We start from the raw sequence: 54696 nt of genomic DNA, 5'->3' as shown, positions 1-54696 counted from the left end.
CAGGTTGGTCGGCAAGCCAATCACGGCGTCGAGCAGTCCTTCCTGAATGAGCTGGGCGCGGATTTTGCCTTCGGCGGCTCCACGAAAGAGAACCCCGTGCGGCACGACGACCACCATGCGGCTGCCCACTTCCGCGAGGCTGGCAAGCATGTGCGAGATGAAAGCGTAGTCCCCTTTGCCTTTGGGGGGAAGGCCGCGCTCGAAACGGCGGTGGCGGTCACTGCTCACATCGTCCGCGCCCCACTTGTCGAGGCTAAACGGCGGGTTGGCGACGACCACCTCGAACTTCATCAGCCTGTCGTCTTCCAGGTGCAACGGGTTGCGGATGGTGTCGCCCCATTCGATGCGGGCATCGTCCACGCCGTGCAGAAACATATTCATGCGGGCGAGGGCATAGGTAGAGCCGTTTTGCTCCTGGCCGTAAATGGCGAAATTGTTGCTGCCCTGCGCCTGCACGTTCTGGGCGCACTTGATGAGCAGCGAGCCGCTTCCGCAGGTGGGGTCGTAGATGCGCTCGCCCGGTTGCGGGGCGGCAAGGCGGGCCATCAGGTCGCTGACTTCGGCGGGGGTGTAGAACTCGCCCGCTTTCTTGCCTGCACCCGCCGCGAAACGGGAAATCAGGTACTCGTACGCATTCCCGATGATGTCGAGGTTCCCGATGCGGCTGGGGCGCAAATCCAGCTTGGGGTTGTTGAAGTCCTCCAGCAGATTCTTCAGGCGGACGTTGCGCTCTTTGGTCTGCCCCAGCGCCGCTTCACTGTTGAAGCTGATGTTGCGAAAGACGCCCGCGAGCTTGCCCTTGTTGGCGTCTTCGATGGCGAGCAGCGCCTGGTCGATGATTTCCCCCAAGTTGTCTGCGCCCCGCTGGGCGTAGAGGTCTTTGAAGAGGGTGCCCGGAGGCATCACGAAGCGGTCACGCTCCAGGCGGCGGCGAATGCGTTCCTCGTCGTCACCGTACTCCGCCTTGAGGGCATCGTAGTGATCCTGCCACACGTCGGAGATGTACTTCACGAACAGCATGGTCAGCAGGTAATTTTTGTACTCGCTGGGGTCTACCGTGCCGCGAAAGGTGTCGCAGGCCCGCCACAGGATGCCGTTGATTTCGGACTGGTCAATGAAAGGAGACATGAATGCTAACAATTATTCAGCAAACCGAGCGGGATTGCTTGGCCGGTGCTCGCTTCCGGTCAGGGGCACAGTAACCTGACGGTATGACAGCGTTTCCCCTGGACGAGAAATTCATTGAGGCTCTGCAACTGGCTCACGCTTGGCATCTGGGTCAGTACCGCAAAGTGGCTAAGAAGTGGAATCCCTGTCGAAGTCGTGTCGCGCAATTTGGGTCACGCCACGATCTCTATCACGCTGGACATCTACCGCCACGTCTTGGACAGTGAGCGCCGCTCACGGGTAGTGGACCTGTTTGCCTACGTTCCATCAATGCCGACAGGCACCGTTGCAGCGTTGAATTGAGCCCTACTACACTGCTACTACACTGGCAGAGTGCAAAAAGGACCATACCCAGCCGGGGTACAAGAAAAATCCCCGCACTAGGCGGGGAAATTTATGGCGGGCCCTGAAGGACTTGAACCCTCGACCTACGGTTTTGGAGACCGCCGCTCTACCAACTGAGCTAAGAACCCTGAGAAACCTCAGACCTGAAATCAGGCTCAAGTAGGGTAGCAGAGCGGCCCCCAGGGTGCAAGCCGGGGCAAAGGCAAGCAGGCAAAGCTGCTACCTTCCCCCCATGACTGCCGAGAACAGGCCGCCTGTCGGCGACAAACAGGACAAGGGCCGGGCCGTACAGGAGATGTTCGCTTCTATCGCGCCGCGCTACGACCTGCTCAACCGGGTGCTGAGCCTGGGTGTGGACCGGGGCTGGCGCCGGGTGGCGGCGGCCGAGGCGCTGGCCCACTCGCCCCGGCGCGTGCTGGACGTGGCGACGGGCACGGGCGACTTTGCCATCGAACTCAAGGAGCGCGGGCCACAGGCCGAAGTGGTCGGCTCCGACTTCGTGCCGCAGATGCTGGACATCGGGCGCGAAAAGGCGCGGGCGCGGCACCTGAACATCCGCTTCGAGGAAGGCGACGCGCTGCGGCTGCCCTACCCCGACGCCTCGTTCGACGCCGTGACCTGCGCCTTCGGGTTTCGCAACTTCGCCGACTACGCGCGCGGCCTGTCCGAGATGTGGCGGGTGCTGACCCCGGGCGGGCGGCTGGTGCTGCTGGAGTTTCCGCCACCCGCGCCGGGGCTGTTCGGCAGCGTGTTCCGGCTGTACTTCCAGTATGTCTTGCCGCGCATCGGGGCGCTGGTCAGCGGCAACGCGGGCGCCTACACCTACCTGCCCGAAAGCGTGCTGGCCTTTCCCGACCCCGAGCGGCTGGCGCAGATGATGCGGGCCACCGGCTTTCGCACCCGCTACCGCCCGCTGACCTTCGGCATTGCCGGAATGTGGGTGGGCGACAAACGGTAGGGGTCAGAGGGCAACCCCAAGGCAACTTTTTCTGCCCCCGGCGCGTAGGAGAGGCGAGGTATCCATGACCCCTTCCCCCGCTGCCCCCGCCAGAGTTCGGCCCCTTCCGGCCCTCGCCGCTTTCAGCCTGTTTGCCCTGCTCTCGCTGCTTTTCGGGCTGTCGCAAGTCGGCTGGCACCTGTCGAAGCTGCCGGGCTGGTTCTTTCTCGCGGCGCTGGTCGTGGGTGCGGTGGGCGTCCTCGGCGCCTGGCTGACCGGGCAGGACCACCCAGGCCGCCCCGTCTGGCAGCGGGCGGTGCTGCGCGGGCTGGGCTGGGCGATGCCGGTTGCTGGCCTCATCGCGGCGGGTGAGGTGCTGGACGGCAGCTGGAAACACCCGGTCTCCTTTGCTCTCGTCTGGAGCGTCATGGGCCTGGGCTACGGCTGGACCAGTCTCGCACTGGACAGGCCGGCGGCGGGCAGCGGGCGCCCGGAAACCAGGTGAACCGGGCGAAACGCCCTACGCCCCCATGCTAATCACGTTGCAGGTGCAGCGGCACAGCGAGGTGGTGCGGCCCCGTTCGTCCTTCAGTTCGATTTCCCAGACCATCAGCGAGCGGCCCCGGTAACTCAGGCGGGCCTCGGCGGTCACGAGGCCGTCGGTCAGGCCGCGCACGTGCGTGCCGCTGAGGTCCACACCCACCGCCACCTGCCGCTGCGGGTCGAGGTTGAGCCAGGAACCGACGCTGGCGAGTTCCTCGGCCAGGGCCAGGGCCGCGCCGCCGTGCAGCCGTCCGGCGGGCTGGCGGTTGCCCTCCACCGGCATGGTCGCCACCACCCGCTCACGCGCCACGCTGACGTAGCGGATCCCCAGGCGGGCGCCCAGCGTGCCCGGCAGGCCCTGACCCTGGGGACCGTTCATGCGGGCGGCGAGGGCCTCGGGGCTGAGCTGCTCGAAATCCTCGGGGGTCGGAAGCGCCAGATCGGGGTGCAGCGTCATGGGGCACATCCTACGAAATCGGGGCGCTCAGGGAAGGGCCGCATCCGTGTCCGGCACCGCGCAGGCCGCAAACGCCGCCTCGTATTCTTCGCGGTCCAGCCCGCGCCCGATCACGACGAGTTCGCTGTGGCCCAGTTCATCGTCCCAGGCGTCGGCGGTGAACAGGTCGCGCACCGCCTGAAACAGAAGCCGCTGCGGGTAGCCGTGCAGCGTCAGGAAGCCCTTGACCCGCAGCACCTCGGCGGGCCGGGCCAGCAGGTAAGAGGTCATGAAGCGCTGCCAGGCGTAGGGGTCCAGCGGACGGTCCATGCGCAGGGTAAAACTGCTCAGCCCCGGCGTGTGCTGCACGGCGCCCGCGTCCTCAAGCCTCCGGGGGTCGAAGTCGGCGCGGGCCAGCAACTTCTCGGCGTCCACCTGCCCCTGTTCCACGCGCACCACCTCGGCCAGCGGATTCAGCCCGCGCAGCACCCCTACGGCGTGGTCCAGCCGGGCTGGGTCGGCGGCGTCGGTCTTGTTGACGACCACCAGATTGGCGTAGGCGAGTTGCCGCGCCGCCTCGGGGTGGTCCTGCAAGGTCTGCATGACGTGCCGGGCGTCCACCACCGCCACGAGCGCGGTCAGGCGAAAGGCCGCCCGCACCGCCTGGTCCAGCAGCGTGGTCAGCACCGGGGTCGGGTCGGCCACCCCGCTGAGTTCCACGATCAGGGCGTCGGGTCGCTGCTCGCGCATGGAAATCTCGACCAGCGAGCGCAGCAGGTCGTCGCGTCCGGTGCAGCACAGGCAGCCGGCGGTCAGTTCGGTCACGTCGTCTTCCAGGCGCCCGGTCAGCGTGCCGTCCACCCCCGTTTGCCCGAATTCGTTGACGATGACGCCCAGGCGGTGGGGCAGCGAGCGAATCAGGTGGTTGACGAGGGTGGTCTTGCCCGCCCCCAGAAAGCCGCCCACGACGATGACAGGAATCTGCATGGCGTCAGGGTAGAGCGCGGCAGGAAAAAGCCACGTCCTAATACGGATTCCGCTTAATTCCTGCACAGTCGGGAAAGCGCCGCCTGTGCATCCATATCGCGGAATCCGTCTTTTTTCCTACTCGCATCCGCTCGGATTGAATCTGAAACTACCAGATTCAATCGGAATCCGTATAAGCCCTTCCGCCCAGCCTGGATAAGCGTTCTGGCGCAACAATCTCCTGACCCCGAGCACCTAAACTGAGGCATGAACACTGCCGCAGGCCGGAAGGAGGACTCCCGAATACCCCCGCGCGTCGCGCCGGACCTCAGCGCCCCGCGCGTGCTGGTGCTGAACGCGTCGTACGAGCCTTTGCAGGTGACCAGCATCAAGCGGGCCATCACCCTGTTGCAGTACGGCGTGGCCGAGGTGCTGGAGCAGAGCCGCGACGTGGTGCGCTCGCCCAGCACCGTGTTGCAGGTGCCCAGTGTCATCCGGCTGCGGCGGTACGTGCGCCGGCCCCGGATAGGCGCGGTGCCGTTCAACCGCCGCAACGTCCTGCGGCGCGACCACTTCACCTGCCAGTACTGCGGCAGCCACGACGACCTGACCCTCGACCACGTGCAGCCCCGGTCACGCGGCGGGCGCCACGGCTGGGACAACGTGGTCACCGCCTGCCGCCCCTGCAACCAGCGTAAGGGCAACCTGACCCCGGAAGAAGCCGGGATGCCGCTTCAGGTGCCCCCGCACGCGCCCACTTTCGGCGTCTACGCCCACGGCCAGTTCGCCCACTGGCAGCCGGAGTGGAGCGGGTACATCCGGGGCTGAGCAGCGGGGGGGGGGCCAGACGAGCCGTTTTGAACCCAAACTCCGCCCCCGCAAGGGAGACGGAGTTTTGCGCTCTGGCGATACGCTCACACCGTAATCTCTCCCAGGGCGTACACTGAGGCAGTGAACGGGACCGTGACGCATCAGCACCAGTTTCGGGCGTCCTCCCTGGGCCGGAGGCGCCCATGAGCGCCATCTATCAGCGGGCGCGGCCTATCCGCTGGGAAGATGTCGTGGGTCAGGAACACGTCAAGGACGTGCTGCGGACCGCGCTGGAGCAGGGGCGGGTGGGGCACGCCTACCTGTTTTCCGGGCCGCGCGGGGTGGGCAAGACGACCACCGCCCGCCTGATTGCCATGACCGCCAACTGCACCGGGCCTGCGCCGAAACCCTGCGGCGAGTGCGAAAGCTGCCTCGCGGTGCGGGCCGGGTCGCACCCCGACGTGCTGGAAATCGACGCGGCGAGCAACAACAGCGTGGACGACGTGCGCGACCTGCGCGAGAAAGTTTCCCTGGCGGCCATGCGCGGCGGCAAGAAGATCTACATCCTCGACGAAGCGCACATGATGAGCCGCGCCGCCTTCAACGCGCTGCTCAAGACGCTGGAGGAGCCGCCCGGCCACGTCATCTTCATCCTGGCGACCACCGAGCCGGAAAAAATCATCCCGACCATCCTCTCGCGCTGCCAGCACTACCGCTTTCGCCGCCTGACCCCGGAAGAAATCGCGGGCAAGCTGGCGGGCCTCGCCGCGCAGGAAGGCGCGAAGGCCGACCCCGACGCCCTGAGCCTGATCGGGCGGCTGGCCGACGGAGCCATGCGCGACGGCGAGAGCCTGCTCGAAAGGATGCTGGCGGCGGGCACGGCGGTCACCCGCCCGGCAGTGGAAGAGGCCCTGGGGCTGCCCCCCGGCGAGCGGGTGCGCGGCGTGGCCTCGGCGCTGCTCGTGGGAGACGCGGGCGCGGCCCTGAGCGGCGCGGCGCAGCTCTACCGGGACGGCTTCGCGGCCCGCACGGTGGTGGAGGGACTGGTGGCGGCGTTCGGCGCGGCCCTGCACGCCGAACTGGGCTTGGGCGAGGAAGGACGCCTGGAAGGGGCCGAGGTGCCCCGGCTGCTCAAGTTGCAAGCGGCGCTGGACGAGCAGGAAGCCCGCTTTGCCCGCAGCGCCGACCAGCAGAGTCTGGAACTGGCGCTGACCCACGCGCTGCTCGCGGCGGACGGGGGCAACGCGGCAGGCAGCCCGTCGGCTTCGGCCCCCGCCCAGGTGCCTGCCGACCTAATGCAGCGGCTAAACCGACTGGAAAAGGAACTGTCCACGCTGCGCAGTACCCCCCGGATGGCGGCGCCCGGCCCGGCAGCTCCCACCGAGGGGGGGCGCGGCCCGGCCCCGGTGCGGGAGGTCGTGCGGGAAGCGGCGGCCCCCATCGCTGCGGCGGCCCCCCTGCGCGGAAGTTGGGCCGATGTGCTGGCACAGACGAGCATGCAGATGCGGGCTTTCCTGAAACCGGCACGGATGCACGCGCAGGACGGGTATGTCAGCCTGACCTACGAGGACCGCAGCAGCTTCCATGCCAAGCAGGTCGCTGCCAAGTTCGACGAGCTGGCCGGGCAGGTGGAGCGCGTCTTCGGCGCTGTCACCTTCGAGCTGATTGCCCCCGACGGCCTGGGACGCCGACGCGAAGCGAAGCAGGGCGCAGCCGGGGCAGCCGACGCGCCTGCCCCGGCTGCCGTTGCGACCCCGGCCCACGCCGCGCCCGCCGCCCTTTCCAACGTAGACGACCTTCCCAATCCGGCTGGCTTACCCGACCCGGCTGGCCTTCCCGACTTCGACCCCACGCCGCGCCGCAGCCGCCGGGGACCGGACTTCGAGCCGGTGGAGGCGTCACGGGCCGAAGCGCCGCCTGTCGCCGCAGCCCCCGCGCAGACCTCCAGCACTCCGCCGCCCAGCTCGCCACCCCCGAATCTGCCGCCGCGCCCCCCGGCCCGGCCCACCGGAACGCGCCCGGCGCCTGCCGCCCCGCAACCCGAGATCCGCCTGCCCGACCCGCCCAGCCCCGATGACGTGGCCCCCGCACCGCTGCCCACCGCCGAGGCCGCGCCCTGGCAGGACGAGCACGCCGCCGAGCCGCCTCCCGCCCCCGCCGACGCGCAGGGGGGGGACCGGGTGACGCCGCCGGGCCAGAGCCGCGAACTGTACCTGGGGGAAATCATCACCGAGGAACCCGACTGGGACAGCTTCGGCGCCCCGGTGCTGGACGACGTGGCCGCCAGCGGGGGCCTGCTGGACGACGCCCCCTTTGCCGAGTACAGCGCCCCGCGTCCGGCCCCCAAACCCGCGCCGCGCGAAACGGCCCCGGCCCGACCTGCCGCGCCTGCCCGCCCGGGCGACATCCGCGCCCACCCGATGTTCGAGGACATCAAGGGCCGCTTCTCGGGCCGGGTGCGTGAAATCGGAAAAAACCGCCGCACTCAGGCCGCGAGCAGCGTGGGAGGCGCCGATGCCGACCCTGCCGACACGGACGCCGCCGAGGGCGAACCCGGCGCCGAAGCGTAGTACCGGCTGACCCCGTTCCTTCGGGCGGATTTCTTCTCCCCTGCCGGGGACCTTGACCGGAGTCGGTGTCAGCCGCCCCGTCTCCGGCCTTCCCATCTCTCCGTCAGCCGCCTGCGCTAGCCTGCCGCCTGAGCTATGCCTGTTCCCTGTCCACGCCGCCTGTGGTTGTCCCTGCTCCTCGCCCTGGCGCTGCCGGTGCAGGCCCAGGAGACGGCCCCCCCACCCACGTCTCCCCCACCCGCCAGCGAACCGGTGCCCCCGGTGGTCCCGCCTGCCGACGGTGTGCCTGCCGGACCGCCCCCCACCGAGCCGCTGCCTGCGGCCCCCCAGACTCCGGCTCAGGCTCCAGCCCCAGCCACGCCCGAGCTTCCCAGTCTCACGCCCGGGCCGCCTGCCGCCGACCGCCCGGTGCTGGTGGAGGTGCCCGCCGGACCGCCCGGCAGCAGCCTGCGCGGGCTGTGGGTGGACGCCTTCGGCCCCGGCCTCAAGACGCGGGCGCAGGTGCAGCAACTCGTGAACGATGCCGCCGCGCTGGGCGTCAACACCCTGTTCGTGCAGGCGATTCGGCGCGGCGACTGCCTGTGCATGAAAAGCGGGCTGCCGCTGATTACCGACAAGGCGCTGGAAAAGAACTTCGACCCCCTTGCCATCGTCACGCGGCTGGCGCACGAGCGCGGCCTCAAGGTCATCGCGTGGGCGAGCGTGACCGGCATCGCCAACGCCGCCGTCCCGAGCACCGCGCCGGGGCACGTGATGAAAACGCACGGCCCGAACAGCGGGGCGCAGTCCTGGCTGGCCCGCCGCCCCGACGGCACGTGGCTGGAAGGCAAGGACGGCTGGCTGGACGCCGGGATTCCCGACGCCGCCGAGTTCATGACCCAGAGCGTGGTCAATCTGGTGCGAAATTACCCGGTGGACGGCATTCAGCTCGACCGCATCCGCTACCCCGACGGCGGCGACTGGGGCTACGATCCCAAGACGCTCGCCCGTTACCGCGCCGAAACCGGAGCGAGCGGCACCCCGGCGGCGAGCGACCCGCGCTGGCAGGCCTGGAAACGGGAGCAGGTCACCGCGCTGGTGCGCCGCATCGCGCTGGAGGTCAAGGCGGTGCGCCCCGACGCCTGGCTGAGTGCCGCCACCATCACCTACGGAGCGCCGCCCGCGCCCGGCGACCTCGCCGCCTTCGGGCGCTCGCGCACCGTGACCGACGTGATGCAGAACTGGCCGCAGTGGGTGCAAGACGGCCTGATCGAACTCAACGTGCCCATGAACTACAAGCGCGACGGCGTGGCCGAGCAGGGTGCGTGGTTCAATGGCTGGAACGCCTTTGCCGACAGCGTGCGCGTGCGCGCCGACGGGCAGCCGAGCGCCCTGGCGGTGGGGACGGCGCTGTACCTCAACTCGCCGCAGGTCAGCGCGGCGCAGGCCGGGCGCAGCGTGGCGGGCGGCCTGGGGTGGGTGGGGTACTCCTACCGCACCCCCACCCTGAACGTTTATGAAGGCAAGGAAGGCATGGCGCAGGGCCTGAAAGCCGTGGGCAGCGCCCTGAGCACCCGCCCCGGGGTCTTGCCCCCCGCGCTGCGCTGGCAGGACGCCGCCCCGAGCAGCCGGGGGCTGATGGGCCGCGTCCGGGGCGCCGCCGTGCTGGGCAGTCGCCCGGTGGAAGCGTGGCAGGGCGGCGTGCGCGTCGCGCAGTCGTTGACCGACGGCAACGGCTACTACGGCTTTCTGACCCTTCCGGCAGGCAAAACCGAAATCCGGGTGGGCGGCCAGCGCTGGACCGACACCGTGCCCGAGCGCGGTGTGGTCCGCCTGCCTGACCTCGTGCTGCGCGACCTGAAACCGGCCACGGGCAAACCCGTCCCCGGCAAACCATCCACCCCCAAGCCGGAGCCAGGCAAGCCCACGAACGCGGGAAAACGCTGAACCTGAAAGAGGCTCACGCGGGCGCGGGGCACCTACCTGCCCAGCAAGGCTCCGCCCACCAGCGCCGCCCCCAGGACCACCGCCCAGGCCGGAACTTTGCCCGCCGTCAGCACGGCGTAGGCGAGCAGCGCCAGCGCCAGGTCACGCGGGCCATGCACCGCCGCCGTGAACACCGGGTCGTACAGCGCGGCGAGCAGCAGCCCGACCACCCCGGCGTTCAGCCCGCCCAGGGCGCGGCGGGTGCCCGGCCAGCGCGACAGTTCGGCCCACAGCGGCAGGGCGCCGAGCATCAGCAGCAAGCCCGGCACAAAAATGAACACCGTGCCCAGCACCGCTCCCAGCAGCGGCGAAAAAACGGTCTGCGCCGCCCCGAGGTAACTGGCGAAGGTAAAGAGCGGCCCCGGCACCGCGTTGGCAGCACCGTACCCCGCCAGGAACTGCCCGGCGCTCAGGAAGCCCGGCACCAGCCCCGCTTCCAGCAGCGGCAGCACCACATGGCCGCCCCCGAACACCAGCGCCCCGGCGCGGTACACATGGTCGGCGAACGCCCAGGCGGGCGAGAGCGGCGCCAGCAGCGGCAGCACGACCAGTCCGGCAAGCGCCAGCCCGACCAGTCCCAGCCCGGTTCGTCCCCCTCCACTTCGGCGCGGGGGGCGCAGCGCCCCGTCGCCCCCCGCGCCTGCCGCTGCCGGAAGCCAGCGCCAGCCGACCAGGGCGCACAGCAGCAGCGCGAGAAGCTGCGCCCACGCCCCCGGCCACAGCAGCAGCCCCGCCGCCGTGCCCAGCGCCAGCCCGGTCCGCAGTCGCCCGGCGGCGCCCTCGCCCGCCACCAGCGTCCCCCACATGCCCGCCACCGCCTGCGCGACCACCGCCACCGCCGCCAGCTTCAGGCCGGTGACCCAGCCCGCGCCGCTCAGGTCCCCGGCCCGGCCCGCCAGCAGCGCGAAAGCCGCCAGCAGCAGCGCACTCGGCAGGGTAAACGCCGCCCACGCCGCCAGCGCTCCCCGCGCCCCGGCCAGCAGGTAGCCCACCGCGAAGCCGACCTGACTGCTCGCCGGACCCGGCAAAAACTGCGCCAGCGCCACCACGTCGGCGTACTCGGCGTCACTCAGCCAGCGGCGGCGACGCACGAACTCCTCGCGGAAAAACCCCAGGTGCGCCACCGGCCCCCCGAACGAGGTCAGCCCCAGCCGCAAAAAGGCGGCAAAGACGGCGCGGGCCGAAACGGGCGGCGAAGAAGCACTCATACGGGTCTGGACTTTACTCCGCACATCCGGGAAAAGCACCCGAATGTGCTCTGCTTCGCAGCTTTGCAAGTCCGCGTCGCCCAGACCCGTATTTTCTCTTGCTCACTCCGTTCGGAAAAATAGTTTGCGCATGCTAAGTACCTCGAAGTTAATCTTTAGATTAACCGAGCGAAGCGAGTACCCGAAAAAAGTACGTCGAACCGGAAATGAAGCGTTTTCGGTTCTGTTCCGAAAATGCGAAATGTTAGGTTCGATGTACTTAATACGGATTCCGCTTAATTCCTGCACAGTCGGGAAAGCGCCGCCTGTGCATCCATATCGCAGAATCCGTATTTTTTCCTACTCGCATCCGCTCGGATTGAATCTGAAACTACCAGATTCAATCGGAATCCGTATAACTATTTTTCAGAGCGGTATCACGCCCCCAGGCTAGCGGGCCACAGTCAGCCGGGTGCTTTCGGTGCTGGCTCTCCCGCCGACCCCGAACATCAACTTTTGCTCAGCGGCGGGGAGGGCTGAGTCAAGGGGGCGTCAGCTTGGGCCGCTAAGCTGCCCGTGATGACCGTGCGTGGCCTCCGCGCCCGACGACGCCTGACCCTGTGGCCGCGCTTGCTTTCTCTTCCCTGCTGGAGGGACCCGGTTTCCTTCAGCGCCGACACGACTGGATACACTGACCATGATGAAACGCACCTCACTCGCTCTGCTTGCTCTCCTGGCCCTCGCCGCTCCGGCGCAGGCCCTGAAGCTGATCGTGTGGGACCCGGATTTCAAGAACAAGGTGGCCTACGGCGAGAGCATCGCCGGGCGATTTACCGTCAAGTACGACAAGGACTACACCGGCCCCGTGGTGGCGCTGTTTTCCCAGACCGACGACGAGAAGGCAAAAGGCACCTACGCGGGTCTGCGCGGCAGCTACGAGGGCGCCCTGCGCGGCGGGCAGCTCCTGCTCAACGTGGACGGCGCCGCCGTGGGTGCAGCGACCACGAACCGCAGCGCGCCGAGCAACACGGCCCGGCCTCTGCTCCCGCTGAACAAGGTGTTGCAGCCCTACAAGCTGAATGTCAACGTGCAGCCCACCAGCCTGATTGCCCCACCCGTAAGCAGCGTGCTGGCGCTGGGCCGCTGAGCGCCGCACCGGGGCGGGCTTGAGCTGGCCGAAAGGAAACGGGCGTCACATTGCCTGGCACGCTAGGCTGAGCCTCTCATTTCCGCCCCCTCCCCCTTCGCCCTTCAAGGAGACCTCATGCTCGCGCAAATCCTGATCGTGGAAGACGATCCCCACCTCGGGCCGCTGCTCCGGGACTACCTCGCCGCCGACTACCAGGTGCACCACGCCGCCACCCTCCGTGACGCTCAGGCGTGGCTGGGCACGCACTCGCCGCAACTGGTGCTGCTCGACCTGAACCTTCCCGACGGCGACGGCCTGGACCTCGTGCAGGCGCTGCGGCAGTATTCCAGCACGCCCGTGCTGGTGCTCTCCGCCCGCACCGGGGTGCAGGAACGGGTCGCGGGCCTGAACGCCGGGGCCGACGACTACCTCACCAAGCCGTTCGCCATGCCCGAACTCGACGCCCGCATCACCGCGCTGCTGCGCCGCACCGCCGCCGGAACGGGCGTGAACCTCGGCAACACGGCACTGTCCACTTCCAGCCTGCTGATGACGGTGGGCGACAGGAACGTCAACCTCACCGAGCACGAGGCCCGCATTCTGGAACTGATGATGCGCACGCCCGAGCGGGTGTTTTCGCGCGCCGACATCGAGTCGCACCTCTACGGCTGGGAAACGCCCAACTCCAACAGTGTGGAAGTCCGCATCTCGCAGCTTCGCAAAAAGCTCGAACAGGCCGGCAGCGACCTGCGGATTCGGACCATCCGCAACGTGGGCTACGTTCTGCAGCACTAACCCGCCGTGCCGCATTCGCCGTCCTCGCTCGCCTCGCGCCTGACCCCCGGCGCGGGGCTGCATTCGGCCCGGGTGGCATGGCGCCACAGCCTGCGCTTCCGGCTGGCGCTGATGTACACCCTCAGCGCCCTGGTCATGACCGCCGTCATCGGGCTGGGCATCACCAGTTACCTGCTGGGGCAGATGAACCGGCAGTTCGACGCCCGGCTGGGCGAGCGGGCCGACGCGGTGGCCGAGCGCTTCGTGAGCAAGACCAGCGACATCGGACAGGGTCTGCCGCCCATCAGCGGCTACACCGCCATCCTCGACGAAGACGGTCGGGTGCTGGGGGTCAGCAGTTCGCTCAAGACCGACACCCGCCAGCCGTTCAGGTTCGGCGACGCTTTTCCCTACCCGCGTCAGGGCCAGTTCGACGTGCTGGACGTGCCGATGCGGGCGACCACCCGCGCCGCGCCCGACTACGGCACCGTGTGGGTGGCGCTGCCCGAAACCGACCTCGTGGTGGCCCGCACCAGCGCGACGCGGGCGCTGCTGCTCTCGCTGCTGGTCGCGCCGCTGCTGCTGCTGCTGCTCGGCTGGCTGGTGGGTCAGCGGATGCTCGCCGGACTGGGCGAGGCCGCCGACCTCGCCGACCGCATCGACCCCAGCCGCAGCCTCGCCACCTTGCCCCTGCCCGCCCGCGAAGACGAGGTGCACCGCCTGCTCGCCGCCATCAACCGCCTGCTGGTCCGGATCGAGGCAGGGCAACTGCGCGAAAAGCAGCTGCTCGGGCAGATCGTCCACGAACTCGGGGCGCCGCTCACGGTGCTCAAGGCCACGCTGGGCCGCGCAGGGGAACGCACCGGCGACCCCGAGGTGCAACGGGCCGCGCTGGTGGCCGACGAACTGACCTTCACCACCCAGGACCTGATGCAGCTCGCGCGCGGGCAACTGGAAATGAAGCTGGTGTGGCATTACATCTCCGCCCGGACGCTTCAGGACCGGCTCGACCGCCTGGTGCCCGGCGTCGCTTTCGGCGGCGACTGGAGCGGCGGCATCCTCTGTGACCCCGACCGGCTGACACAGGCCCTGCGCAACCTGCTCGCCAACGCCCGCAGACACGCAGGACTGGACGGGCAGGTGAGCTGCACGCTGATCGAGACCCCCGAGTGGCTCACCTTCACCGTGCGCGATTCCGGCCCCGGCCTGCCGCCCGAACTCGGCGAGCGCATCTTCGACCCTTTCGTGAGCGGCGCGGGCAGCAGCGGCCTGGGCCTGAGCGTCTCGCGCCAGATTGCGGCGATGCACGGCGGCACCCTGACCGGCGGCAACCATCTGAACGCCGAGGGCCGCGTCGCTGGCGCCGAATTCGTCCTGACAGTGCCAGGGGCGGCGCTGGGCGAGGACGAAGAGGTGCTGGAGGAAGACACCGGGGCTTGAGGGATAAAGGAAGAAGGGAGCAGAGGCCGACGCTTCCGCTCCCCCTTCCGCGTGTCTGCGCTCAGTCCACGATCATCGGAATCAGGACCGGGTTGCGGCCCGTCGCCTTGCGGGTAAAGCGGCGAACGGCACCGTACATGTCGTCGCGCACGTCCTCCAGACGCTTTTTCTCGCGCATTCCCTGCTCGACGGCTTCGAGGGCCACCCGGCGGATTTGCAGTTCGAGGTCGCGGTTGGGGCGGGCAAAGCCGCGTGCCACGACTTCCACATGCGGGGTGGGGTGCAGCACGGCGGTCAGAATCAGCAGCCCTTCCTGGCTGAGGTTGACGCGGTCGAGCAGCACTTCGTCGTTCACGTCGCCCACACCCAGGCCGTCCACGTAGACCGCGCCCGCCGCCACCGTGCCCGACACCCGGAACTCGTCGGGGCCGAGGTTGACGATGTCGCCGTTCTTGGCGATCAGGGTCCGCTTGGGGGGGCGGGGGAGCGTCTGCGCGAGCTTGGCGTGGTTGATCTGGTGCCTCGGCTCGCCGTGCCAGGGCAGGAAAAACTTGGGCCGGGTCAGGTTGAGGATGGTCGCCAGCTCCTCCTGCGAGGCGTGGCCCGAAGCGTGCACGCGGTAGGTGGGCGGGTAAATCACGTCCACGCCGATTTCGTACAGGCGGTTGACGATCAGGTTCACCGCGTCCTCGTTGCCGGGAATCGGGTTGCTGGACAGAATCACCGTGTCGCCCCGGCGCAGCGCGATTTTGGCGTGGGTGCCGAACGCGAGGCGGCCCAGCACCGCCATCGGCTGACCCTGTGACCCCGTGCAGACGAAGAGAACTTGCTGGTCTTGCAGTTCGCCCACCTCGTCACTCGTCAGGAAGGGGTCGGGCGGGTTCATGTGCCCGGTGGCCTGCGCCGCCTGCGCGTACTTGACCATTGAGCGGCCTTCCATGACCACCCGGCGGCCCTGGCGGTGGGCGATGTCGAGGATGTTCTGGATGCGGTAGACCTGAGAGGCGAAGGTGGTCAGGAACACCCGGCCCCGGCAGCCCTTGATGATCTCTTCGAGGTTCTCGGCGATGACCGCTTCGCTGGGCGTGTGACCGGGGCGCTCGGCGTTGGTCGAGTCGGAAATGAGCAGCAGCACGCCTTCCTTACCGGCCCGTTCCACGCGCTCCAGGTCGCTGACGATGCCCGCGCCCGTGCCCACGTCGGGGTCGAGCTTGAAGTCGCCCGTGTGCAGCACGTCGCCCACCGGGGTTTTCAGGATGTACCCGGCGTTGTCGGGAATCGAGTGGGTCATGCAGAAGAACTCGGCCACGAAGCTCTGCCCGAAGCGCACCTCGTCGCCGTAGGTCACTTCGCGCAGGTCGATGTCGTTCAGGCCGAACTCGCTCATCTTTTCGCGCACCAGGGCGAGGGTCAGCGGCAGGCCGTAGACCGGCACGCGGGGCAGGCGGGCGAAGATATAAGGCAGGCCGCCGATGTGGTCCTCGTGGCCGTGGGTCAGAATCCAGCCCTTGATTTTGTCCTGGTGCTCCAGCAGGTAGTCGATGCGCGGCACGATCAGGTCGATGCCCATCTGGTGGGCCTTGGGGAAGGCGAGGCCGCCGTCCACCACCACGATTTCGTCGCCGTAGCGGAACACGGTGATGTTCTTGCCGATTTCGCCCATGCCGCCGAGCGGAATCACTTCGAGGGTGGGGGCGGGCACCGAATCGGCCACGTCGGGCCGGGGTTGATTTGGTCTGGTCATGGAAACTCCGGAAGGTAGAGAGGAAGGCACGGGGCAGGTCCGTCCGGCGGGGTCCGGCAAGAGGCGGCGGCAAAGGGGCCGCCCACCCACAGAAACGCACAGGCGGAAAACGGTTGTGTCGCCCGGCGAAGCCGGCAGATGACCGGACGCTTCCGAAAGCGGGTGCTTCCGAACAAAGGACACGGCACCGACCCGGCGGGCGGAAGTGTCCTCACGGTAGCACAGCCCCCCCGCCCCCTTCCGACGCTTTTCACATGAAGCGCGGCTAAACCCGGCCCTCAGCGCGGTATCATGCGGGGGTGAACGAACAACGGATTCTCGTCATCGAGGACGACCACGATATCGCCAACGTCTTGCGCATGGATCTGACCGATGCCGGATACGTCGTCGATCACGCCGATTCCGCGATGAACGGCCTGATCAAGGCGCGTGAAGACCATCCCGACCTGATTCTCCTTGACCTGGGTCTGCCCGACTTCGACGGCGGCGACGTGGTGCAGCGCCTGCGCAAGAACAGCGCCCTGCCCATCATCGTGCTGACCGCCCGCGACACCGTGGAAGAAAAGGTCCGGCTGCTGGGTCTGGGCGCCGACGACTACCTGATCAAGCCCTTCCACCCCGACGAACTGCTCGCCCGCGTCAAGGTGCAGCTGCGGCAGCGCACCTCTGAGAGCCTGAGCATGGGCGAGCTGACCCTCGACCCGCAAAAGCGGCTGGTGACGTACAAGGGCGAGGAACTGCGGCTCTCGCCCAAGGAGTTCGACATTCTCGCGCTGCTGATCCGGCAGCCGGGCCGGGTGTACTCGCGCCAGGAAATCGGCCAGGAAATCTGGCAGGGCCGCCTGCCCGAAGGCAGCAACGTGGTGGACGTGCACATGGCGAACCTGCGCGCCAAGCTGCGCGACCTCGACGGTTACGGCCTGCTGCGAACCGTGCGCGGCGTGGGCTACGCCCTGCGCGGCTGAGGCCCTGCCACTTCACCCTCTGGCACAGCACGTGAGTCAGTCTCTTTCCGACCCCCCCTCGCCTGTCGGTGGCGACCTCGCCGCCCTGCTGCGCGGCCTGCCGGACCCGGTGTTCTGGCTCGGCGGCCCGCCCGGACAGGAGCGGCTCAGCGGCAACCCCGCCGCCGCGCGGCACTTTCCCGGTCTGGACACCGCTGGTCCGCATCCGGCAGGCTGGTCCGCCCTTGCGCCTGAGCTGGCGCAGGCCCTCCAGCAAGCGGCGCGGCAGGCACGCGGCGGCGAGGAAGCCAGCGGCGCGGCGGCAGGTTGGCGGTATCAGGCGCTGCCCGCCCAGGAAGGCGCGTGGCTGCTGCTGCGCCCTGGCCCGGCCCCCGAAGGTCCCTCCCCCGACCTCGCTGCCGGGCAACTCGACCTGCTGTTCAACGTTTTCGAGCGCCTGAATATCGGGCTGGTGCTGCAAGACGAGCAGTTGAACGTGCGCCGGGCCAACGGCAGCGCGGCGCGGACGCTGGGCCTGAACCACGAGCAGATCGAGAAGTTACAGGGAGCAGGCGGGCAGCTCCCGGGCCACAACGTGGAAAAGTCCTGGCAACTGATGCTGCCGGGCGGACAGCCCATCCCCCCCGACGACACCCCGGCGCGGCGGGCGCTGAGCAGCGGTCAGGACCTGCCTGCCGAGCGCCTGGGCCTGCTGCGTCCCGGCGCGGCGCACTGGCGCTGGCTGTCGGTGGGAGCGCTGGCGCGGCGCCCGGCCGACCCCTGGCCTCCCGGCGTGCTCACCTCGCTGCGCGACGAGACCGCCGAGCAGCGGGTGCGCCAGCAACTGCGCCGCAGCGAGCAGCGTTACCGCTCGCTGGTGCAGGCGAGTGCCCAGATCGTGTGGAACGCGGACGCGGACGGTTCGTTCCGCGACGTGCAGCCGCAGTGGGAGACCTTTACCGGGCAGCCGCCACGCGAGTACCTCGGCGGCGGCTGGCTCGCGGCCATTCACCCGGAGGACCGCGAACACACGCTGGAAACGTGGACGCAGGCGGTCAGAAGCGCCCAGCCCTACGAGGTGCGCCACCGCTTGCGGCGTCACGACGGGGTCTACGTACCCATGCTGGCCCGCGCGGTGCAGGTCACGGAACAGCTGGACAGCGAGACGCACGAGTGGATCGGCACCCACACCGATGTCAGCCTGCAAGACGCCGCCGAGCGGGCGCTGCGAACGCTCAACAGCGACCTGCGTGAACGGGTGGCCGCCCAGACGCAGGAACTCGGCCACGTTTCGCGCTTCATGGCGCTGCTGCTGACCTCGGCGGGCGAGGGGATTTTCGGGCTGGACCGCCTGGGCAACAACACCTTCGTCAACCCGGCGGCCTCGGAACTCCTGGGCTACAGCGTGGGCGAACTGCTGGGGAGACCCTCCCACGACATGCTCCACCACCACCACGCCGACGGCACGCCGCACCTGCTCAGCGAGTGCCCGATTGCCCGGACCCTGCAAGACGGCCAGCAGCGCCGGGTGGGGGCCGACGTGTTCTGGCACAGGGACGGCCATGCGGTCCCGGTGTCGTATGTGGTCACACCTACCCTGGACGAGCACGGTCAGGTCGAAGGCGCGGTGGTGATGTTTCAGGACGTGACCGAGCAGGTGCAGGCCCGCGCCGAGCTGGAAGAGGCGCTCCATCACCTGCAACTGACCAACGCCGACCTGGAGCAGTTCGCCTACGTCGCCAGCCACGACCTGCAGGAGCCGCTGCGGACGCTGGGCAGCTATGCCGAGCTGATGGCGAGGCGGTATCAGGGGCGGCTCGACGACCGGGCCGACCAGTACATCACCTTCATGCTCGACGCTGTGACCCGCATGCGCAGCCTGATTCAGGATCTGCTCGCTTTTTCGCGGGTGGGGCGCAGCGAACTGGAAGTGACCGAGGTGCAGCTGAGCGAGGTGCTGGAACAGACCCAGCGCAACGTGCAGGCGGCCCTCGGGAGCAGCGGCGGCTCCCTGACCTGGGACACGCCCGGCACTGTCATGGGGCAGACGTCTCTGCTGGTGCAGCTGCTGACCAACCTGGTGAGCAACGGCCTGAAGTTCGCCCGGCCCGGGGTCCCGCCCGTGGTCGAGGTGGTGTCCCGCATGTCCGGCAGCGAGCAGCGCATCGAGGTGCGCGACAACGGCATCGGCATCGGGAACGAGTATCATGAACGGGTGTTTACGATTTTCCAGCGCCTCCATCTGCGCGAGGAGTACCCCGGCAACGGGATCGGCCTTGCCATTGCCCGCAAAATCGTGGCGGCGCACGGTGGCACCCTGACGCTGGAATCTCAAGTCGGCGCAGGCAGCACCTTCATCATCACCCTGCCTGCCGGACACACCGGGGGCCAGCCATGACCGCGCTGGGCACACAGACCGTCGAGATTCTGCTGGTCGAGGACAGCGAGCCGGACATTCTGCTGACCGAGGAAGCCTTTGCAGAGGCGCGGGTCGCCAACCGCCTGCATGTGGCCCGTGACGGCGAGGAAGCGCTGCAATTTCTGCGCCGTCAGGGAAAACACGCGCAGGCCCCCCGCCCCGACGTGATCCTGATGGACATCAACATGCCGCGCAAAAACGGCCTGGAAGTCCTGGAGGAAATCAAGGGCGACCCCGAACTGCGCCCGATTCCGGTGCTGATTCTGACCACCAGCCAGGCCGAGGACGACGTGCGCCGCTCCTACTCCGGCCACGCCAGCGGCTACGTGGTCAAGCCGGTGGGCTTCGAGAACTTCCTTCAGGCCATCCGCGCCTTCGAGGACTTCTGGCTGACCTTCGTGCGCTTTCCGCCCCGGACGTGACGGGAGAGAGAAAGGGCGCCGGGAGATGAAGCACCCGCGCCCTTCTCTTTTAGCCCGCCTGCATCGCCGTGAGCACGTTCTGGAAATGCTGGTCGAGGTCCACGCCCAGTTCTTCGGCCCCCTGACGCACCTCGTCGCGGTTGACGCCCGCCGCGAACGCCCGGTTCTTGAAGCGCTTTTTCAGACTGCTCATACGGATTCCGCTTAATTCCTGCACAGTCGGGAAAGCGCCGCCTGTGCATCCATATCGCAGAATCCGTATTTTTTCCTACTCGCATCCGCTCGGATTGAATCTGAAACTACCAGATTCAATCGGAATCCGTATCAGCTCCACCCCTTTCACGTCCCGGTCGGGGCGAATCAGGGCGGCGGCCTGAATCAGCCCGGTCAGTTCGTCCACCGCGAACAGCGTCTTGGCGAGCCGGGTGGTGCGCGGCGTGCCGGTGAAGGCGGCGTGGCCCAGAATCGCGTCGAGAATTTCGGGCGACGTGTCGGTGTGTTCGCGCAGGTAGGTCACGCCCCAGGTGGGGTGCTCGTCGGGGTGCCGTTCGTAGTCGAAGTCGTGGAGCAGCCCCGCCACCGCGTAAGTTTCCTCGTCTTCGCCCCAGTGCCGGGCATACCAGCGCATTGCCGTTTCCACGTTCAGCATGTGGCGCCGCAGCGACTCGGAAGGCGTGTGTTCGAGCATCAGCGCGTGGGCCTGATCGCGGTTCATGGCGGCCATTATCTGCGTGAAAACCGAGGCTGCCCCCCGGTTCAGTGTGACTTTTATAACATTATGTCTAGACAGATTTGACTGAACTTGGTTTACTCTTTCCTGTTTAGGGTGAGAAACTTCGGCCTATGATAAAGGGTTTCAGAGATTTTATCCTTCGTGGCAATGTGGTGGACCTCGCGGTCGGTGTGGTCATCGGCGCGGCGTTCAACAACGTGGTCACGGCGTTTACCAAGGCGTTCCTTGAGCCGATGATTCGTCTGGCGACCGGCGGCACAGGCGAGGTGGCGGGCAAGTTCCTCATCAACGGCATCGCCTTCGACTGGGGCATGTTCATCTCCACCCTCATCAACTTCCTGCTGACCGCCGCCGTGCTGTACTTCTTCGTGGTCGCCCCCATGAACAAGGCCGTCGAGCGCCTCAAGCGCAGCGAAAAGCCCGCCGTGGCCGAGCCGAGCAACGAGGAAAAGCTGCTGGCCGAAATCCGCGACGCGGTGCGCAACCGCCCTCTCTGATTTTCCTCGCAACACAGCGAAAAAGCCCCGGCGCGCAGGCCAGGGCTTTTTTCTTGTGGAACCGACTTTCCCAGGCTCAGAGGCCGTAGAGCTGGCTGTACTTCTCGCGCAGGTACTTCAGGTAAGGGGCGGCAGTCAGGGCCTGTCCAGTGGCCCGCTCCGTCAGTTCCGTGGGCGTGAAGCGGCGGCCATGCCGGTACACGTTCTCGCGCAGCCAGCCGTGCAGGCGCGAGAAGTCCTTGCGGGCGATGTCGGCTTCCAGACCGGGGTTGGCGGCCTCCGCCGCCGCGTAGAACTGGGCGCTGAGCACATTGCCCAGGGTGTAGCCCTGAAACGCCCCGCCGATAGAGCCGAAGTACCAGTGCACGTCCTGCAGGGCACCGTCCACGTCGCTCGGCGCCCGCAGGCCGAGGTTGCGCTCGTAGGCGGCGTGCCAGGCGTCGGCGAGGTCGCGCACGGCGAGTTTGCCCGAGAGCAGGTCGCGCTCCAACTCGAAACGGGTAATCACGTGCAGGTTGTAGGTCAGTTCGTCCGAATCGGTGCGAATCAGCGAGCGCGAGACGGTGTTGACCGCGCGGTGCATCTCCTCCTCGGTCACGTCCGCGAGCTGTTCGGGGAAGGTGTCGCGCCAGTCTCCGAAATACGCCGACCAGAACGCGCGGGAGCGGCCCACCAGGTTTTCCCACAGCCGCGACTGGCTTTCGTGGACCCCGGCGCTCACGCCTCCGCCGAGCGGCGTGCCCAGAAACGCCTCGTCCACGCCCTGCTCGTACAGCGCGTGCCCGGCCTCGTGCAGGGTGGAGTACAGCGCCTCTGTGGGGTCGTTTTCCTTGACGCGGGTGGTGATGCGCACGTCGTGCCCGCCCAGCCGGGTCATGAAGGGGTGGTGGGTGAGGTCCTGGCGGCCCCGGCGAAAGTCGTAGCCGTAGTCACGGATGACCCGTTCCCCGAAGGCGAGCTGCTTGCCCTGGTCGAAGCCCCGCGCCAGGAAATCGGTACGCGGCGCTCCGGCGGCAATCACCGCGTCGGCCAGCGGCACCAGGGCTTCACGCAGTTCGGAAAACACCTGCCCGACCTGCTCGGCGGTCATGCCCTCGTCGGACTCGTCGATGTAGTAGTCCATCGGGTCGGCGAACTCGGGAAAGTAGCTCGCGGCCTGCAAGCTCAGGTCGAGCGTCTTTTCGAGGTAAGGCACCATGCGCCCGAAGTCGTTCGCAGGCCGGGCCTCGGTCCAGGCGCTGTAGCTCTGGCCGACGTGCCCGCTGAACTCGCGCACGAACTCGGCGGGCAGGCGGGTGGCCTTTTCGAAGTCCTGGCGGGCGACCTGCACCATGCGGGTCTGCTCGGGCGAGAGGTCGCTGCGGCGGGCGGCGGCGTCGAGCAGCTTGCCGTACTCCGCGTCCGTGGCGCGGGCGTGGCGCAACCCGGCCAGGAGGCTCTGCTGGCGCGAGCGGTCCCCGGCGGCCCCGGCAGGCAAAAAGGTGCTCTGGTCCCACCCGAGCAGCGCCCCGATGCCGCTGAAGTCGGCCAGTTCCTGCCAGCGCTCGGTGAGGTGCTGCCACTGGGTGTCGGTCTCGGTCGTGGTCATGCTCAGAGCTTAGCGACTTGACAAGCGTAAGGTCAGGGTATGCGCCTCTTGCCTGGCTTCTCGGCGGCGCGGCCCGCTGACGCTTCTTGCCTGGCCCGCCCATGAACGACGAACAGCTGTCCAAACGCCTCGCCTACCTGCTGCGGCACGCGCCCGACCAAGCCGGAATTACCCTGGAACCGGGCGGATGGGCACCCCTGGCCCCGCTGCTCGCGCACCTGCGGGTCAGCCGGGCACGGGTGGAACAGGTGGTGGCCGCCGACCGCAAGGGCCGCTACGTCCTGCGTGGGGACCGCATCCGGGCGAACCAGGGGCACAGTGTGGCGGTGGACCTGCACCTGACGCTGACCCGCCCGCCGCAGACCCTCTACCACGGCACCCACACGGGCGCCCTGGACGCCATCCGGCGCGAGGGGCTAATACGGATTCCGCTTAATTCCTGCACAGTCGGGCCTATACAGTTGGGAAGGCGCCGCCTGTGCATCCATATCGCGGAATCCGTATTTTTTCCTACTCGCATCCGCTCTGCTGCGCAGCTTTGCAAGTCGGATTGAATCTGAAACTACCAGATTCAATCGGAATCCGTATAAAACCCGTAAGCCGCCATCACGTCCACCTCAGCGCGGATACGGCCACTGCCCGGCAGGTCGGGGCGCGGCGCGGGCAGGCGGTGGTCCTGGCGGTGTCGGCAGGCGCGATGCGGGAAGCGGGACACGACTTTTTCCGCTCCGACAACGGGGTGTGGCTGACGGACGGGGTGCCGCCGGAGTTCATCTCCTTTCCCTGAATCCGGCACAGATCCGGTCAGGCGGCGCCCGGCGCACACTGAACCCGATGGCAAATCTGAAGGAAGTCGGCAGTGGCCTGCGTGACGCGGGCACCCAGGCGGTGCAGGGGGTCGAAGCGGGCATCACGCAGGGCGTCGAGCACGCCGCGCCGGGGCTGGAGGCGCTGGCCCGGTTCGGGTACGCCAGCAAGGGCGCGGTGTACGGCACGACCGGCCTGCTGGCGCTGAATCTGGCGCTGGGGCGCGGCGGGCAGGCCACCGACACCCAGGGCGCCCTGACGCGGATTCAGGACCTGCCGCTGGGCGGCGTGCTCATCTGGCTGCTGGTGGTGGGGCTGGTCGGCTACGCGCTGTGGCAACTGCTGCGGGCGCTGCTGGACCCCGAGCGGCACGGCGCGGCACCGGGGGGTCTGGTCAAACGCGCCGGGTACGCCCTGAGCAGCGTGACCAACTTCGCGCTGGCCTATTTCGCCTATCGCCTCGCCGCCCAGGGGTCGGCCCCAGCCGGACAGGGGCAGGGGGACATCGTCCGGCAGGTGCTGGAGTGGCCCGGCGGTCAGGTGCTGCTGGGGCTGGCGGGCCTCGCGCTGCTGGGGTTCGGCGGCGTGCAGGTCGCCCACGCCCTGAGCGGCAAGTTCATGAGGCGCGTCGCCCTGCGCGACTTCGCCGCCCGGCACGCCAGCGCCGTCAAGCGCGTGGGGCAGGCGGGCGTCGCCGCGCGGGGGGTGGTGCTCGGCGCGGTGGGCGCGTCCCTGACGCTCGGCGCCTGGAAAGGCAGCGCCAGCGGCGTGCGCGACACGGCGGGCGTCCTGACCCGGCTGCGCGACCAGGGCGACGGGCTGCTGGGCATCGTCGCCCTGGGCACCCTGTGCTACGGGGTCTGGTGTGTGGTGCAGGCGCTCTACCGCCGAATCAAGATTGGTCCGTGACCCCGGAGAGAAAGCGCCCGATGATTTCGTGGTGGTCCTCGAACAACAGTTCGGGATGGGCCAGCACTTCGGACAGCGCCAGCCAGCGGGCCTCGCCCAGCTCTCCCTCGCCCAGCTCTCCCCCGCCCGACTCTCCCCTTCCCGGAGCCAGTTCGGGCGGCGTCTCCCGGTCGAGCACGAAATGAAAGGCGTGAGACACCACGCGCCCGCGCTGGCTGCGGTCGGGGTGGTCGAAGGTGGCCTCGGCCCTGAGCGCGGCACTCAGGTCTAAGGCCGTGCCCAGGCCGGTCAACTGACGAACGACGCGGGCCGCGCGGCCCAGCAGCGTTTCCTTCGGCCCGAGCAGGTCGCCCGGCAGCGCGAGCAGACCCCGGCCCGGACGATCGGCGCGGCGCACGAGCAGCACGTGGCCCGCGCAGCTCACCAGCGCGTCGGCGCTGAGGAAGGTGGGGGGCTGGGGCGCGGCCTCCCACGCGGCGCGGGCCTCGCTCAGCGCCTCGGAGTCGGCCCGCAGTTCGGCGTACTCGGGCGTCTGGCGAAAGCGTTCCAGAAAGATGTGGACGGCGGGCGGCACCATGCCGCGCACGTCGCCAAGGCGGCCCGCGAAGTAGGCCCGGCGCACGTCGGTGGCGCTCAGCGGGCTGACGACGTGGGTGGGCAGAAACTCCCAGTCGGGAAAGGAGCGCAGGTAGTAGCTGCTCTCGTCCTTGATGTGCCCGACCAGGGCCACGTCGCGGCTTCCGCCCACGTGCGCCTGCACGCCACCGCGCACCTCGGCCAGCCAGCGCGACTCGTCGTAGAGGTGGTCGCGCACCTGCACGAACCTCAGCCGCCCAGTTTCGGCACTCCCAGTGTCGGCACTCCCGATGTCGGCGCCCGCTTCTTCCAGCATCGCCCGAATCATGTCCTGCCGCTCCTGGGCCGTGAACGGATTTTTGGTGTTGCGGGCCGCCCGCGCCGAGCCGATGACCACGATGAGGGTCTGCACGCTGCGCAGCGCTTCGAGCATCACCAGCAGGTGCGCCTGATGCGGCGGCTCGAACCGCCCGATGTAGACCCCGAAGGCCCGCGTGGGCCGGGGCGCGTCGGCGAGGTCGGGGACCTGCGGAACCGGTGCATGAGGCACAGTCATGTGCTGCATGGTGAGGGCTGAGCGGCCCGCACGGGTGAGCACCGGACGCGGGAGGGGAAGCGAGGCCATCCGGGGCAGGTTTCCACGCAGCTCATCTGCCTCCCGGGTACAATCGCCGCCGTGCCGCCGTTTCTCCTGCCGCGCTCTGTCCTGCGAGAAGTCCTGAAGATGTACGGGGCGGGGCTGGCCCTGCTGCTGGCCCTGCAAGTGGCCGACACCCTGAGCAGCACGCTGGGCAAGGCGCTGGCCTACCGGGCGACGCCGACCGAGGGCGTGACCGCGTTCTTCGCCATCTTGCCCACCATCGTCAACCGCTCGCTGGTGCTGGCGGTGCCGTTCGCCATCCTGCTGGGCCTGTCGCGGCTGCAACGCGACTCGGAACTCAAGGCCGCCTTCGCCGCCGGGATTCGGCCCCTGTCGCTGGTGTGGCCGCTGCTGCTGCCCTTCGCCCTGGTGGGCGCCGTGGCCTTCTGGAACGCGGGCACGGTGGTTCCGGCGGGACTGGACCGCTGGGACAGGACGTGGTTCGGCATCTTCAACATGCCCGAGAAGATTCCCACCCGCGACAACTACACCTACGCGCCCCCCGGCGCCCTGTACTACGCGGGCCGGGTCACGCCGGGCACCCCGCCGACGCCCAGTTCGGTTGCAGACAGTTCGGCTCCAGACAGTCCGGTTCCAGACAGTGCGGGCACTTCCGCCAACCTCGCGCAGCTCGCCGGGGTGATGGTCCAGCGCGGCGGCGTGGTCTACACCGCCAACTCCGGGGTGTGGGACGCGGCGCAGCGCACCTGGACGCTCGATTCGCCCTGGGTCACGGCGCCGGGCCAGCGCCCCAGGCAGCAGGCCGGGCCGCTCACGCTGCCGCAGACCGACGCGCTGCGCCCCCCGCCCGCCGAGGCCAAAAAGGTCAGCAACGCGCAGTTGCGCTCGGCGCTGTCCGGCCCTGGCCTGTCCGCGCAGGAGCGGCGCGAGTACACCTACCAGCTCGCCTCGCGCTACGCCGACCCCTTTACCCCCATCGCCTTTGCGCTGGCCGCCGCCGCGCTGGGGCTGCTGATTCGCAACCAGGCCGCCGCGCTCGCCGCCGTCATCGTGTTTATCGCGGGCTTTTACGTGCTGTGGATCACCATGCCGCAGCTCGCCCGCGCCGGAGCGGTGGACCCCACGCTGGCCGCCTGGGTGCCCAGCTTGGTGTTCGTGCTGCTGGGCCTGGGCCTGGCGTGGCGGGTGAACCGATGAACCTGTTCGGGCGCTACGTTCTGAGCGAGATTCTGCCGCCGCTGGTGGGGGCGCTGGTCGCGGTCATCCTGCTGTTTTTGCTGGCCGGACTGGAAGAAGTGATCGGGCCGCTGCTCGCCAAGGGCGCGAGTCCGCTGCTGGTGGCGCGGCTGCTCGCGCTGAGTGTGCCCGAGGCGCTGTCACGCGCCCTGCCCATCGGCCTGATGTTCGCCACGCTGCTGGGGCTGTCGCGCCTGGCCGCCGACTCGGAAATCAAGGGGGCACTTGCCGGGGGCGTGCCGGTCACGGAGTTGCTGCGCCCGGTGCTGACACTGGCGCTGGGGGTCACGGCGCTGTCGTTTCTGATCGGAGAAGGGCTGCGGCCCCGCGCCTATTCCGAATCGCTGAAGGTGCAGCAGCAGATCGTGTTCGACAACCCCCGCGTGACCGGGCTGGGACAGGCCGCCGAGGACGGTCAGGCAGGGGGCGGGCAAACTTTGGTGCTGACCGACGCCCTGAACCGCGCCATCAGTGTGGGCGAGGTGCGGCCCGGCGGCGAACTGCGCGACCTGCGCATCGTGGCGATGCAGGCGGGCGAAGCGCCGCGCGAGGTCATCACCGCCGAGTCGGGCACCCTGGTTCCCGGCAGCAACGTGCTGGAACTGCGCCGGGGCCAGCGCGTGACCTACCAAAGCGCCCGCCCGGTCACGGTCCTGACCTTCCAGAGCGGGCGGCTGCCGGTGCAGGACGTGCAGGCCAGCTTTGCCCAGGACGAGCGCAGCTCCACCGCGCAGGCGGGCGTGGTCAACCTGCCGCTGCGCGAGCTGTGGAGCCGCACCCAGGCCTACCGCCAGCAGCAAGTCCCGGCTCCAGCCGAGTTCACCGCCTTTCACCGCAAGATCGCCGAGCCGCTCGCCGCCCTCGCGCTGGCCTTTTTTGCCGTCAGCCTCGCGGTGTTTTCCTTCCGGGGGGGGCTGAATCTGGGGCTGACGTGGGCGATTTTGCTCGCCTTCGCCTACTACGCCACCTGGAGCGTGTTTCGCATCATGGGTGAAAACGGCGGGCTGCCCCCGGTGGTGGCCGCCTACGCGCCCGACCTCATCGCCGTGCTGGCGGGGCTGGCGCTGCTGTGGCGCTCGGAGCGGCGCTGAGGCTGGGGGTGCCTCCTCTACAACTTCAGGGTGAGGTGATGCAGCGCCCGCAGTGAGCCGTCCGGTCCCCGCACCGCGCCCGGCTGCACGCCCCAGGTCACGAAGCCCCAGCGCCGATAGAGCCGCAGCGCCGCGTGCTGGGTCTCGGTGACGGAGAGGTCAATCTGTTCCGCGCCTTCCCAGCGCCGGGCCTGAGCGATGGCGGCGCGCAGCAGCGCGTCGGCGCAGCCCTGCCCCCGGAACGCAGGCAGCACCCCCACCGACACGATTTCGGTGCGGTGGGCCAGCCCGGTCCGCGACTCGCGCAGCAGGGTCAGGATGCCGGCCAGGTCGCTGCCCAGGTACGCGCCGTAGGTCACGTGGTGGTCGCTCATGCCCAGTCGCCCGGCCACGTCCGCCAGCCGCCGCCCGGCCCACTCCTCGGCGGTGGTGACGTAGGCGAGCGGGTCGGAACGCAGCAGCGCGAGCCGGAGCGCGAAATAGGGCGACACGTCGGTAGGCCGCAACACCCGCACCACAGGCAGGGGCCGCTCGGTCATGGGCGGTCCTGTGGCCGCTGGCCCTGAACGCGGCGTTGCCCCGCTTCCCGGTCACGCCAGTTCAGGACGTGCCCGTCCTCGCGCACCCGGCGGGTCAGGGTGAAGTCGAGGTCGCGGACCAGCCAGCCGGGGGCGTTCCACTCGCCCTGCGCCAGCACGCCGTCCTCGGGCAGCCCGTGGTCGGAAGGCGCGTAGAGGCCGGCCTGCCCCGCCGCGTCCTCTATGGCGTAGCTCCAGGGCGCGTCGGCCAGCAGCGGCGCGTGCAGCACGTAACACTGGTTTTCCAGGGCACGGGCCATGCTGCCCACCTTCACCCGCGTAAAGCCGGCGCGTGACGCCGTGAAACTGGGCACCACCAGCAGTTCGGCACCGAGTTCGGCCTGCGCCCGCGCGAGGTGCGGAAACTCCGAGTCGTAGCAGATGGCGACCCCGAAGGAAATGTCCCCCGCCGCAAACACCCGCACGCCCGCGCCGGGGTCGATGAACCATTCCTCGGCCTCGAAGCGCGTCATCAGCAGCTTGTCCTGGTGGCCCAGCGGTCCCTGCGGCCCGAAGACGTGGGCGCGGTTGACGTACCCACCGCCCTCCGTCACCGGAAAACTCCCGGCCACGAGGGTCACGCCGCATTCCCGCGCCAGCCGCTCGTGCAGCGCCAGAAATCCGGGCAGCAGCGCCTGAAGCGCCGGGCGCATCCCGACGATGTCGTGGTGCAGTTCTTTGGGCAGCAGGCTGACGAGTTCCAGCGGCGCGTACTCGGGAAACACGAGCAGCTCGGCGCCCTGCCGGGCCGCGTCCTGCACCCAGCGGGTCAGCCCGGCGGCGTAGTCGTCCCAGGAGGACAGAAACCGGACCGGATAGGCAGCGGCGGCGACGCGCAGGGTGGGGCGCTGGGCAGGCATAGACCCCAGCATACGCGAGGGCATGCGGGCCTCCGGAACAGGAAGGATACGGCCGCCCCATTCGCCAGAGCGTCCGACGAAAGAACGCCGTGACTCCTGGCGAGTGGGGCGGGGACAAAACAACGAGCAGGACGAAGAATGGAGTGCTGCGGTGTGGTGTTTCGCGCCTCATGTCGTTTGGAGAACTGCTCTAAACTGCCCGCATTGTGACCGCGCCCGACTTCCCCGCTGCCCCCGCACCGCTGTCTTTCGGCGGCACGCCCCGTATCTACCCCATGCGGCTGTACGGCGACCCGGTTCTGCGCCGCAAGGCGAGGCCCCTTTCTCCCGGCGACACCCTGCAGGTGCCCGGCTTCGCTCCCCAGACGGTGCGCGAGGTGGCCGACACCATGCTCGAAACCATGTTCGAGGAACGCGGGGTGGGCCTCGCCGCGCCGCAGATCGGGCTGCCGGTGCGGCTGTTCGTGGCGGTGGAGTACGCCGACGACGAGGAAGAAAACGAGGGCCAGGACAAGCCGCTGCGCTCGCGGGTGCTGCGCGAGTACGTGATGCTCAATCCCGTCGTCAAGGCGCTCGACAAGAAAAAGGACAGGTCCTACCAGGAAGGCTGCCTGAGCATCCCCGGCATCTACGAGGACGGCGTGCCCCGCATGAGGCGGGTGTCGGTGTCGTACACAGACTTGGGCGGCCAGCCGCGCACCCTGGAAGCCGAGGACTATCTCGCCCGCGTGTTTCAGCATGAGGCGGACCACCTCGACGGCAAGCTGTTTCTCGACCACCTGCCCGCCGTGGTGACCGAGGACCACCGCCGCGAGCTGCTCAAGATTCAGCAGGCGTCCAAGAACTTCCTGTCGCATCTGGCCCACTGGAACAGCACGGCGCACCTGCGGGAGAATCTTTGAGCCGCCCGCCGAAGGTCGCCTTTTTCGGCTCGCCCGCCTTCGCGCTGCCGGTACTGGAAGCGATTCGCGCCGAGTTCGAGGTGGTGCTGGTGGTCGCGCAGCCCGACAAGCCGGTGGGCCGGGGCCTGAAGCTCACGCCGCCCCCGGTGGCCGCCCGCGCCGCTGAGCTGGGCCTGCCACTCGCGCAGCCGAACAAACTGCGCAACAACGCCGACTTCGCCGCGCGGCTGCGCGAGTCGGGCGCCGATGTCGCTGTCACCTGCGCCTACGGCAAGATTTTGCCCGCCAGCCTGCTGGACCTGCCGCGTTTCGGTTTTCTGAACACGCACACCAGCCTGCTGCCGCGCTACCGGGGCGCCGCGCCGATTCAGTGGGCGCTGATTCGCGGGGAAACCGTGACCGGCACGACCATCATGCAGACCGACGAGGGGATGGATACCGGGCCGGTGCTGCTTCAGGAGGAGTTGCCCATCGCGCCCGGGTGGACCAGCCTGGAGCTTTCGGACGCGCTGAGCGCTCAGGCCGCTGCCCTCATCGTGCGGGCGCTGCGTGACTTGGAAGGACTGCGGCCCCGGCCCCAGGACGAGACGCAGGCCACCCACGCCCCCATGCTGGTCAAGGAAGACGGCTTCGTGCGCTGGACCGACTCCGCCGCGCAGGTGGTCAACCGCTTCCGGGGCGTGGCCGCGTGGCCGCAGACCACCGCCTTTTTCGGCGGCAAACGCCTGAAGCTCGCGGGCCTGACCCAGGCCGACCTCACTCAGGCCGACTCTGCCCTGGCCGGCGCCCCCGGCGAGGTGCTGCGGGTGAACGAGGACGGCCTGACCGTCGCGTGCGGCGAAGGAGCCGTGCAGATCCGGACCGCGCAGCCCGAGGCCAAAAAGCCCCAGCCCGCGCAGGTGTGGGCGCAGGGGCAGGGGGTGACGCCCGGGGCGAGGTTCGACCTCTGGGAACCCGGCGGGGACGGGCCGCGTACCTGAGACGTGCCTCCCCTTCAGTTTCCCCTGACGCTGGAATTCAAGTTCAGCCTGTTCACCGAGTTGCAGGTCCACGACGCGGCGGGCCAGATGCTCGCCTACGTGCGCGAAAAGACCTTCAGCGTGCGCGACGAGGTCAAGGTCTACACCGACCCGTCGCGCCAGCGCCAGACGCACGGCATGAAGGCCGAGGGCTTTATGGCCGGGGCGCTGGACTGGCGGGCCAAACGGGTCATCCGCCGCAGCGACGGCACGGTGCTCGGGGCGCTCCAGGCGCAGGGGATGCGCACCCTGTGGGCCGCCGGGTACGAACTGCTGGGGCCGGGCGGCGAGGTGAGGCTGACCATCCGCGACGACCAGCCCTGGATGAGCTTCGTGGAAGGGGCCGTCGGCGCCGTGCCGTTCATCGGCGACTTCGTGGCGATGGGCTTCGACTACCTCATCAACCCCACGTACACGGTGAGCGACGCGGGCGGCTCGCCCGTCTACCGCGTCCACAAGAAGCGCAGTTTCTTCTCGCGCCGCTTCACGGTGCAGGAACTGCGCCCCCGCCCGGCAGACTCCCACGCGACAGATGACGACGAACTCGTGCTGCTCGGCCTGATTCAGCTCGTGCTGCGCGAGCGCGAACGGGGCTGATACGGATTCCGCTTCATTCCTGCACAGTCGGGCCTATACAGTTGGGAAGGCGCCGCCTGTGCATCCATATCGCAGAATCCGTATTTTTTCCTACTCGCATCCGCTCTGCTGAGCAGCTTTGCAAGTCGGATTGAATCTGAAACCACCAGATTCAATCGGAATCCGTATGAGTGCCGACGGACTCCTTTTTGGCCGGTTTCTCGCTGAAACTCGGCACCCGGTCGCCGTACTGGGCGTAGGCGTCGCAGCGTTCGCGCAGGAGGCACTGGCCGCACTTGGGCCGGGTCCAGGTGCAGACCTTTCGCCCGTGGGCCAGGAAATTGATGTGCAGTTCGTACAGGTAAGGCGGGTCGGGCGGCAGCAGCGCGAGAAGTGCCCGGTGCGCCGCCTGCTCGCCCATGCGCGGAATGACGCCGACGCGGGTGCTGACGCGGTGAACATGCGTATCGACCGGAAACACCGGGCGGGCGTAGTTGAACAGCAGGACCAGTGAGGCGGTCTTGACCCCCACACCCGGCAGGTCGGTGAGCCACTTCAGGGCCTCGCCCACCGGCAACTCGCGCAGAAAATCCAGGTCGTAGCCCCCCGGCGCGTCCCGGATGCGCCGCAGCGTGTCCTGAATGCGCGGGGCCTTGCTCTCGGGGTAGTTGCTGCGGCGAATGGCGTGGGCGACGGTCTCGGTGGGCACGGCGATGATGTCGTCCCAGTCCCCCAGCGTCCGCAGTTCCTGGTAGGCGGCTTCCTCGTCGTCGTGGGTGGTGCGCTGCGAGAGGATGGTCGAAATCAGCTCGTGCATGGCCCCGCGCCGGGGGGTCAGGTCGCGTGCGCCGTAGGCCTCGTGAAACAGGTCTTTGACCCAGGCCAGCAGAGCCGCCCGCTCCTGGGCAGGGCGGGCGGCGTTGAGGGGCGGGTCAGCCGCCGAAAGGTCACCGAACAGGGTCACGAGGAGGCGCGGTCTCCGTCCTCGGCTTCTTCACGGCCTCCCTCGGCGGGCTGGTCCTTGTCGGCGGGGTCCACACCGGGATTCTGGCCCCGGTCCTGGGCCGGAATGCTGCGGCTCTGGCCCTCGGCGGGGGACTGGTCGGCGGGGTCGTAACCGGTCTTCTGCTGGTCGCTCATGGCCCCATGCTGCGCCCGGCCCCGGCTGGGCAGACAAGGAGAAGCTAAACGCGGCTTGGGGGAAACGTGACCGGGGAACTGCAACTGGGGGATGGAGCAGGTCATACGGATTCCGATTGAATCTGGTCGTTTCAGATTCAATCCGACTTGCAAAGCTGCGCAGCAGAGCGGATGCGAGTAGGAAAAAATACGGATTCCGCGATATGGATGCACAGGCGGCGCCTTCCCAACTGTATAGGCCCGACTGTGCAGGAATGAAGCGGAATCCGTATCAGGCGACTTCTTCACCCTCACGGCCAGCAGCGCCCCCCTCGCATCTCCCGCTCTCCTCCGCGAGGTCGTGCTCCTCTGCGAGGTCTTTGCCGCCGAGCGGCGCGGCGGGGCGGGCAAAGCGCAGGTAATCCAGCCAGGGCGGCGTGTGCCCGAGCTGCCGGACCATCATGGCGATCTGGGCAGTGTGGCGCACCTCATGGGTCATGACGTGCCAGAGCAGTTGGTCGAGCGTGACCGTGGCACTCGCCGGGTCGTCCTGCACCAGCTTGACCGGGCGCTCCAGCTCAGGGGCGCTGTCCAGAAAGCGCTCGGTCTTGTGCGTGACCTCCTGGCTGTACGACAGAATCCAGTTCAGGTCGTGCTGCTGGGCCTGCGGGCGCACCCAGTTGTACGGGCGTTCGTGTGGCGGCCTGACCCCGTCGTCGCGGGCAATGACGTGAATCCAGTGGTTTTCCACATCGGTGATGTGGAGCAGCAGGTCCTTGATGTTGTGAAAACGCTCGCCGCTGCCGATCAGGTCACGGTCCAGGTCTTCCTGTGGCAAGGCGCGTACAAACTGCCACAACTGTTCGCGGGCGGCGGCAAGGTAGTGGTAGTACTCGCGGACATTCATGGCTGTCGCTGAGAATACTCCCCCTCAACTGACCGCGAATTCATCTTCCCCTCGGGCAGCATTAGGGATTGAGGCACCTGTCTACGCTGCGCCGAGCCCTGCCGCTCCAGTGGGACTCTCATACGGATTCCGCTTAATTCCTGCACAGTCGGGCCTATACAGTTGGGAAGGCGCCGCCTGTGCATCCATATCGCGGAATCCGTATTTTTTCCTACTCGCATCCGCTCTGCTGCGCAGCTTTGCAAGTCGGATTGAATCTGAAACGACCAGATTCAATCGGAATCCGTATCAGACAGGCGCGACAGCGTCCAGCAGAGGTGCCAGGGCCGCCCGCACGTCGTCCAGCGTCTCCACCTGATGCAGCGCCGGGTGCAGGTCGGGCTGGTCGGGCAGGTACTTGGGCAGCACCTTGCGCAGCGGGCGCATACTCGCCACGTGCAGCCGTGAAGGGTCGCGGCGGTGCGGCGTGGTGTAAAAGGCGTGCTGCAACTCGGCGTGCCGCAGGGCGGTGCGGGCGCGTTCCTCTGCCGGGGGCAGCGTGTCCTCGCCGCTGGCCATCGCCCGAAACATCCAGGGGTTGCCCACCGCGCCGCGCCCGATCATCACGGCGGCCACCCCGGTTTGCCGCGTTCGCTCGCGGGCCTGCTGCGGGCTGAGCACGTCGCCGCTGCCGATGACCGGAATCCTGACCGCCTGCGCCACCCGCCCGATGGCGTCCCAGTCGGCGTGCCCGGTATAGCGCTGCGCACTCGTGCGCCCGTGAACGGTCACAATGGCCGCGCCCGCCGCTTCCAGACCCTGCGCGATTTCCACGCTGCGGTTCTCGTCCCAGCCGAGGCGGATTTTGGCGCTCACGTCGAGGCCCGTCGCCCCTCGCATGGCCCGCACGAGTGCGTAGGCGACTTCGGGGGTCTGAAGCAGGCAGGCCCCGCCCTTACCGCGCACCTTGGGCACCGGGCAGCCGAGGTTGAGGTCGATGGCGGCGGGCGCAAACCACGCCTCCGCCTTGCCCACCGCGTCGGCCAGCACGTCGGGGTCGGCGCCGAACAGTTGCACCGCCCGGCCCTGTTCGCCGGGGTAGGGCCGGCCCAGACTGAGCGACTCCTGCTCGCTGCCCAGCACCAGACCCCGGGCGCTGATCATTTCGCTCACCGTCCACAGCGCCCCCTGCTCGGCGGCAAGCTGGCGCATCGGCGCGTCGCTGTACCCGGCCATCGGTGCCAGAACCGCGCCGGGACGGCTCAGGCGCCCGGCATAAAAACCCGTGGCAGGAACGGCGGGAGCGGCATCCGGAACAGTCATAACGTCCAAGTGTAGCGCCCCGGCGTTCTGCGGCGGGTGAAGAGAAACTGAACAGGCGGCGGCCACGTTCCGGGGGCAATCCCTGGAATGATTGCGGTATATTCGGATTGTTCGGCAGGGATTTAGTTATTTACGAACCCGCTTCGGCTGGGTCTCTGCGGCTGAGCCGGACCTTCTTCTTTTCGACCTGACCCGGTTCATACGTCTTTTCTGTTTTTCTGCTTCCGGAGGACCGCCCTTGAAGCGCAGTCTGAGTTTTACACCCGCTTTGCCTCACCACGCCCCGATTCTGCATCAGCTGTACCAGGACACGCCCGGCTATTTCGCGCTGCTCGGGGGCGAGGTCCCCACACTGGGGGAAGTTCAGCGTGACCTGCTCACCGTGGCCGAGGACCCGCACCGCCAGCTCGAACTGATTCACGAGCCGGGCGGCGAACTCGTCGGCAGCGTGGACTACAAGACCGAGTACCCCGACCCGGGCGACCTGACCATCAACCTGCTGCTGATTCGGGAGGCCTGCCAGAGCCAGGGCTGGGGCGCCGAGGCCGCACGGCAACTGGAGGAGCGGCACGCGCGGCGCAACCGCCGGATTCTGGCGAGCGTGCTGGGCGACAACGTGCGCGGCGCCCGCTTCTGGCAGGGCCTGGGCTACCGCTTTGCGCTCGATGCCCGCCCGGCGATGACGTGGTACGCCAAGGACCTCGGCTCCTCACCCGCCACGCGGCGCCCGCTGCTGTCCTCGCCCGCGCGGTGAGGGCAGGCCGCCCAGCGCCTACACTCGGCGCATGATCGTCAAATACGGCGGCAACGCGATGAAAAGCCTGGACCTTCGCCGCGCGGTGGCCCGTGAACTCGCGGCCCTGCGCGGCGAAACTCCGGTGGTGGTCGTCCACGGCGGCGGGCCGGTCATCGAGCGAGAACTCGCGGCGCGGGGCCTGGAAAGTGAATTTGTCGGCGGGCTGCGCGTGACCACCCCGCAGGCGATGGACGTGGTGGAAATGGCGCTGGGTCAGCTGGGCAAGCAGCTTGCGCAGGACCTCGGCGCGGCGGTGGGGCTGACGGGCCGTGACTGCGCCCTGCTGCGGGCCGAGGTGCTCGACCCCCGACTCGGGCGGGTGGGGCGCGTAACTGGGGTGAACGCCGGGCTGCTGCGCACCCTGCTCGGCGCGGGCCTGACCCCGGTGGTCGGCTGCGTGGCGGTGGGCGAGGACGGCGAGGCGCTCAACGTCAACGCCGACACCGCCGCCGGAGCGGTGGCCGGGGCGCTGGGCGAGGGCGTCGTGTTTCTGACCGACGTGGACGGCGTGTACCGCGCCTATCCCGACCCCGGAAGCCGGGCGACGCAACTCACCCGCGCCGAGGTCGAGGAGGGCATTGCGGCGGGCTGGATCGCGGGCGGCATGATTCCGAAGGTCCGGGCGGCGCTCGACGCGCTGGACCGGGGCGCACCCTTCGCCACCATCGCCAGCGGCATGACGGCGGGCGTGCTCGCGCAGGCGGCGCGGGGCGAGGCGGGGACACGCATCGTGCCCTGAAGGGGCGTCACTGCACCCGGCTGAACACCAGCGTGTCGCGCAGCTGCCCAGGGTCGTCGGCGGCCACGTCGTCGTTTCTGAGCAGCGCGTCCTGCACGTAGCCCAGGGCGCGGGGAATGCGGGCGCTGCGCTCGTTGCGGGCGTCACAGCGTATTTCCAGGCGGCGAAAGCCCAGCGTGTTCAGGCCGTAGTCGGTTAGAAAGGCCGCGACCTCCTGCGCGTAGCCCTGCCCGGTGTGCGGCGTGGCGATCCAGTACCCGATTTCGGCTTTAGGCACCCGCCAGTCCAGCGCGTGAAAGCCGCTGCTGCCGATCAGCTCACGGCCATCGGCACTCCACACCAGCAGGCGCAGATTCTCGCCCTTCGCGTAGGCCGCCTGCGCACGGGTCAGGTTCTCGGTGGCCTGTTGGGGGGTCTGCACCTCCTGCGCCCACACCATCCAGCGACGCAGCTCGGCGTGCGACTCGGCAATCGCCCGCACCTGCGCGGCGGCATCTTCCGGGCGGGGAGAGCGCAGCAGCAGACGCGGGGTACGGAATTCGGTGGGCAGATCGGCAGGCGCGGTCATGGGGCATTGTGACCCGGCGCGGCAAGGAGAGACATCAGCCGAGTGGCGCAGCCAAAACAGAGGCAAGGGACCCAACACTTGGCCCCTCGCCCCTTACGGCCAAGAGCCTCAGCCGCGCACGACGTCCAGAATCTTCTCGCCGTATTTCTGAAGCCGCGCCGGTCCCATGCCGCGCACGGCGGCGAGGTCGTCGAGGGTGTAGGGCACGCGGCGGGCGATCTCGGCGAGGGCCGCGTTGCTCGCCACGATGAAGCGGCTGATTTCCTGCCGCTTGGCCTCGGCGTTGCGCCACTCGCGCAGCCGGGCATAGATGGCGGCCTGCTCCTCGGTGAGGTCGGCGGCGGGGCCTTCCGCTCCGTCCGCGCTCGGGGGCGTGCTCGGCAGGTCGGGAGCCAGCGGCTCGGGGGCGACAGGAGAAGCGGCCCCTTCCTCTGCATCGCCTTCTTGCAGGGTCTTTCCCTCTCCGGCTTCGTCGGCGGAGGGCACCCCGGTCATGGCAGGCGCGGCAGCTTCGTGGCCGTCAACACTGCTGTCATCACTGCTGGCTTCATTGCTGGCGGAGGACAGGTCGGCGGCGTCCTCGCTGGGCGGCGAGAGGGGGGCCGTGTCCGCCAGCGGCGGCACCACCGCAAGGGACGGGGCGTCGGGGCCGTTATTGACGGTGTGGGTCAGCGGCACGGTCTGGGGGGCCTGCTCGCTGAAGACGATTTCGGGTTCCCAGGGCAGCTCCTCGGCGGGGGCAGGCCGCGGGGCCTCGAAGGTAAAGCGCTCCAGCTCCGGCGTGCGGGCCACCTCGTCGCGGCGCTCCCGGCCAAACACCGGGCGGTCCGGCCCTGGCACCGGGCGGAAGCGCTCACGGCGCCCACCCCGCTGACGGTCCTCCTGGGGTCGGTCTTCACGGAAACGGCTCTCACGCGGGCGGTCCTCACGCATCCGGTCCCGGCCCTCACGGGGGCGCTCGGTGCGGGAGAAGCGCGGCTCGGGGTGCGCCTCACTGCGCTGTCCCCCGGCAGCCTCGCGTTCGCGCGGGTCCTGACGCCCGGCTTCGGGCTGCTCGTGCTGAGGCCGGTCATGCGAGGGCCGGTCGTACACAGACCGCTCGCGCTGCGCGACATCGCGTGAGGGCTGGTCGCGCAGCAGCGTCAGCACCTGGTCGGTGTCTTCCAGACCGGGCGTGAGCAGCAGGCCGTCGGGCACATGGCGGGCGGCGGCCAGGAGACCACCGGGCAGACTGGCGGTGTCGGCTGCCGCGTCGGGGGCAAGCAGCAGCGCGGTGGGTCCGGCCTGCCGCACCGAGGCCCCCAGACGCTCGGACAGGTGGGTGACGGTGCGGGCAAAGCGGGCAAGTCGCAACGGCAACGTCGCCACGTCGCGCAGGGCCAGCGCCACCGCGAGGTCGCTGGGCGGCGGCGCGGCGGGAGCAGGCGCCTCACCGGAGCCGAACAGGGCCGCGAGGGGCGCGTCGGTGTGCCCGGTCAGGGTCACGCCGTTGCGGTAGACCACGTAGTCGGCGCCCTGCCGGGGCCAGCCGCTGCCGGGGGCCAGCGTGGCGTCCACGATGACCCGCACCCCGGCGCGGCGGGCGCGGTCGAAGGCGGCACGGTCAGGTTCCAGCAGCCACACCGCCCGCGCTCCGGCGAGGTCGCCGTGCAGGTCGGCCACCGCCAGCCCCGCTTCGGCCAGCGCCGAGCGGCTCACGTCCAGGCGCCCGTCCACCCGCAGCGTGCCGGGACCGAGCAGCGCGGCGAGTTGCCGGGCCAGCGCCGCCTCGCCCGCGAGCAGCAGGCCCCAGTCGGTGTCTTCCAGGGCGGCCAGCGCCGCGCCCAGGCGGTCATGCGGGTCGCCCCGTTCGGCGTGGAGCTGAACCAGGCGGGCATCGGGCCGCAGGGATGGCAGGTCGGTCATGCCGCCTATTGTGCCGCAGCCCCGCCTACAGAACGCTGACGAAAACTAGGGAGTTGAAGGCACCTGTGGGGGACTGCAAGGGGCCGGGAACCCTTTTCCCCCAACCCCCGTAACTGACGGTATGAAAAGACTGGTCCTGTCGGCCCTTCTCCTTTCGTCCTCTTTCGCCGTCGCGGGCGGTGCCGCACAGCCGGTCACGGCGAGCACGCTGCGCCTGAGCGCCCCAGTCGGCACCGCTGTCAACCACCAGACCACCACCAAGACCCGCGTGCAGCTGGGCGACGTGACCGTGACCGCCCGCCCCGGCGCCGAGGTGGACCAGGAAACGCTGGACCTGACCCGCGACGCCATCCAGCAGGGCTTCAGCCAGAACATGCAGAACATGACGCAGACCGTCACCGGCCAGACAACCTACCGCGTGACTGGCCGTGACGCGGCGGGCAACGTCACCCTGTCCACCCGCGTGACCCAGAGCAGCGGCGCGGCGGGCGACATCACCATCAACCTGACCGAGCGCGTCGCCCCGGGCGGCCAGCGGCAGGTCACGGGGGTCAAGGTGGACAGCGCCGACCCGCAGGTGCGCGAAATCCTCAGCAAGTTCACCCCCGAGCAGCTCAACGCCCTGAACGGTCAGCAGGGCGGCTCGGCCAACCTCTACGGCATGCCGCTGGTGCAGGGCAAGAGCCGCACGGTCACCAACAGCGCGGACGTGCAGGGCTTTCTCGGCGGGCTTCTGGGCAGCCTGCCCGGCGCCGCCAGCGTGGACCTGAAAAGTTCGCCGCTCAAGGTCACGGAAACCACCACCTACACGGGCCTGAACGCCCAGGGCCTGCACGCCTTCGCCAGCAGTTTCAGTGCCCAGCCCTGGAAGCTGGATTTCACCCTTCCCGGTGACGCGGGCAACATGAACATCACCCTGAGCCGGATGAGCGGCAAGGCCACGATGCTCTACCGCCGCGACGGCCTGCTCGCCAACCAGAGCACCACCACCGACATGCAGATGCGCCTGAGCATGACGATGGAGGACCAGGTGATCGACATCACCATGAACATGCAGCAGGAAATGACCCTCAAGCAGAAGTAAGGGTGAGGGGAGAGGGTGGAGAGTGAAGGGTTAAAACCCTCTGCTCTCCACCCTCTCCCCTTCCCCCTCCCCCCTTTACTTCCCGAACCGCCTGTCGCGGCCCTGAAAATCGCGCAGCGCCCGCAGGAAATCCACCCGCCGGAAGCCCGGCCAGTACACGTCGCAGAAGTAGAACTCGGAATAGACGCTTTGCCAGAGCATGAAGCCCGAGAGCCGGATTTCGCCGCTGGTGCGGATGATGAAGTCGGGGTCGGGCTGGTCGGCGGCGTAAAGGTGCGCCCCGATGTCGTCGGGGGTGATGGCCTGGGCGACTTCGGTCAGGGACTTGCCGGCTGCGGCTTGCCCGCGCAGGTAGCTCTGCACGGCGTCGGTGATTTCCTCGCGCCCGCCGTAGCCCACGGCGATGTTCAGGCGCATGCCGTCGTAGTGGGCGGTGCTTTCTTCGAGGTTGTTCAGCGCGGCGAGCACGTTGGGGGGAAAGTTGTCGTGCTGCCCGATGGCGCGAACCCGCACCCGGTTGCCGTGAATGCGCGGGTCCACCGACAGTTGCCGGGCCTCGCGCTCCAGCAGGCCGAGGATGTGGGCGAGTTCTTCGGGGTCACGCCCGCCGTTGTCGGTGCTCAGCACCCAGATGGTCGCGGACGGAATGCCCAGTTCCAGGCACCACTGCAACACCTCGTGTGCTTTGTCCGCGCCGAAAGAGTGGCCCATTTCGCGCTGCAACCCGGCGGCCTTGGCGAAGCGGCGGTTGCCGTCCAGAATCAGGCCCAGGTGCCGGGGCAATTTGCCGTGTTCCCCCACCTCACGGGCGAGCCTCTGCTCGTAGCCCCACAGCAAAGCCCCCCGGGTCGCCGTGCGGACGTGCTGGGCGGTGCGGAGGGCGGATTTCAGGGACGCCATAACGTCAGCGAGTGTAGCGCGGGGTCGGGGGCGGGGCGTCGGGCAAAAGGTGGAGAGCAGCCCCCCTTGACCCGTCCCCTGGGGCAGCCCTCAGGCTGGGGGCACCTCCGGAGGAACCCCGCCCATGACTGACCCCGCCCCCCCTGCTCACCTCACCATCAGCGCTTTTGCCAGTGCTTCACGCCTGAGTGTGAAGGCCCTGCGCCTGTACGACGAGCTTGAGTTGCTGCCACCTGCGCGAATAGATGAGCAAAGCGGCTACCGCCTCTATTCACCCGCGCAGTTGCCGGACGCCCGCCTGATTGCTCGCCTGCGCGGTCTGGGGCTGCCTCTGGCCGACATCCGCCGCGTGCTGGAGGCACCCGCCGCCGACAGGCCAGAGCTTTTGCGCTCGCTCTGGGCGCAGCAAAGGGCCGAACATGCCCGCCGCGAAGAGCTTGCCCGTTTCATCCTCTGCCAGCTTCAAGGAGAAACCACCATGCCGAACCATGCTGCTCAAACCCGTTCCGTCCCCGCTCAGCAGGTTGCCACACTCACCCGCCGCGTCAGCGTGGCCGAACTTCCCGCCGCCATCGGCGCCGGCCTGCGCGAGCTTCATAAGCAGCTTGCCGCGCAGGGAGCTGCCCCCACCGCCGCTCCTTTCGTCATCTACCACGGCGAGGTCAATGCCGACAGCGACGGCCCGATTGAACTTTGCCAGCCGTACGCGGGAGCGTTGCAGCCCACGGGCGAACTCACCCTGCGCGAAGAACCGGCGCACCACGAGGCGTTCGTCACACTGACTCAAGCCGAGTTTCAGTTCCCCTCCATCCTGAGCGCCTACGACGACGCCGAGAGTTCTGCCCGGGCGCACGGCGAAAGCGGCCCGCTGCACTGCCGCGAGGTCTACCCAGACGACTGGGACCGCCTGAACGAAGATGATGTGGCAGGCGAGGTGGCCTGGCCCTACACGCCGCGCTGACCCAATCCAACACAGACAGGCCAGCCGGAATCCCCCGCGCTGGCCGTGCTTTTTCCATCACCCCTCAACCCTCAGCGGTACCTCAGCGCCTCCATCAGTTCGTCCACCATCTCCACCGTGTCGCCGCGCCCCGCTGCCGTCGCCACGTGCGCTTCCAGATGCCCGCGCAGCACCACGTCGGAAGCCCCGGTCAGGGCACCCTGCACGGCGCGAATCTGGCGCAGCACGTCCACGCAGTACACGTCTTCCTCGTCCAGCATCTTGACGATGCTTTCCAGATGCCCCCGCGCGATGCTCAGGCGGTGGCGGGCGCGTTTGCGGGCCTCTGCGGGCATACAGAGGTGGTCGGCGTCGGTGGGGCAGTGAGGGGAGCAGGGGTTTTGGTCGGTCATTTTAGGGTTCTCAATTCGTTCATTCGCGTTGCCTCGTAGGCCAGCGCCGACGCCGCTTCTCGCTGGATGACAGCGCTCCGACTTTTGTTCAGGCCCAGCCGCGCCAAAGCCACACTTTGAGCCGCCTGACTGGGATACTCGCTCAGGAAGAAGGAGTCAAAGTGGGTGAGCAGGTCTTTTTCGCTGCTATTGACAATGGCGACGACCACATCGGTATGCGTCGTCGCCGTGGGCGGTTCGAGTTGGTCACGGAGGGTCCGCAAATGTTCGCCCCGCGCCAGACGCTCCTTTTTGTCAATGGTGGCCCAGCTTTTCAGGGCGGACCTTTGCCCATGCAGGCGCTCCAGTTCGCTGAGGCCCGCCAAGATTTCCTGTTGGGACCGCATCGCGTCCAACCAGGCCAGGTCAAAGGCTTTTCCACTCAGTTCCAGCAGGGGTCGCCGCAAGTCGGAGACAGGAGCGCCGCCCCCACCCGCCTGCGCCACCGAAGAAAAGGGCGTACCAGCCAACAAAAAGGCCAATGCCATTCGTTTCATTTTGTCCCCCGAAAGAGCGAAAGGAGGCCACACACCGACCCCCTTAGACCCTCAGACTTTTAGACGCTTAGAGCATTTGACAAAAAGACGCAACGTCTTTTTGGCGAGCGGAGCGAGTGCAAAACACTGAGCAGGGCGGAGAATGGAGTGATGCGGGGCGCTGTTCCGCGCATCACGTAATTCGGAGAACTGCTCTAGACCCGCTTACTTGACCGTCTTGAGCAGCGCCCTGTAGGTATTCATCTCCACCGTCTGGGTCTTGATGATGCTCAGGGCCAGCTTCTTGACCTCGCTGCTGCCGCTGCGGGTGGCGGCGAGTTTGCTCATGTCCACCGCGCCCTGGTGGTGGGGAATCATCTCGGTCAGGAACCAGCGGTCGGTGTTGACGTTGCCGGTCATCACCATCGGCATGGTCTGGGGCACGTACACCTTGCCCGTCCACTTGCGCAGCCAGCCGGTCATCAGCGCGATTTCCTTTTTCTGCGCGGCAATCACCTTTTTGGCCTCGGCCTTCACGCGGGCGTTTTTGCCGCTGGCGAGGGCCTGGCCCGCCATGTCCAGCGCCATCTGGTGGTGGTCCATCATCAGTTGCGCGAAGCGAATGTCGAAGGCGCGGCCCTTGAGGGGCCTGAGCGCCGACATCATCTGCTTGTTCATGGCCTGCATGGAGGCCCCGGTGGTCACGCCGCCCATGCTGTGCCCGGCGTGCCCGCTCTGGGCCTGCGCCGCGCCCACCAGCAGGGCGCAGACGACCAGCACGCGCTTCACTGCCCGGCCACCTCGGCGCCGTAGCCTTCTTCCCTGACGGCGGCCAGCAGCGCCTGCGCGTCGGCGTTGCCCTCCACGGTGGCCTTGCCGCCTTCCAGCGACACCTGCACCTGCTCCACACCGGGAACTGCCTTCAGAGCACCCTCCACAGCCTTCACGCAGTGCCCGCAGCTCATGCCTGTCACGTTCAGTTCGGTTTGCATGGCTCCAGGGTAGACCCGGTGGGGGGGGATGTCAAGGAGTGCGGATGGCAGATGGCTAATGGCAGATGGCTAAAGAGGGCCTTTTGCCATCTGCCATCAGCCTTCTGCACCACAATCCCCCCACAGGGGATATACTCCTCAGCATGAAGACCATCACCCTGGACGTTTCCGGCATGACCTGCGCCGCGTGCGTGGGGCGGGTGGAGCGCGGGCTGAAGAAGGTGGAGGGCGTGCAGGACGCCAGCGTGAACCTCGCCACCGAGCGGGCCAGCGTCACGTTCGACCCCGCCGTGACCAGCGCCGCCGCCCTGGTGCAGCAGGTCGTGGACACCGGCTACGACGCGCCGACCGCCGAAATGTCCTTTCCTGTCGGGGGCATGACCTGCGCCGCCTGCGTGGGGCGGGTCGAGCGGGCGCTGGGCAAGCAGGAGGGCGTGCTGAGCGCGTCGGTCAACCTGGCGACCGAGCGGGCCAGCGTGCGCTACCTGCCCGCCAGCGTCTCGCCCGCCGAACTGAAAGCCGCCGTCGTGAGCGCTGGCTACGAGGTGCCGGAAGCGGAGGGTGAGCAGGCCACGTCCCGCCTGGACGCCGAACGCGAGCGCAAGGCCCACGAAGTGAGCGAGCTGAAAAAGGCGCTGACCTTCGCCGCCCTCTTTGCCGTGCCGCTGTTCGTCGTCAGCATGGTGCCGATGCTCTACCCGCCGCTGCACCACTGGCTGCTGGGCGCGGTGGGTGAGCGCACCCTCAACCTGCTCATGCTCGCCCTCGCCGCTCCAGTGCAGTTCGGCCCCGGCCTGCGCTTTTACCGCACGGGGTGGGCCGCCGCCCGGCACCGCAGCCCCGACATGAACACGCTGGTCATGCTGGGCACGTCCGCCGCCTTCCTCTACAGCCTCGCGGTGACGCTGTTTCCGCAGTGGTTTCCGGCGGGCAGCCGCCACGTCTATTTCGAGGCGTCGGCGGTGGTCATCACCCTGATTCTGCTCGGCAAATACTTCGAGGCCGTCGCCAAGGGCCGCAGCAGCGAGGCCATGCGCAGCCTGCTGGAGCTGCAACCCCAGACCGCGCGGGTGCAGCGCGGCACCGAGGTCGCCGAACTGCCGGTGGAGGCCGTGCGGGTGGGCGACACTGTGCTGGTGCGCTCCGGCGAGCGGCTGCCGGTGGACGGCGAGGTTCTGAGCGGCGAGAGCTACGTGGACGAGTCGATGCTGACGGGCGAAAGCGTGCCGGTTCACAAGGCCCCCGGTGCCCGGGTCACGGGCGGCACCGTCAACGGCAACGGCACTCTGACCTTCCGCGCAACCGGGGTGGGGGCAGACACGGCCCTTTCACGGATTATCCGGCTGGTGGAGGACGCGCAGAGCAGTCGCCCGCCGATTCAGGGCCTGGCCGACCGGGTGGTGGCGCAGTTCGTGCCGCTGGTGCTGGCCACCTCGCTGGTCACGTTTCTGGCGTGGCTGTACGTGGGCGGCCCCTCGGCGCTCTCGAACGCGCTGATTCACACCGTCGCCGTGCTCATCATCGCCTGCCCGTGCGCAATGGGCCTCGCCACGCCCGTCAGCATCATGGTCGGTTCGGGCCGGGCCGCGCAGCTCGGCGTGCTGTTTCGCAGCGGGGCGGCGCTGGAGGCGCTGGGCGAGGCGCAGACGGTGGCGGTGGACAAGACGGGAACGGTGACGCGGGGGGTGATGGAGGTTACAGATGTTGATGGTAGATGGATGATGGATGATGGAGAACTGCTGAGGCTCGCCGCTATAGCTGAAGGGCCTTCCGAGCACCCGCTGGCCCGGGCGATCGAGCGGGCGGCGCAGGCCAGACACCCCTCCACCGTCTCCCCTCAGCCCTCGACCTTCGAAGCCTTTCCCGGCTACGGCATTCGGGCCGAGGTGGACGGGCGACAGGTGGACATCGGGGCGGCGCGGTTCATGGCGCGGCTGAATATCCCGCTGGGTGAACTGGGCACCAAGGCCGAGGCACTGGCGGCGCAGGCCAGAACGCCCGTTTTTATCGCCGTAGACGGGCAACTCGCCGGGCTGCTGGGCGTGGCCGACCCGGTGCGCGAGGGCAGCACCCAGGCCATTCGCACGCTGGGGGCGCAGGGCGTGGACGTGGCGATGGTGACAGGCGACGCGCAGGCCACCGCGCAGGCCGTGGCGCGTGAAGCGGGCATTTCCACCGTGCTGGCCGAGGTGCTGCCCGAAGGCAAGGCGCAGGCGGTGGACGAATTGCAGGCGGGAGGCAAGCGGGTGGCCTTCGTGGGCGACGGCATCAACGACGCGCCCGCGCTGGCGAAAGCCGACGTGGGCATCGCCATCGGCACCGGCACCGACGTGGCCGTGGAAACCGCCGACGTGATTCTGATGTCCGGCGACCTGCGCGGCGTGCCCAACGCCATCGCCCTGAGCCGCGCCGTGATCGGCAACATCAAGATGAACCTGTTCTGGGCCTTCGCCTACAACGTGGTGCTGATTCCGGTGGCGGCGGGCCTGTTCTCACGCTGGGGCCTGAGCCTTTCGCCGGTACTCGCGGCGGCGGCGATGGGCCTGAGCAGCGTGTTCGTCCTGACCAACGCGCTGCGGCTGCGGGGGTTTGCGCCGCCCCTTCAAGTGGGCCATGCCGAACCTGCCTGAATAGAGCATTTGACAAAAAGACGCAACGTCTTTTTGGCGAGCGGACTGGGACAGCTCGCAGAGAGCGAGTGCAAAACACTGAGCAGGACGGACTTGCAAAGCTCTGCGGGGCAGCTCTGCGAGTCCGCAGGAGAGAATGGAGTGATGCGGGGTGCCGTTCCGCGCATCACGTAATTCGGAGAACTGCTCTAGAACGTCCTCGGACTGAACGCCGCCGGAGCGTCCGGTTTCCTCACGCCGGACAAAGGTTCAGCCACCAAGGAGCGCCGAGGCTGACTGGCTCATTTCTGGGGGTGGCGTTTTTCCACCCCGGCTGGTACGTCACCCGGTCGGTTTTCCACTCGGCCCAGCCGCGCCACTCGGGGCCGGGCCAGTATTCGGTGCGGATTCTCAAGGCGGGAAAGCGGCGGCAGCGCAGCTCCAGAGACTGACCTGTGAGGCCGACATTGCTGAAAAAGCCGCCGTACCGCTGCACTCCCCGCAGTTGGAGGCCCGCCCAGCGTGTTCCGGCAGGCCCCGGCCATTCGCGGGCAACCGTGCCGCTGTCACGCGGCCAGGACAGAGCGACCAGCAGCACAACAACCACGCCGAGCCGGAGATGAACCTGAGACCGCATCATCCCAGCTTATACGGATTCCGCTTAATTCCCGCACAGTCGGGAAAGCGCCGCCTGTGCATCCATATCGCGTAACCCGTATTTTTTCCTACTCGCATCCGCTCGGATTGAATCTGAAACTACCAGATTCAATCGGAATCCGTATTAGGAACCAGAGACGAACGAAGCGTCCTCCAAAAGAAACTCCCCGCGCCTGGGGAAGTCCCGGTTCGTTGCCAGGACTACGCGGGCGTCAGCGCCGACATCATCGCAAAGGTGATGCCCGCCGCCGCGAGCAGGGCCGCCACCACGAACCACGCGGGCGCTCGCCCCCCGTGTTCCGCGCTGGCGGCGCTCCAGCCCAGGCGCAGGTTCACCAGCGCGAACATCAGCAAAAAGGCGTCCAGCGCGTCTATCTGGCGGCCCCCGCCGAGGTCGAGGGGATAGGCCACCAGCCGGGTCAGGCCCGCCAGCGCGAAGGCAATCAGCAGGTGCAGCGCAGAGGCCGGCACCGCTCAGCCGAGTTCGTGGTACTGCCCACGAAAGTACAGCAGCGGGTCGTCGTCGGTGTAGCGGCTGTATTCCACGAAGCCCAGGTACAGCGTGTGGTCGCCCGCCGGAATGACCTGCTCCTTGCGGCACACGAGTTGCGCGATGGTGCCCCCGATCAGCGGCACGCGCTCGTGCATGAACCAGGGCACGCTTTCCTCGGGACCGGGCCGCCCGGCGAAATGGTCGCTGAGATGGCGCTGGTTGGCCCCCAGAATGTTGACGCCGAAGTGGGTCACGTCCTCCTGACCCAGCAGGCCGTGCATGTGCGCCCGCTTGTCCACGCTGACCAGAATCAGCGGCGGCGTCAGGCTGACCGACACGAACGCGCTGGCGGTCATGCCCCGGCGTTCGTCGCCGTCCTGCGCGGTGATGATGGTCACGCCGCTGGCGAAGCGGCCCAGGGTCTGCCGGAACTCGATGGGCGTGATGCCGCCGTGGGTGTCCGCGTCGGGGCTGTGGGTCATGCCGGGCAGTTTACTGCCCCCGTTCTGCCCCGGTCCCGCCCTCCGCCAGCCCGTAGATGTCCAGAAACCGCCGGATGCGGGCGTCCAGCGTCGGCAGCGGCGCCACCTCGCCGCACACCCAGTCGGGCGCGTAGCTGCGGCATACCGGCGGGCGCTCCCCGTAAATCCCGCACAGGCACGCTCCCGCCGCGTTTTCTGCTCCCAGAAACCGGCACGGTACTCCCAGCGGCTTGCCCAGCGCGTGAATGTCGGGCGCCGAGCAGCACGCCCCGCACGCCGTGCAGTCGCGGCGCAGCGCGGAGCGGGCCGGAAACTCGGGGGGCGGGTCGAACAGGTTAGGCATAAGCGTAGAAAGGAAGCGGGCGGGCAGGCACACCCGGCCCCCGCCCCACCCTACCCCCCAGGCCCTCAGCGCAGCGCGAGAATCGCCGCAATCAGGGCGTCGTTTTCATGGGGAGCGCCCACCGCAATCCGCAGGCAGCCTTCCAGCCCGCGCAGCTTGTCCTGGCGGCGGCAGACGATGCCGTGGTCGAGCAGGTGCCGGTAGGCGGCGTCGGCGTCGGGCACTTTCAGCAGAAAGAAGTTGGTGGTGCTGGGAAACACCGTGCAGGTGGGGTGGTCCTTCACGGCCTCGAAGATGCGCTGGCGCTCGGCAATCCCTTCGGCCACCCGCTCGCGCATGTACTCGGGGTGTTCGAGCGCCGTTTCGATGACCGCCTGCGTCAGAAAGTTGATGGTGAAGGCCGACACCAGCTTTTGCAGTTGCCCGGCGAGTTCGGGGTGGGCCAGCAGGTAGCCCGCCCGCACCCCCGCCAGCCCCCAGCCCTTGGAAAAGGTCCGCAGCGACAGCACATTCTTGCCCGCCCGCACCAGGTCGCGGTGGTCGGTGCCCGCGTACTGGTAGTACGCCTCGTCGATGACCGTGACCCAGCCCAGTCGGTCGGCAACTTCTACCACCCGGCGCACGTCTTCGGGGCGGTCGCTGTGGCCGGTGGGCGCGTGGGGCTGCGTCACGTAGAACACGCCCGGCGCGTGGGCGGCAAGGGCCTGCAAGGTCGCTTCCACCGGCAGCGAGAAGTCGGGGTTCAGCGGGGTGAGCACCAGTTCGGCGCCGAGCATCTGCGCTTCCAGGGTGTAGACGCTGAAGGTGGGGTCGGTGGTCAGGACCGTCTGCCCGATGCCGCCGAGTTCGGTCAGAATCTTGATCAGGACGTTGCTGCCCGGCGTGATGACCACGCCCGCCGCGTCCCAGTCCTCATGGCGGGCGATGGCCGAGCGCAGCGTGTCGGCGTGCAGGTCGGGGTAACGGTTCCAGGGGTGGGCCAGCAGCCGCTCGGCGGCCTTCTGCTTGAGTTCGGGCGGGAAATCGTAGGGGTTTTCGTTCTGGTCGAGCTTGTACGGCACGTCGATGGGCGTGAACGGATAGGCCGGAATATCCCGCACGGCCTGGCGCACACCGCTGCGTACCGGCGCGTCGGGGCCGGAAACGGGGGGAGTCTGGGTCATGCAGGAGTTGTATCACCCGCTCCCGGTCTGCCGTCCAGCCCCGTGCGGTTCAACCCCGCACGGTTCACCAGGGGCGCCATGCCGCTAGACTGCGCGGCGAACACCTTCATTCCCGAGCCACAGACGAGGTGTTCACCCCTGGAACACTCCGGGCGCGGCGCGGCCCCACAAGGCCCGCCGAGTGCCCTGAATGTCCGAAAGGAGCCAAGACAGAACATGCAGATGCTGTATGTGATGGTGGGCCTCCTGCTCGGACTGATCGGTGGGGTTCTCGTGCAGCGGGCCGTCGGCCACCGGCAGCAGGCCGAAATCGACGACCGCCTTCAGCGCGAAGCCCAGGCAGAAGCGCAGCAGATCCGTGCCGAGGCCCAGCGCCAGGCGCGGGAGATGCACGAAGCCGCCGAGCAGGACCGGCAGGACGCCACCCGCAAGATGCAGGACGCGGCCCGGCAGGTGCACGACGCCGAGCGCCGTCTTCAAGATGCCGAGCGGCGCACCCAGGAGGCCGAGCGGCGCTGGCAGGACGCCGCCGAGCGTGACGCCGTGGCCGCCGCCCACGAAGCCAGACTCGACGAGCAGCGCGAGCAGGTGCGTGCCCTGCGGGCGCAGCTGGAAGCCGAGCGCGAGCAGGCCAAAGCCGACGCCGCGCAGCAGCGCGAGGCCCTGAACGCCGACCGGCAGGAAACCCGGCGCGAACGTGAGGAACTCGGGCGCGAAATCGAGCGGCTCGGGCGACGTGCCGAGCAGCTCGACGCCCGCAGCGACAAACTCGACGCCCTCGAAGACCGCATCGGGGCCGGACTGCGCGAGTTGCAGACACAGGAGCAGGAGGTGGCCGAGCGGCTGCGTCAGGCCGACCTGCGGCTCTACGAGGTCGCGCAGCTCTCGCCCGAGGTGGCCCGCGAGCAGATCATGGGCCAGCTCGACGCCGAACTGGAGGAAGAAAAAGCCATCCGGGTCAAGGCGATGACCGAGCGGGCCAGCGCCGAAGCCCGGCGCAGCGCCCGCTCCATCATCGCGCAGGCCATTCAGCGCAGCGCCAGTGAGACCAGCGCCCAGCTCTCGGTCAGCGTGGTCCCGATTCCCAGCGACGCCATGAAAGGCCGCCTGATCGGGCGCGAGGGCCGCAACATCCGCGCCTTCGAGGCCCTGACCGGCGTGGACCTCATCATCGACGACACCCCCGAAGCCGTGATCCTGAGCAGCTTCAACCCAGTGCGGCGCGAGGTCGCCCGGCATGTGCTCGACGCACTGGTGGCCGATGGGCGCATTCACCCCACCCGCATTGAGGAAATGGTGCAAAAGGCCCAGGACGACATGAAGGTCTTTATTCACCAGCAGGGCGAGGACGCCGCCATCGAAGCGGGCGTGGTGGGCATCAAGCCGGGCCTGATTCAACTGCTGGGCCGTATGTATTTCCGCACCAGCTACGGTCAGAACGTGCTGAAACACTCGGTGCAGGTCGCGCACCTGACGGGTATCATGGCGGACGAACTGGGGCTGGACGCCGACCTCGCCCGCCGCGCCGGACTGATGCACGACGTGGGCAAGAGCATTGACCGCGAAATCGAAGGAACGCACGTCGAAATCGGCATCAACCTCGCCAAGCGCTTTGGCGAGCCGCCCGAAGTTATCGACGGCATCGCCCATCACCACGACCCCGAAAACGGCGAAACGCTGTATTCGGTGCTGGTGGCCGCCGCCGACGCCATCAGCGCGGCGCGTCCCGGTGCGCGGCGCGAGGAACTCGAATCGTATGTGCGCCGCCTGGAGCAACTGGAGCAAATCGCGGTCGCCTTTCCCGGCGTCCAACAGGCCTACGCGATTCAGGCCGGGCGCGAAGTGCGCGTCATCGTGCAGCCCGAAAAGGTCAGCGACGCCCAGGCCACCCTGCTCGCCCGCGAGATTGCCGGACGGGTCGAGCAGGACATGGAATACCCCGGTCAGGTGCAAGTGACGGTGGTGCGCGAGAGCCGCGCCGTCGAAGTCGCCCGCTGAGCAGGTCGCACTGTTCAGAGTGACTCGCAGAAGTGAATAGCAAAAAAAGGCCGCATCTTTTGACCCTCCCTCCTTGTGGGGGAGGGCGTTGCGTAGCAACGGGAGGGGGGGTAGGGGGGCGGAGCGTGTGCCCTGGCCCCTTCCCCTTTTTCCCTTTATGCCCTGCGGCTACGCTTGCGCTAGCATGTCCCGCGCTGCATGTCTGTGGCCCCGAAGAGGAGGTGAGGAAACGTGAATCAGGAACATCCGGACAGCGAACCCCCTAGTTTCACGCCGCCTTATCCCCCGGAGGAACCCCCATGCACTACCCTGACCTGAACGCGGGAGGCGGCCCATGCTGACCTATTACCGCTCTATCGGTGGCAAGCTGGCCACTGTCGAAAGCTATGTGGACGGTTGCTGGATTGACGCCGCCAACCCCACCCCCGAAGAACTCGCCCGCATCAGCCGCGAGACGGGCCTCGACCTCGATTACCTCAAATACCCCCTCGACCCCGACGAACGCTCCCGTTTCGAGCGCGACGAGGGGCAACTGCTCATCATCATGCAGACGAGCTACCGCCTGCCCGAAGACAGCGACATTCCCTACGACACCGTGCCACTCGGCATCCTGCACACCGACCACTGCATCGTGACCGTGTGCATGCTCGAAGAAAACCCGGTCATCAAGGACGTGCTCAGCGGGCTGGTGCGCCGGGTCAGCACCGTCAAGCGCAACCGCCTGACCCTGCAACTCTTCTTGCGAAACGCCCAGCGGTTCCTGATTGACGTGCGCCAAATCAACAAGCGCGTGGACACCATCGAGGACAAGCTGGAACACAGCCAGCAAAACCGCGAAATCCTGAACCTGCTCAAGCTGGAAAAGAGTCTGGTCTATTTCATGACGGGCCTCAAGGCCAACGAAGCCATGATGGAACGGGTCAAGCGCGACCGCATCTTCGAGATGTACGAGGAAGACGCCGACCTGCTCGACGACGTGCTCATCGAGAATTTGCAGGCCATCGAAATGGCGACCATCGCCAGCAACATTCTGACCAGCATGGCCGGGGCCTTCGCCAGCGTCATTTCCAACAACGTCAATCAGGTGGTCAAGGTGCTGACGGTCACGACCATTCTGGTGGCGATTCCCACGCTGGTCAGCGGCTTTTTCGGCATGAACGTGGACGGCCTGCCCTTCCATGACAACCCGTACGGTTTCTGGTTGGTGATGGCGGTGGCGATGGCGGTGGCGAGCGTGATTGCTTACCTGTTCTACCGCTGGAAAGTGTTCTGATGGCCGGGGGCTTCCGGGCAGGCTGCTAGACTCGCCCAGGCCGCAAAGAGGAACTCTGGCCCTGGAGGTCATATGAATATTGCTCAGGACAAGGTTGTGGAACTCGATTATCAGCTCACCGTGCGCGGCGAGGTCCTCGACCACAGCGACCCCGGCGAGCCGCTGACCTACCTGCACGGCCACGGCCTGATTATTCCGGGTCTGGAACGCGCCCTGGAGGGCAAACAGGTGGGTGACGACTTCGAGGTCATCGTGCCTCCTGAGGACGGTTACGGCGAGCGCAACGACGAAGCCGTCGAGGAACTGGAGCGCGCCGACTTCGACGACGACGTGGAAGAGGGCGAAACCTACTACATGCAGGCCGCCGACGGCACGCCCTACCCCTTCACGGTGCTCTCCGTCGAGGGCGACAAGGTCCGCGCCGACTTCAACCCGCCGCTGGCCGGCGAAACGCTGCACTTCAAGGTCAAGGTGCTGGCCGTGCGCGACGCCACCGCGCAGGAACTCGAACAGGGCTACGCCGACGTGGAAGGCGAAGACGAGCAGTAAGCCGGGACACCCGGAAAAAGCCCGCTGCCGAGAGAGGTGGCGGGTTTTTCCGTTGCTTCAGTGCTCCGGCACCTTTCCACGCCCAGGCTGACTGCTCTGCAAGAGCTTCAGCAGCCGGAGGCGGTCCATCGGGAGATGGCAAGTGGCCCGGCTTTTCCCCCACCCGCTATCCTCTCTCCATGCCAGCCCTGCGCCCCGATATCGACCCTGACGGCCTGCTCGAATACTCGGTGGTCTACACCGACCGGTCGCTCAACCACATGTCCGCAGCGTTTCAGGGCGTTATGCGCGACCTGTCCGCCGACCTGAAGGCGGTTTACCACGCCCATGCCGTCGCCATCATCCCGGGGTCGGGCACCTCGGCGATGGAAGCGGTGGTGGACCAGCTGGCCCAGGGGCAAAAGTGCCTGGTCATCCGCAACGGCTGGTTCAGCTACCGCTGGTCGCAAATCGTGGAGATGAGCCGCCTGCCCGAGTCGGTCACGGTCCTGAAAGCCCAGCCCCAGAAAGCCCAGCCTCAGAAAACTCAGCCCCAGGGGGAAGCCAAGACGCCGCCGTTCGCGCCCTTTCCCATCGAGGAAGCGACCGCGACCATCCGCCGCGAGCGCCCCGCGCTGGTGTTCGCGCCGCATGTGGAGACGTCGGCGGGCATCATCCTGCCCGAAGCCTACATCCAGGCGCTGGCCGAGGCCACCCACGAAGTCGGCGGGCTACTGGTCATCGACTGCATCGCTTCGGGCGCGGTGTGGCTCGACATGGAGGCGCTCGGCATCGACGTGCTGATTTCGGCCCCCCAGAAGGGCTGGAGCAGCACCCCCTGCGCTGGCCTGGTCATGCTCAGCGAGGCCGCCGCCGCCCGCGTGGAGGCCACCGACTCGGTGAGTTTTACCCTCGACCTGAAAAAGTGGCGCAGCATCATGAAAAGTTACGAGGACGGCGGTTTCGCCTACCACGCCACCATGCCCACCGATGGCCTGCGGCAGTTCCGCGACACCATGCATGAGATGAAGGCGTTCGGCCTGGAGCGGGCCAGGGAAGCGCAGTGGGCGCTCGGCGAGCGGGTGCGCGAGCAACTCGCCCAGGCGGGCTTTCCCAGCGTCGCGGCCCCCGGCTTCGAGGCGCCCGGTGTGGTGGTCAGCTATACCGACCACGCCGACCTCCAGAGCGGCAAGGCTTTC

At 68.2% G+C, this 54696-nt stretch carries 54 protein-coding genes, 1 tRNA gene and 2 pseudogenes (2 of these 57 running past the window's edge); 29 read left to right on the top strand and 28 right to left on the bottom strand.

The features are described 5' to 3' along the window. Together G6R31_RS12750 and G6R31_RS12745 are read right to left on the bottom strand one after the other, a co-directional pair. Positions 1-1128, bottom strand: the 5' portion of a protein-coding gene (locus G6R31_RS12750; RefSeq protein ID WP_017871784.1) for a type I restriction-modification system subunit M. 375 nt of this gene lie to the left of the window's left edge; 1128 of the gene's 1503 nt are visible here — the first part of the coding sequence; it begins with the start codon at positions 1126-1128; the stop codon falls past the left edge of the window. 436 nt (positions 1129-1564) lie between these two features. Continuing rightward, a tRNA-Trp gene (locus G6R31_RS12745) sits at positions 1565-1640 on the bottom strand. Between the two features lie 104 nt (positions 1641-1744). On the opposite strand from G6R31_RS12745, the gene ubiE reads away from it, so the two are divergent. Further along, positions 1745-2470 carry a bifunctional demethylmenaquinone methyltransferase/2-methoxy-6-polyprenyl-1,4-benzoquinol methylase UbiE gene (gene ubiE, locus G6R31_RS12740; protein WP_017871783.1) on the top strand — a complete coding sequence of 242 codons (726 nt, stop codon included), beginning with the start codon at positions 1745-1747 and terminating at the stop codon, positions 2468-2470. 64 nt (positions 2471-2534) lie between these two features. Then, positions 2535-2954 (top strand): hypothetical protein, encoded by a 420-nt coding sequence (locus G6R31_RS12735; protein ID WP_017871782.1) that lies wholly within the window; start codon positions 2535-2537, stop codon positions 2952-2954. Positions 2955-2969: 15 nt separating this feature from the next. On the opposite strand, the gene G6R31_RS12730 is transcribed toward G6R31_RS12735, so the two are convergent. Together G6R31_RS12730 and G6R31_RS12725 are read right to left on the bottom strand one after the other, a co-directional pair. Next, entirely contained in the window at positions 2970-3449 is a 480-nt protein-coding gene (locus tag G6R31_RS12730; protein ID WP_017871781.1) for a hotdog fold thioesterase, read from the bottom strand. Positions 3450-3476: 27 nt separating this feature from the next. Next, complete coding sequence (locus tag G6R31_RS12725) at positions 3477-4415, bottom strand: CobW family GTP-binding protein (protein WP_017871780.1); 939 nt, start codon at positions 4413-4415, stop codon at positions 3477-3479. 246 nt (positions 4416-4661) lie between these two features. Between G6R31_RS12725 and G6R31_RS12720 the strand changes: the two genes are divergently transcribed. The 3 genes from G6R31_RS12720 to G6R31_RS12710 all read left to right on the top strand — a co-directional run bounded on the left by G6R31_RS12720 (position 4662) and on the right by G6R31_RS12710 (position 9700). Next, positions 4662-5222: an HNH endonuclease gene (locus tag G6R31_RS12720; protein WP_017871779.1), complete on the top strand. Its 561-nt coding sequence runs from the start codon at positions 4662-4664 to the stop codon at positions 5220-5222. A gap of 185 nt (positions 5223-5407) precedes the next feature. Next, entirely contained in the window at positions 5408-7774 is a 2367-nt protein-coding gene (gene dnaX, locus G6R31_RS12715) for a DNA polymerase III subunit gamma/tau (protein ID WP_017871778.1), read from the top strand. 135 nt (positions 7775-7909) lie between these two features. Beyond that, on the top strand, positions 7910-9700 hold the full coding sequence (locus G6R31_RS12710) for a glycoside hydrolase family 10-like protein (RefSeq protein WP_152524824.1): 1791 nt from the start codon (positions 7910-7912) through the stop codon (positions 9698-9700). Between the two features lie 32 nt (positions 9701-9732). On the opposite strand, the gene chrA is transcribed toward G6R31_RS12710, so the two are convergent. Beyond that, positions 9733-10947 (bottom strand): chromate efflux transporter, encoded by a 1215-nt coding sequence (chrA, locus tag G6R31_RS12705; protein WP_017871776.1) that lies wholly within the window; start codon positions 10945-10947, stop codon positions 9733-9735. 679 nt (positions 10948-11626) lie between these two features. Between chrA and G6R31_RS12700 the strand changes: the two genes are divergently transcribed. The 3 genes from G6R31_RS12700 (at position 11627) to G6R31_RS12690 (ending at position 14269) form a co-directional block, all read left to right on the top strand. Continuing rightward, complete coding sequence (locus G6R31_RS12700; protein WP_017870292.1) at positions 11627-12073, top strand: hypothetical protein; 447 nt, start codon at positions 11627-11629, stop codon at positions 12071-12073. A 117-nt stretch (positions 12074-12190) separates the two neighbouring features. After that, positions 12191-12850, top strand: coding sequence for a response regulator transcription factor (locus G6R31_RS12695; RefSeq protein ID WP_017870291.1), 660 nt, complete (start codon positions 12191-12193; stop codon positions 12848-12850). Between the two features lie 6 nt (positions 12851-12856). After that, positions 12857-14269, top strand: a complete 1413-nt coding sequence (locus G6R31_RS12690; RefSeq protein WP_017870290.1) for a sensor histidine kinase — start codon at positions 12857-12859, stop codon at positions 14267-14269. A 61-nt stretch (positions 14270-14330) separates the two neighbouring features. Here the strand turns inward: G6R31_RS12690 and G6R31_RS12685 are convergent, their stop codons facing one another. Beyond that, a complete protein-coding gene (locus tag G6R31_RS12685; protein ID WP_051056480.1) occupies positions 14331-16013 on the bottom strand; it encodes a ribonuclease J in 1683 nt (560 codons plus the stop codon). 299 nt (positions 16014-16312) lie between these two features. Here G6R31_RS12685 and G6R31_RS12680 point away from each other — a divergent pair, with 299 nt between their 5' ends. Genes G6R31_RS12680 through G6R31_RS12670 form a run of 3 tightly spaced genes read left to right on the top strand, consistent with a single transcriptional unit; the run spans position 16313 to position 19798 of the window. Then, a complete protein-coding gene (locus G6R31_RS12680; protein ID WP_017870288.1) occupies positions 16313-16978 on the top strand; it encodes a response regulator transcription factor in 666 nt (221 codons plus the stop codon). 31 nt (positions 16979-17009) lie between these two features. Beyond that, positions 17010-19355 carry a PAS domain-containing sensor histidine kinase gene (locus G6R31_RS12675; protein ID WP_017870287.1) on the top strand — a complete coding sequence of 782 codons (2346 nt, stop codon included), beginning with the start codon at positions 17010-17012 and terminating at the stop codon, positions 19353-19355. Next, the gene (locus G6R31_RS12670) at positions 19352-19798 is read left to right on the top strand and encodes a response regulator (RefSeq protein WP_017870286.1); all 447 of its coding nucleotides are present in this window, start codon (positions 19352-19354) and stop codon (positions 19796-19798) included. Before G6R31_RS12675 ends, G6R31_RS12670 begins: the two co-directional genes overlap by 4 nt. A 49-nt stretch (positions 19799-19847) precedes the next feature. On the opposite strand, the pseudogene G6R31_RS12665 reads toward G6R31_RS12670, so the two are convergent. Both G6R31_RS12665 and G6R31_RS12660 read right to left on the bottom strand, forming a co-directional pair. Beyond that, positions 19848-19988: pseudogene (locus tag G6R31_RS12665) on the bottom strand (HAD family hydrolase); the annotation flags it as partial. 135 nt (positions 19989-20123) lie between these two features. Beyond that, positions 20124-20513 (bottom strand): annotated as a pseudogene (locus tag G6R31_RS12660) (HD domain-containing protein); the annotation flags it as partial. A gap of 128 nt (positions 20514-20641) precedes the next feature. Here G6R31_RS12660 and mscL point away from each other — a divergent pair. Continuing rightward, the gene (gene mscL / locus G6R31_RS12655; RefSeq protein WP_025568162.1) at positions 20642-21028 is read left to right on the top strand and encodes a large conductance mechanosensitive channel protein MscL; all 387 of its coding nucleotides are present in this window, start codon (positions 20642-20644) and stop codon (positions 21026-21028) included. Between the two features lie 76 nt (positions 21029-21104). Here the strand turns inward: mscL and G6R31_RS12650 are convergent, their stop codons facing one another. After that, positions 21105-22616, bottom strand: coding sequence for a carboxypeptidase M32 (locus G6R31_RS12650; RefSeq protein ID WP_017870282.1), 1512 nt, complete (start codon positions 22614-22616; stop codon positions 21105-21107). A 101-nt stretch (positions 22617-22717) separates the two neighbouring features. On the opposite strand from G6R31_RS12650, the gene G6R31_RS12645 reads away from it, so the two are divergent. The 3 genes from G6R31_RS12645 to G6R31_RS12635 are packed head-to-tail and all read left to right on the top strand — an operon-like array spanning position 22718 to position 24332. Next, positions 22718-23170: an RNA 2'-phosphotransferase gene (locus tag G6R31_RS12645; protein WP_017870281.1), complete on the top strand. Its 453-nt coding sequence runs from the start codon at positions 22718-22720 to the stop codon at positions 23168-23170. After that, positions 23155-23403: an RNA 2'-phosphotransferase gene (locus tag G6R31_RS12640; RefSeq protein ID WP_081703139.1), complete on the top strand. Its 249-nt coding sequence runs from the start codon at positions 23155-23157 to the stop codon at positions 23401-23403. Before G6R31_RS12645 ends, G6R31_RS12640 begins: the two co-directional genes overlap by 16 nt. A 47-nt stretch (positions 23404-23450) precedes the next feature. Further along, the gene (locus tag G6R31_RS12635; RefSeq protein WP_017870279.1) at positions 23451-24332 is read left to right on the top strand and encodes a DUF1206 domain-containing protein; all 882 of its coding nucleotides are present in this window, start codon (positions 23451-23453) and stop codon (positions 24330-24332) included. Here the strand turns inward: G6R31_RS12635 and G6R31_RS12630 are convergent. Then, entirely contained in the window at positions 24316-25464 is a 1149-nt protein-coding gene (locus tag G6R31_RS12630) for a bifunctional nicotinamide-nucleotide adenylyltransferase/Nudix hydroxylase (protein ID WP_025567748.1), read from the bottom strand. The two genes, G6R31_RS12635 and G6R31_RS12630, sit on opposite strands and share 17 nt — an antisense overlap. Before the next feature lie 168 nt (positions 25465-25632). Between G6R31_RS12630 and G6R31_RS12625 the strand changes: the two genes are divergently transcribed. Further along, positions 25633-26706, top strand: a complete 1074-nt coding sequence (locus tag G6R31_RS12625; protein ID WP_017870277.1) for an LptF/LptG family permease — start codon at positions 25633-25635, stop codon at positions 26704-26706. Continuing rightward, on the top strand, positions 26703-27836 hold the full coding sequence (locus G6R31_RS12620; protein ID WP_017870276.1) for an LptF/LptG family permease: 1134 nt from the start codon (positions 26703-26705) through the stop codon (positions 27834-27836). The genes G6R31_RS12625 and G6R31_RS12620 overlap by 4 nt, the downstream gene beginning before the upstream one ends. A gap of 17 nt (positions 27837-27853) precedes the next feature. On the opposite strand, the gene G6R31_RS12615 is transcribed toward G6R31_RS12620, so the two are convergent. Both G6R31_RS12615 and G6R31_RS12610 read right to left on the bottom strand, forming a co-directional pair. Continuing rightward, entirely contained in the window at positions 27854-28375 is a 522-nt protein-coding gene (locus tag G6R31_RS12615; RefSeq protein ID WP_017870275.1) for a GNAT family N-acetyltransferase, read from the bottom strand. Further along, on the bottom strand, positions 28372-29298 hold the full coding sequence (locus G6R31_RS12610) for a carbon-nitrogen hydrolase family protein (RefSeq protein WP_225984272.1): 927 nt from the start codon (positions 29296-29298) through the stop codon (positions 28372-28374). The genes G6R31_RS12615 and G6R31_RS12610 overlap by 4 nt, the downstream gene beginning before the upstream one ends. A 182-nt stretch (positions 29299-29480) precedes the next feature. Here G6R31_RS12610 and def point away from each other — a divergent pair, with 182 nt between their 5' ends. Genes def through G6R31_RS12595 form a run of 3 tightly spaced genes read left to right on the top strand, consistent with a single transcriptional unit; the run spans position 29481 to position 31792 of the window. Then, positions 29481-30176 (top strand): peptide deformylase, encoded by a 696-nt coding sequence (gene def, locus G6R31_RS12605; protein WP_017870273.1) that lies wholly within the window; start codon positions 29481-29483, stop codon positions 30174-30176. Next, positions 30173-31156 (top strand): methionyl-tRNA formyltransferase, encoded by a 984-nt coding sequence (fmt, locus tag G6R31_RS12600; protein ID WP_017870272.1) that lies wholly within the window; start codon positions 30173-30175, stop codon positions 31154-31156. The genes def and fmt overlap by 4 nt, the downstream gene beginning before the upstream one ends. 3 nt (positions 31157-31159) lie before the next feature. Next, the gene (locus G6R31_RS12595) at positions 31160-31792 is read left to right on the top strand and encodes a hypothetical protein (protein ID WP_017870271.1); all 633 of its coding nucleotides are present in this window, start codon (positions 31160-31162) and stop codon (positions 31790-31792) included. Between the two features lie 151 nt (positions 31793-31943). Here G6R31_RS12595 and G6R31_RS12590 read toward each other — a convergent pair whose 3' ends face one another. The 4 genes from G6R31_RS12590 to G6R31_RS12575 all read right to left on the bottom strand — a co-directional run bounded on the left by G6R31_RS12590 (position 31944) and on the right by G6R31_RS12575 (position 35099). Then, on the bottom strand, positions 31944-32735 hold the full coding sequence (locus G6R31_RS12590) for a monofunctional DNA glycosylase (protein WP_017870270.1): 792 nt from the start codon (positions 32733-32735) through the stop codon (positions 31944-31946). Then, entirely contained in the window at positions 32732-33016 is a 285-nt protein-coding gene (locus tag G6R31_RS16900) for a hypothetical protein (protein WP_225984271.1), read from the bottom strand. Before G6R31_RS16900 ends, G6R31_RS12590 begins: the two co-directional genes overlap by 4 nt. Before the next feature lie 166 nt (positions 33017-33182). After that, the gene (locus G6R31_RS12580; RefSeq protein WP_017870268.1) at positions 33183-33797 is read right to left on the bottom strand and encodes a DinB family protein; all 615 of its coding nucleotides are present in this window, start codon (positions 33795-33797) and stop codon (positions 33183-33185) included. Positions 33798-34085: 288 nt separating this feature from the next. After that, positions 34086-35099: a tRNA dihydrouridine synthase gene (locus tag G6R31_RS12575; protein ID WP_225983144.1), complete on the bottom strand. Its 1014-nt coding sequence runs from the start codon at positions 35097-35099 to the stop codon at positions 34086-34088. A 238-nt stretch (positions 35100-35337) separates the two neighbouring features. On the opposite strand from G6R31_RS12575, the gene G6R31_RS12570 reads away from it, so the two are divergent. Next, the gene (locus G6R31_RS12570) at positions 35338-35853 is read left to right on the top strand and encodes a GNAT family N-acetyltransferase (RefSeq protein WP_017870266.1); all 516 of its coding nucleotides are present in this window, start codon (positions 35338-35340) and stop codon (positions 35851-35853) included. A 31-nt stretch (positions 35854-35884) separates the two neighbouring features. After that, on the top strand, positions 35885-36634 hold the full coding sequence (gene argB, locus G6R31_RS12565; protein WP_017870265.1) for an acetylglutamate kinase: 750 nt from the start codon (positions 35885-35887) through the stop codon (positions 36632-36634). Between the two features lie 7 nt (positions 36635-36641). On the opposite strand, the gene G6R31_RS12560 is transcribed toward argB, so the two are convergent. Both G6R31_RS12560 and G6R31_RS12555 read right to left on the bottom strand, forming a co-directional pair. Then, on the bottom strand, positions 36642-37202 hold the full coding sequence (locus tag G6R31_RS12560; protein ID WP_017870264.1) for a GNAT family N-acetyltransferase: 561 nt from the start codon (positions 37200-37202) through the stop codon (positions 36642-36644). Positions 37203-37310: 108 nt separating this feature from the next. Then, a complete protein-coding gene (locus G6R31_RS12555) occupies positions 37311-39107 on the bottom strand; it encodes an HRDC domain-containing protein (RefSeq protein ID WP_017870263.1) in 1797 nt (598 codons plus the stop codon). Between the two features lie 121 nt (positions 39108-39228). Between G6R31_RS12555 and G6R31_RS12550 the strand changes: the two genes are divergently transcribed. Continuing rightward, a complete protein-coding gene (locus G6R31_RS12550) occupies positions 39229-40191 on the top strand; it encodes a hypothetical protein (protein ID WP_017870262.1) in 963 nt (320 codons plus the stop codon). A gap of 75 nt (positions 40192-40266) precedes the next feature. Here the strand turns inward: G6R31_RS12550 and G6R31_RS12545 are convergent, their stop codons facing one another. Next, positions 40267-41091, bottom strand: a complete 825-nt coding sequence (locus tag G6R31_RS12545; RefSeq protein WP_017870261.1) for an isoprenyl transferase — start codon at positions 41089-41091, stop codon at positions 40267-40269. A 124-nt stretch (positions 41092-41215) separates the two neighbouring features. On the opposite strand from G6R31_RS12545, the gene G6R31_RS12540 reads away from it, so the two are divergent. Beyond that, positions 41216-42052, top strand: coding sequence for a MerR family transcriptional regulator (locus tag G6R31_RS12540; RefSeq protein ID WP_017870260.1), 837 nt, complete (start codon positions 41216-41218; stop codon positions 42050-42052). 71 nt (positions 42053-42123) lie between these two features. Here G6R31_RS12540 and G6R31_RS12535 read toward each other — a convergent pair whose 3' ends face one another. From G6R31_RS12535 to G6R31_RS12520, 4 genes are all read right to left on the bottom strand, one after another. After that, entirely contained in the window at positions 42124-42444 is a 321-nt protein-coding gene (locus G6R31_RS12535; protein WP_017870259.1) for a metal-sensitive transcriptional regulator, read from the bottom strand. Next, positions 42441-42971, bottom strand: a complete 531-nt coding sequence (locus G6R31_RS12530) for a hypothetical protein (RefSeq protein ID WP_017870258.1) — start codon at positions 42969-42971, stop codon at positions 42441-42443. The genes G6R31_RS12535 and G6R31_RS12530 overlap by 4 nt, the downstream gene beginning before the upstream one ends. Before the next feature lie 213 nt (positions 42972-43184). Then, complete coding sequence (locus tag G6R31_RS12525) at positions 43185-43748, bottom strand: DUF305 domain-containing protein (RefSeq protein ID WP_017870257.1); 564 nt, start codon at positions 43746-43748, stop codon at positions 43185-43187. After that, a complete protein-coding gene (locus G6R31_RS12520; RefSeq protein ID WP_017870256.1) occupies positions 43745-43951 on the bottom strand; it encodes a CopZ family metallochaperone in 207 nt (68 codons plus the stop codon). The genes G6R31_RS12525 and G6R31_RS12520 overlap by 4 nt, the downstream gene beginning before the upstream one ends. 143 nt (positions 43952-44094) lie before the next feature. Between G6R31_RS12520 and G6R31_RS12515 the strand changes: the two genes are divergently transcribed. Continuing rightward, a complete protein-coding gene (locus G6R31_RS12515) occupies positions 44095-46581 on the top strand; it encodes a heavy metal translocating P-type ATPase (RefSeq protein WP_017870255.1) in 2487 nt (828 codons plus the stop codon). Positions 46582-46813: 232 nt separating this feature from the next. On the opposite strand, the gene G6R31_RS12510 is transcribed toward G6R31_RS12515, so the two are convergent. The 5 genes from G6R31_RS12510 to G6R31_RS12490 form a co-directional block, all read right to left on the bottom strand. Beyond that, positions 46814-47197: a hypothetical protein gene (locus G6R31_RS12510; RefSeq protein WP_081608238.1), complete on the bottom strand. Its 384-nt coding sequence runs from the start codon at positions 47195-47197 to the stop codon at positions 46814-46816. A gap of 221 nt (positions 47198-47418) precedes the next feature. Then, positions 47419-47688, bottom strand: a complete 270-nt coding sequence (locus G6R31_RS12505; RefSeq protein ID WP_017870253.1) for a hypothetical protein — start codon at positions 47686-47688, stop codon at positions 47419-47421. Between the two features lie 3 nt (positions 47689-47691). Next, positions 47692-48192 carry a flavin reductase family protein gene (locus tag G6R31_RS12500; protein WP_017870252.1) on the bottom strand — a complete coding sequence of 167 codons (501 nt, stop codon included), beginning with the start codon at positions 48190-48192 and terminating at the stop codon, positions 47692-47694. A gap of 10 nt (positions 48193-48202) precedes the next feature. Further along, the gene (locus tag G6R31_RS12495; RefSeq protein ID WP_017870251.1) at positions 48203-48535 is read right to left on the bottom strand and encodes a CxxCxxCC domain-containing protein; all 333 of its coding nucleotides are present in this window, start codon (positions 48533-48535) and stop codon (positions 48203-48205) included. Positions 48536-48600: 65 nt separating this feature from the next. Next, positions 48601-49698 (bottom strand): pyridoxal phosphate-dependent aminotransferase, encoded by a 1098-nt coding sequence (locus G6R31_RS12490; RefSeq protein WP_017870250.1) that lies wholly within the window; start codon positions 49696-49698, stop codon positions 48601-48603. 216 nt (positions 49699-49914) lie between these two features. On the opposite strand from G6R31_RS12490, the gene rny reads away from it, so the two are divergent. From rny to G6R31_RS12470, 4 genes are all read left to right on the top strand, one after another. Next, positions 49915-51696, top strand: coding sequence for a ribonuclease Y (gene rny, locus G6R31_RS12485; RefSeq protein ID WP_017870249.1), 1782 nt, complete (start codon positions 49915-49917; stop codon positions 51694-51696). Positions 51697-52030: 334 nt separating this feature from the next. Then, positions 52031-52969, top strand: coding sequence for a magnesium transporter CorA family protein (locus tag G6R31_RS12480; protein WP_017870248.1), 939 nt, complete (start codon positions 52031-52033; stop codon positions 52967-52969). A 72-nt stretch (positions 52970-53041) separates the two neighbouring features. Continuing rightward, positions 53042-53518 (top strand): FKBP-type peptidyl-prolyl cis-trans isomerase, encoded by a 477-nt coding sequence (locus G6R31_RS12475; protein WP_017870247.1) that lies wholly within the window; start codon positions 53042-53044, stop codon positions 53516-53518. Positions 53519-53697: 179 nt separating this feature from the next. Further along, positions 53698-54696, top strand: the 5' portion of a protein-coding gene (locus G6R31_RS12470) for an aminotransferase class V-fold PLP-dependent enzyme (protein WP_017870246.1). 171 nt of this gene lie beyond the right edge of the window; only the first 999 of its 1170 coding nucleotides appear in the window; its start codon is at positions 53698-53700; its stop codon lies off the right edge, out of view.

The organism is Deinococcus wulumuqiensis R12 (assembly GCF_011067105.1).
GTDB lineage: Bacteria > Deinococcota > Deinococci > Deinococcales > Deinococcaceae > Deinococcus > Deinococcus wulumuqiensis.
This window is presented reverse-complemented; position numbering and strand designations above follow the sequence as displayed.

Bases quoted from the DNA above. Each gene is read 5' to 3' on its own strand.
- G6R31_RS12535 (WP_017870259.1), bottom strand. From the start codon at position 42,444: ATGACCGACCAAAACCCCTGCTCCCCTCACTGCCCCACCGACGCCGAC.
- G6R31_RS12610 (WP_225984272.1), bottom strand. From the start codon at position 29,298: ATGCCCTCGCGTATGCTGGGGTCTATGCCTGCCCAGCGCCCCACCCTG.
- G6R31_RS16900 (WP_225984271.1), bottom strand. From the start codon at position 33,016: ATGACCTGCTCCATCCCCCAGTTGCAGTTCCCCGGTCACGTTTCCCCC.
- chrA (WP_017871776.1), bottom strand. From the start codon at position 10,947: ATGAGTGCTTCTTCGCCGCCCGTTTCGGCCCGCGCCGTCTTTGCCGCC.
- G6R31_RS12710 (WP_152524824.1), top strand. From the start codon at position 7,910: ATGCCTGTTCCCTGTCCACGCCGCCTGTGGTTGTCCCTGCTCCTCGCC.
- G6R31_RS12735 (WP_017871782.1), top strand. From the start codon at position 2,535: ATGACCCCTTCCCCCGCTGCCCCCGCCAGAGTTCGGCCCCTTCCGGCC.
- G6R31_RS12695 (WP_017870291.1), top strand. From the start codon at position 12,191: ATGCTCGCGCAAATCCTGATCGTGGAAGACGATCCCCACCTCGGGCCG.
- G6R31_RS12475 (WP_017870247.1), top strand. From the start codon at position 53,042: ATGAATATTGCTCAGGACAAGGTTGTGGAACTCGATTATCAGCTCACC.
- rny (WP_017870249.1), top strand. From the start codon at position 49,915: ATGCAGATGCTGTATGTGATGGTGGGCCTCCTGCTCGGACTGATCGGT.
- G6R31_RS12720 (WP_017871779.1), top strand. From the start codon at position 4,662: ATGAACACTGCCGCAGGCCGGAAGGAGGACTCCCGAATACCCCCGCGC.
- G6R31_RS12725 (WP_017871780.1), bottom strand. From the start codon at position 4,415: ATGCAGATTCCTGTCATCGTCGTGGGCGGCTTTCTGGGGGCGGGCAAG.
- G6R31_RS12510 (WP_081608238.1), bottom strand. From the start codon at position 47,197: ATGCGGTCTCAGGTTCATCTCCGGCTCGGCGTGGTTGTTGTGCTGCTG.
- mscL (WP_025568162.1), top strand. From the start codon at position 20,642: ATGATAAAGGGTTTCAGAGATTTTATCCTTCGTGGCAATGTGGTGGAC.
- G6R31_RS12730 (WP_017871781.1), bottom strand. From the start codon at position 3,449: ATGACGCTGCACCCCGATCTGGCGCTTCCGACCCCCGAGGATTTCGAG.
- G6R31_RS12685 (WP_051056480.1), bottom strand. From the start codon at position 16,013: ATGACCAGACCAAATCAACCCCGGCCCGACGTGGCCGATTCGGTGCCC.
- G6R31_RS12520 (WP_017870256.1), bottom strand. From the start codon at position 43,951: ATGCAAACCGAACTGAACGTGACAGGCATGAGCTGCGGGCACTGCGTG.
- G6R31_RS12620 (WP_017870276.1), top strand. From the start codon at position 26,703: ATGAACCTGTTCGGGCGCTACGTTCTGAGCGAGATTCTGCCGCCGCTG.
- G6R31_RS12530 (WP_017870258.1), bottom strand. From the start codon at position 42,971: ATGGCATTGGCCTTTTTGTTGGCTGGTACGCCCTTTTCTTCGGTGGCG.
- G6R31_RS12650 (WP_017870282.1), bottom strand. From the start codon at position 22,616: ATGACCACGACCGAGACCGACACCCAGTGGCAGCACCTCACCGAGCGC.
- G6R31_RS12625 (WP_017870277.1), top strand. From the start codon at position 25,633: ATGTACGGGGCGGGGCTGGCCCTGCTGCTGGCCCTGCAAGTGGCCGAC.
- G6R31_RS12550 (WP_017870262.1), top strand. From the start codon at position 39,229: ATGAAAAGACTGGTCCTGTCGGCCCTTCTCCTTTCGTCCTCTTTCGCC.
- G6R31_RS12580 (WP_017870268.1), bottom strand. From the start codon at position 33,797: ATGAATGTCCGCGAGTACTACCACTACCTTGCCGCCGCCCGCGAACAG.
- G6R31_RS12670 (WP_017870286.1), top strand. From the start codon at position 19,352: ATGACCGCGCTGGGCACACAGACCGTCGAGATTCTGCTGGTCGAGGAC.
- G6R31_RS12500 (WP_017870252.1), bottom strand. From the start codon at position 48,192: ATGACCCACAGCCCCGACGCGGACACCCACGGCGGCATCACGCCCATC.
- G6R31_RS12645 (WP_017870281.1), top strand. From the start codon at position 22,718: ATGAACGACGAACAGCTGTCCAAACGCCTCGCCTACCTGCTGCGGCAC.
- G6R31_RS12555 (WP_017870263.1), bottom strand. From the start codon at position 39,107: ATGACCGACCTGCCATCCCTGCGGCCCGATGCCCGCCTGGTTCAGCTC.
- dnaX (WP_017871778.1), top strand. From the start codon at position 5,408: ATGAGCGCCATCTATCAGCGGGCGCGGCCTATCCGCTGGGAAGATGTC.
- G6R31_RS12480 (WP_017870248.1), top strand. From the start codon at position 52,031: ATGCTGACCTATTACCGCTCTATCGGTGGCAAGCTGGCCACTGTCGAA.
- G6R31_RS12630 (WP_025567748.1), bottom strand. From the start codon at position 25,464: ATGACTGTGCCTCATGCACCGGTTCCGCAGGTCCCCGACCTCGCCGAC.
- G6R31_RS12700 (WP_017870292.1), top strand. From the start codon at position 11,627: ATGAAACGCACCTCACTCGCTCTGCTTGCTCTCCTGGCCCTCGCCGCT.
- G6R31_RS12540 (WP_017870260.1), top strand. From the start codon at position 41,216: ATGACTGACCCCGCCCCCCCTGCTCACCTCACCATCAGCGCTTTTGCC.
- G6R31_RS12495 (WP_017870251.1), bottom strand. From the start codon at position 48,535: ATGCCTAACCTGTTCGACCCGCCCCCCGAGTTTCCGGCCCGCTCCGCG.
- G6R31_RS12515 (WP_017870255.1), top strand. From the start codon at position 44,095: ATGAAGACCATCACCCTGGACGTTTCCGGCATGACCTGCGCCGCGTGC.
- ubiE (WP_017871783.1), top strand. From the start codon at position 1,745: ATGACTGCCGAGAACAGGCCGCCTGTCGGCGACAAACAGGACAAGGGC.
- G6R31_RS12490 (WP_017870250.1), bottom strand. From the start codon at position 49,698: ATGACCCAGACTCCCCCCGTTTCCGGCCCCGACGCGCCGGTACGCAGC.
- G6R31_RS12560 (WP_017870264.1), bottom strand. From the start codon at position 37,202: ATGACCGCGCCTGCCGATCTGCCCACCGAATTCCGTACCCCGCGTCTG.
- G6R31_RS12635 (WP_017870279.1), top strand. From the start codon at position 23,451: ATGGCAAATCTGAAGGAAGTCGGCAGTGGCCTGCGTGACGCGGGCACC.
- argB (WP_017870265.1), top strand. From the start codon at position 35,885: ATGATCGTCAAATACGGCGGCAACGCGATGAAAAGCCTGGACCTTCGC.
- G6R31_RS12615 (WP_017870275.1), bottom strand. From the start codon at position 28,375: ATGACCGAGCGGCCCCTGCCTGTGGTGCGGGTGTTGCGGCCTACCGAC.
- G6R31_RS12575 (WP_225983144.1), bottom strand. From the start codon at position 35,099: ATGACTGTTCCGGATGCCGCTCCCGCCGTTCCTGCCACGGGTTTTTAT.
- G6R31_RS12545 (WP_017870261.1), bottom strand. From the start codon at position 41,091: ATGGCGTCCCTGAAATCCGCCCTCCGCACCGCCCAGCACGTCCGCACG.